Annotated in this window: 42 protein-coding genes, 4 tRNA genes, 2 rRNA genes and 3 pseudogenes (1 of these 51 running past the window's edge); 20 read left to right on the top strand and 31 right to left on the bottom strand. The window is 33.8% G+C overall.

The window, feature by feature from the left end; translation table 11 throughout:
• The 8 genes from secDF to R2808_RS07615 all read right to left on the bottom strand — a co-directional run.
• Positions 1-1,485: the 5' portion of a protein translocase subunit SecDF gene (gene secDF / locus R2808_RS07650; RefSeq protein WP_371270370.1), read on the bottom strand. Its footprint begins 1,452 nt before the window's first position; 1,485 of the gene's 2,937 nt are visible here — the first part of the coding sequence; it begins with the start codon at positions 1,483-1,485; the stop codon falls past the left edge of the window.
• 171 nt (positions 1,486-1,656) lie between these two features.
• Complete coding sequence (mdh, locus tag R2808_RS07645; protein WP_371270369.1) at positions 1,657-2,589, bottom strand: malate dehydrogenase; 933 nt, start codon at positions 2,587-2,589, stop codon at positions 1,657-1,659.
• The gene (locus R2808_RS07640; RefSeq protein WP_371270368.1) at positions 2,589-3,620 is read right to left on the bottom strand and encodes a DUF6588 family protein; all 1,032 of its coding nucleotides are present in this window, start codon (positions 3,618-3,620) and stop codon (positions 2,589-2,591) included. Before R2808_RS07640 ends, mdh begins: the two co-directional genes overlap by 1 nt.
• Positions 3,592-5,532: a DNA topoisomerase (ATP-hydrolyzing) subunit B gene (gene gyrB / locus R2808_RS07635; protein WP_371270367.1), complete on the bottom strand. Its 1,941-nt coding sequence runs from the start codon at positions 5,530-5,532 to the stop codon at positions 3,592-3,594. Before gyrB ends, R2808_RS07640 begins: the two co-directional genes overlap by 29 nt.
• A 272-nt stretch (positions 5,533-5,804) precedes the next feature.
• A complete protein-coding gene (gene asnB / locus R2808_RS07630; RefSeq protein ID WP_371270366.1) occupies positions 5,805-7,469 on the bottom strand; it encodes an asparagine synthase B in 1,665 nt (554 codons plus the stop codon).
• Positions 7,470-8,201: 732 nt separating this feature from the next.
• Positions 8,202-11,093, bottom strand: a 23S ribosomal RNA gene (locus R2808_RS07625).
• Between the two features lie 365 nt (positions 11,094-11,458).
• A tRNA-Ile gene (locus R2808_RS07620) sits at positions 11,459-11,536 on the bottom strand.
• Between the two features lie 74 nt (positions 11,537-11,610).
• Positions 11,611-13,116: ribosomal RNA gene (locus tag R2808_RS07615) — 16S ribosomal RNA — on the bottom strand.
• Together the 16S and 23S rRNA genes with 1 tRNA gene alongside form the textbook arrangement of a ribosomal RNA operon.
• Positions 13,117-13,844: 728 nt before the next feature.
• On the opposite strand from R2808_RS07615, the gene thrS reads away from it, so the two are divergent.
• The 4 genes from thrS to rplT all read left to right on the top strand — a co-directional run bounded on the left by thrS (position 13,845) and on the right by rplT (position 17,135).
• Entirely contained in the window at positions 13,845-15,785 is a 1,941-nt protein-coding gene (gene thrS, locus R2808_RS07610; RefSeq protein ID WP_371270365.1) for a threonine--tRNA ligase, read from the top strand.
• 29 nt (positions 15,786-15,814) lie between these two features.
• On the top strand, positions 15,815-16,366 hold the full coding sequence (infC, locus tag R2808_RS07605; RefSeq protein WP_371270375.1) for a translation initiation factor IF-3: 552 nt from the start codon (positions 15,815-15,817) through the stop codon (positions 16,364-16,366).
• Between the two features lie 102 nt (positions 16,367-16,468).
• On the top strand, positions 16,469-16,666 hold the full coding sequence (rpmI, locus tag R2808_RS07600; RefSeq protein WP_371270364.1) for a 50S ribosomal protein L35: 198 nt from the start codon (positions 16,469-16,471) through the stop codon (positions 16,664-16,666).
• Between the two features lie 124 nt (positions 16,667-16,790).
• On the top strand, positions 16,791-17,135 hold the full coding sequence (gene rplT, locus R2808_RS07595) for a 50S ribosomal protein L20 (protein ID WP_371270363.1): 345 nt from the start codon (positions 16,791-16,793) through the stop codon (positions 17,133-17,135).
• A 389-nt stretch (positions 17,136-17,524) separates the two neighbouring features.
• Here rplT and R2808_RS07590 read toward each other — a convergent pair whose 3' ends face one another.
• The 16 genes and pseudogenes from R2808_RS07590 to tgt all read right to left on the bottom strand — a co-directional run bounded on the left by R2808_RS07590 (position 17,525) and on the right by tgt (position 38,449).
• Positions 17,525-23,257 carry a T9SS type A sorting domain-containing protein gene (locus R2808_RS07590; RefSeq protein ID WP_371270362.1) on the bottom strand — a complete coding sequence of 1,911 codons (5,733 nt, stop codon included), beginning with the start codon at positions 23,255-23,257 and terminating at the stop codon, positions 17,525-17,527.
• Positions 23,258-23,527: 270 nt separating this feature from the next.
• Complete coding sequence (locus R2808_RS07585; protein ID WP_371270374.1) at positions 23,528-25,423, bottom strand: T9SS type A sorting domain-containing protein; 1,896 nt, start codon at positions 25,421-25,423, stop codon at positions 23,528-23,530.
• Positions 25,424-25,441: 18 nt separating this feature from the next.
• A pseudogene (locus tag R2808_RS07580) lies at positions 25,442-25,741 on the bottom strand (LamG domain-containing protein); the annotation flags it as partial.
• A gap of 125 nt (positions 25,742-25,866) precedes the next feature.
• A pseudogene (locus R2808_RS07575) lies at positions 25,867-26,520 on the bottom strand (LamG domain-containing protein); the annotation flags it as partial.
• An 18-nt stretch (positions 26,521-26,538) separates the two neighbouring features.
• Entirely contained in the window at positions 26,539-27,117 is a 579-nt protein-coding gene (locus tag R2808_RS07570) for a hypothetical protein (protein WP_371270361.1), read from the bottom strand.
• Between the two features lie 21 nt (positions 27,118-27,138).
• A pseudogene (locus R2808_RS07565) lies at positions 27,139-27,477 on the bottom strand (LamG domain-containing protein).
• A 96-nt stretch (positions 27,478-27,573) separates the two neighbouring features.
• Entirely contained in the window at positions 27,574-28,185 is a 612-nt protein-coding gene (locus R2808_RS07560; protein WP_371270360.1) for a hypothetical protein, read from the bottom strand.
• A 179-nt stretch (positions 28,186-28,364) separates the two neighbouring features.
• Positions 28,365-29,024 (bottom strand): LytR/AlgR family response regulator transcription factor, encoded by a 660-nt coding sequence (locus R2808_RS07555; protein WP_371270359.1) that lies wholly within the window; start codon positions 29,022-29,024, stop codon positions 28,365-28,367.
• The gene (locus R2808_RS07550) at positions 29,014-30,615 is read right to left on the bottom strand and encodes a histidine kinase dimerization/phosphoacceptor domain -containing protein (protein ID WP_371270357.1); all 1,602 of its coding nucleotides are present in this window, start codon (positions 30,613-30,615) and stop codon (positions 29,014-29,016) included. Before R2808_RS07550 ends, R2808_RS07555 begins: the two co-directional genes overlap by 11 nt.
• 48 nt (positions 30,616-30,663) lie before the next feature.
• Entirely contained in the window at positions 30,664-31,305 is a 642-nt protein-coding gene (locus R2808_RS07545; protein ID WP_371270356.1) for a hypothetical protein, read from the bottom strand.
• A gap of 4 nt (positions 31,306-31,309) precedes the next feature.
• Positions 31,310-32,578 carry an asparagine synthetase B gene (locus tag R2808_RS07540; RefSeq protein WP_371270373.1) on the bottom strand — a complete coding sequence of 423 codons (1,269 nt, stop codon included), beginning with the start codon at positions 32,576-32,578 and terminating at the stop codon, positions 31,310-31,312.
• A gap of 79 nt (positions 32,579-32,657) precedes the next feature.
• Positions 32,658-34,190: a replicative DNA helicase gene (gene dnaB / locus R2808_RS07535; protein ID WP_371270354.1), complete on the bottom strand. Its 1,533-nt coding sequence runs from the start codon at positions 34,188-34,190 to the stop codon at positions 32,658-32,660.
• Positions 34,191-34,342: 152 nt separating this feature from the next.
• Positions 34,343-35,296 (bottom strand): acetyl-CoA carboxylase carboxyltransferase subunit alpha, encoded by a 954-nt coding sequence (locus R2808_RS07530; protein ID WP_371270353.1) that lies wholly within the window; start codon positions 35,294-35,296, stop codon positions 34,343-34,345.
• Positions 35,297-35,348: 52 nt separating this feature from the next.
• Positions 35,349-36,245: a DMT family transporter gene (locus tag R2808_RS07525; protein ID WP_371270352.1), complete on the bottom strand. Its 897-nt coding sequence runs from the start codon at positions 36,243-36,245 to the stop codon at positions 35,349-35,351.
• Positions 36,232-37,311 (bottom strand): LptF/LptG family permease, encoded by a 1,080-nt coding sequence (locus R2808_RS07520; protein ID WP_371270351.1) that lies wholly within the window; start codon positions 37,309-37,311, stop codon positions 36,232-36,234. Before R2808_RS07520 ends, R2808_RS07525 begins: the two co-directional genes overlap by 14 nt.
• Positions 37,312-37,318: 7 nt before the next feature.
• Positions 37,319-38,449: a tRNA guanosine(34) transglycosylase Tgt gene (tgt, locus tag R2808_RS07515; RefSeq protein WP_371270350.1), complete on the bottom strand. Its 1,131-nt coding sequence runs from the start codon at positions 38,447-38,449 to the stop codon at positions 37,319-37,321.
• Between the two features lie 170 nt (positions 38,450-38,619).
• Here tgt and R2808_RS07510 point away from each other — a divergent pair, with 170 nt between their 5' ends.
• On the top strand, positions 38,620-39,468 hold the full coding sequence (locus tag R2808_RS07510) for a transketolase (RefSeq protein ID WP_371270349.1): 849 nt from the start codon (positions 38,620-38,622) through the stop codon (positions 39,466-39,468).
• A gap of 70 nt (positions 39,469-39,538) precedes the next feature.
• Complete coding sequence (locus R2808_RS07505) at positions 39,539-40,492, top strand: transketolase family protein (RefSeq protein WP_371270348.1); 954 nt, start codon at positions 39,539-39,541, stop codon at positions 40,490-40,492.
• Positions 40,493-40,616: 124 nt separating this feature from the next.
• Here the strand turns inward: R2808_RS07505 and R2808_RS07500 are convergent, their stop codons facing one another.
• The gene (locus tag R2808_RS07500) at positions 40,617-41,513 is read right to left on the bottom strand and encodes an FKBP-type peptidyl-prolyl cis-trans isomerase (RefSeq protein WP_371270347.1); all 897 of its coding nucleotides are present in this window, start codon (positions 41,511-41,513) and stop codon (positions 40,617-40,619) included.
• 72 nt (positions 41,514-41,585) lie between these two features.
• Between R2808_RS07500 and R2808_RS07495 the strand changes: the two genes are divergently transcribed.
• From R2808_RS07495 to R2808_RS07485, 3 genes are read left to right on the top strand one after another with little or no spacing between them, the layout of a single operon-like run.
• Positions 41,586-41,972: an RNA-binding S4 domain-containing protein gene (locus R2808_RS07495; RefSeq protein WP_371270346.1), complete on the top strand. Its 387-nt coding sequence runs from the start codon at positions 41,586-41,588 to the stop codon at positions 41,970-41,972.
• Entirely contained in the window at positions 41,956-42,537 is a 582-nt protein-coding gene (locus tag R2808_RS07490) for a methyltransferase domain-containing protein (protein ID WP_371270345.1), read from the top strand. The genes R2808_RS07495 and R2808_RS07490 overlap by 17 nt, the downstream gene beginning before the upstream one ends.
• Positions 42,538-42,545: 8 nt before the next feature.
• Positions 42,546-43,040, top strand: a complete 495-nt coding sequence (locus tag R2808_RS07485) for a phosphoribosyltransferase domain-containing protein (RefSeq protein ID WP_371270344.1) — start codon at positions 42,546-42,548, stop codon at positions 43,038-43,040.
• Here R2808_RS07485 and R2808_RS07480 read toward each other — a convergent pair.
• Positions 43,032-43,547, bottom strand: coding sequence for a shikimate kinase (locus R2808_RS07480; RefSeq protein ID WP_371270342.1), 516 nt, complete (start codon positions 43,545-43,547; stop codon positions 43,032-43,034). The genes R2808_RS07485 and R2808_RS07480 overlap by 9 nt on opposite strands.
• Positions 43,548-43,673: 126 nt before the next feature.
• Between R2808_RS07480 and R2808_RS07475 the strand changes: the two genes are divergently transcribed.
• The 3 genes from R2808_RS07475 (at position 43,674) to R2808_RS07465 (ending at position 43,972) form a co-directional block, all read left to right on the top strand.
• A tRNA-Lys gene (locus R2808_RS07475) sits at positions 43,674-43,746 on the top strand.
• 23 nt (positions 43,747-43,769) lie between these two features.
• Positions 43,770-43,842, top strand: a tRNA-Lys gene (locus R2808_RS07470).
• Positions 43,843-43,890: 48 nt separating this feature from the next.
• Positions 43,891-43,972: transfer RNA gene (locus R2808_RS07465), tRNA-Leu, on the top strand.
• 333 nt (positions 43,973-44,305) lie between these two features.
• On the opposite strand, the gene R2808_RS07460 is transcribed toward R2808_RS07465, so the two are convergent.
• From R2808_RS07460 to R2808_RS07440, 5 genes are read right to left on the bottom strand one after another with little or no spacing between them, the layout of a single operon-like run.
• Positions 44,306-44,842, bottom strand: coding sequence for a DUF4252 domain-containing protein (locus R2808_RS07460; RefSeq protein WP_371270341.1), 537 nt, complete (start codon positions 44,840-44,842; stop codon positions 44,306-44,308).
• Complete coding sequence (locus R2808_RS07455) at positions 44,835-46,034, bottom strand: carboxypeptidase-like regulatory domain-containing protein (RefSeq protein WP_371270340.1); 1,200 nt, start codon at positions 46,032-46,034, stop codon at positions 44,835-44,837. Before R2808_RS07455 ends, R2808_RS07460 begins: the two co-directional genes overlap by 8 nt.
• A gap of 6 nt (positions 46,035-46,040) precedes the next feature.
• Positions 46,041-46,571, bottom strand: coding sequence for a DUF4252 domain-containing protein (locus R2808_RS07450; protein ID WP_371270339.1), 531 nt, complete (start codon positions 46,569-46,571; stop codon positions 46,041-46,043).
• Between the two features lie 7 nt (positions 46,572-46,578).
• Positions 46,579-47,016 (bottom strand): hypothetical protein, encoded by a 438-nt coding sequence (locus R2808_RS07445; protein ID WP_371270338.1) that lies wholly within the window; start codon positions 47,014-47,016, stop codon positions 46,579-46,581.
• Positions 46,997-47,512 carry an RNA polymerase sigma factor gene (locus R2808_RS07440; RefSeq protein ID WP_371270337.1) on the bottom strand — a complete coding sequence of 172 codons (516 nt, stop codon included), beginning with the start codon at positions 47,510-47,512 and terminating at the stop codon, positions 46,997-46,999. The genes R2808_RS07445 and R2808_RS07440 overlap by 20 nt, the downstream gene beginning before the upstream one ends.
• 84 nt (positions 47,513-47,596) lie before the next feature.
• Between R2808_RS07440 and R2808_RS07435 the strand changes: the two genes are divergently transcribed.
• The 8 genes from R2808_RS07435 to R2808_RS07400 all read left to right on the top strand — a co-directional run bounded on the left by R2808_RS07435 (position 47,597) and on the right by R2808_RS07400 (position 57,524).
• Positions 47,597-49,003 (top strand): S41 family peptidase, encoded by a 1,407-nt coding sequence (locus tag R2808_RS07435; RefSeq protein ID WP_371270336.1) that lies wholly within the window; start codon positions 47,597-47,599, stop codon positions 49,001-49,003.
• Positions 49,004-49,097: 94 nt separating this feature from the next.
• Positions 49,098-50,219, top strand: coding sequence for a tyrosine-type recombinase/integrase (locus R2808_RS07430; RefSeq protein ID WP_371270335.1), 1,122 nt, complete (start codon positions 49,098-49,100; stop codon positions 50,217-50,219).
• A 182-nt stretch (positions 50,220-50,401) separates the two neighbouring features.
• Positions 50,402-51,199: a hypothetical protein gene (locus R2808_RS07425; protein ID WP_371270334.1), complete on the top strand. Its 798-nt coding sequence runs from the start codon at positions 50,402-50,404 to the stop codon at positions 51,197-51,199.
• A gap of 413 nt (positions 51,200-51,612) precedes the next feature.
• Positions 51,613-53,067: a tetratricopeptide repeat protein gene (locus R2808_RS07420; RefSeq protein ID WP_371270333.1), complete on the top strand. Its 1,455-nt coding sequence runs from the start codon at positions 51,613-51,615 to the stop codon at positions 53,065-53,067.
• 93 nt (positions 53,068-53,160) lie between these two features.
• Positions 53,161-55,728, top strand: coding sequence for a T9SS type A sorting domain-containing protein (locus R2808_RS07415; RefSeq protein WP_371270332.1), 2,568 nt, complete (start codon positions 53,161-53,163; stop codon positions 55,726-55,728).
• Between the two features lie 15 nt (positions 55,729-55,743).
• The gene (locus tag R2808_RS07410) at positions 55,744-56,184 is read left to right on the top strand and encodes a hypothetical protein (protein ID WP_371270331.1); all 441 of its coding nucleotides are present in this window, start codon (positions 55,744-55,746) and stop codon (positions 56,182-56,184) included.
• 346 nt (positions 56,185-56,530) lie between these two features.
• Positions 56,531-57,133 (top strand): hypothetical protein, encoded by a 603-nt coding sequence (locus tag R2808_RS07405; RefSeq protein ID WP_072783471.1) that lies wholly within the window; start codon positions 56,531-56,533, stop codon positions 57,131-57,133.
• On the top strand, positions 57,120-57,524 hold the full coding sequence (locus R2808_RS07400; RefSeq protein WP_143146199.1) for a hypothetical protein: 405 nt from the start codon (positions 57,120-57,122) through the stop codon (positions 57,522-57,524). Before R2808_RS07405 ends, R2808_RS07400 begins: the two co-directional genes overlap by 14 nt.
• Positions 57,525-57,671 lie beyond the last annotated feature (147 nt).

The following is a 57,671-nucleotide window of genomic DNA, read 5'->3' as shown; positions in this document are numbered from 1 at the left end:
GAAAATCATCCATAATAATACTAAAGAGAAACCTATTATAAATGACAACATACCATTATCAATAGCTTCTTGTCCTAATGATGGACCAACAACATCTGACTGAACAATTTCGGCAGCTGCTGGTAATTTTCCTGCTCTTAAAATATTAGCTAAGTCTTTTGTTTCGTTTACAGTAAAACTTCCCGAAATTTCAGAACGTCCACCTGTAATAGCGCCACGGCTTACACCTGGTGCCGAATAAACGATATTATCTAAAACAATAGCGATTGCGTTTCCTTGTTGCGAAACTTTACCCGTTAATTTTTCCCATTCTTTTGCTCCTTTTCCGTTCATTTGCATAGAAACGGCTGGTTTACTCATTTGGTCAAACGTATCGGTTGCATCTGTAATAACACCACCACTAATTGGCGCTTTGTTTTCTCTATTTCCTTTTAAGGCATATAACTCTACAGCATCTGGTGCTTTTTCATCAATTTTACCCCAAGCAAATTTAACATCAGCTAATTCTGATGGCAATAATGAACGAATGTATGGTCGTTTTAAATAGCCGTTTATTTTTGCTGTATCTTTTGCTACAAAAATACCAATATAAGGTGTGCCTTGTTGCCCTGGAGCAACCATACTATCAAATAATGGGTTTATTTCTACTTTAGTAGAATCGGCTTTATCGGTAAGTAAAGAATCGATACCTGTAGCTACTTTTTCTTCAATTTTATCTTCTTTAACTTCTGTTTTCTTTAATTCGTTGTTTGCTGCAACTAAGAAATTCCCTATTTCGTCTACTTTATAAGTTTCCCAAAATTCTAATTGTGCTGTAGATTGTAATAATTTTTTAATACGATCTACATCTTTTGCTCCTGGTAATTCTACTAAAATTCTACCAGAATTTCCTAATAATTGAATATTAGGTTGTGTTACCCCAAATTTATCAATACGTTCGCGTAGTACTTTAAACGCAGATTCTACCGATTCTTGCACTTTTTGTTTAATAATAGGCTCTACTTGAGCATTGGTCATATTAAACTTAATAACATCGTCTAAATTTCTGTTTCCAAAGATTTCGGCGTCTGCTAGTTTTAAATTGGCTTTATCGGCTTCTGCAAAGAAAGCATCAATATAATCTTGATTTCCTTGTTGGTTTGTTTTAGCGTCTGCTAAAGCTTTATTGAAAGCTGCATTTTTTGATCCGTTTGCCAATCCTTTCAAAATGTCTTTTACCGAAATTTGAAGGATAACATTGATACCACCTTCAAGGTCTAGACCTTTATTAATTTGATTGTTCTTTACGGTTTCATAGGTTTGTCCTAAAAACACCTTTTCTTTTGAAATGGAATCTAAATACGTTACTTCCTTTTTAAAATCGCCGTTTGCAAACTTTTTTGCATCTTTCTCAATTTTATTTGCAACAAATGTAAATGACAATTGGTAAATACATACCAAAGCAAATATAACTGCGAAAAATTTTACTAGTCCTCTATTCTGCATTACTACAAAAATTAATTAATTATCTTATTATAAAAAACGGACAAATATATAATTTACAATAGGATTAAGCAATTTTATTTTATAATAAAATTGGTTTTTTTTTACTTATTGCTCAATACATAAAAAAACTGTCAAATAAATTTGACAGTTTCCGTTATTTGTGGGTTAAAATTATAAAACAGCTTTTAACGCTTCGTTCATATTACGAACAGCCATTGCTGATTTTTCGAATAATTCTTTTTCGGCATCGTTTAATTGTACATCTACAATTTGTTCTACTCCATTTTTGCCTATAATACAAGGAACGCCAATACAAATATCGTCTTCACCATATTCGCCATTAAGCATTACCGAACAAGGAATCATACGTTTTTGATCGTTTAAAATTGAATCTACTAAATAGGCAACAGAAGCACCTGGTGCATACCAAGCCGATGTGCCTAATAATTTAGTTAAAGTTGCACCACCTACCATAGTATCTGCAGCAACTTTCTCTAATTCTTCTTTAGATAAGAAATTAGCAACTGGCGAACCATTATAAGAAGCTAAACGTGTTAATGGAATCATTGTCGTATCGCCGTGGCCACCTATTACCATTCCTTGTACATCGTTTGATGGTTTATCTAAAGCTTGTGATAAAAAGTATTTAAAACGTGAACTATCTAAAGCACCACCCATACCAATTACACGATTTTTAGGTAATCCTGTAGCTTTTAACGTTAAGTAAGCCATAGTATCCATAGGGTTCGACACTACTACAATAATAGCATTTGGCGAATGCGCTAAAATATTTTCGGCAACCGATTTTACAATTCCAGCATTAATACCAATTAACTCTTCACGTGTCATGCCTGGTTTTCTAGGAATACCCGATGTAATTACTACAACACTACTTCCTGCTGTTTTTGAGTAATCGTTTGTACTACCAACTACTTTTGTATTAAATCCTGTAGTTGTAGCACATTGCATAATATCCATAGCTTTACCTTCGGCAAAGCCTTCTTTAATGTCTAACAATACTACTTCGCTTGCAATTCCTCTATACGCAATAACATCGGCACATGTTGCGCCTACATTACCCGCACCTACAATAGTTACTTTCATTATTCTATTTTTTTAGTATTAAAATTAAATGTATAGTTAAGTCCTAAATTAACATTTGCAAATTTACCAAATGAAAATGAGCTTTTTAAAAAAAAGTCGTTAAAATAATAATTTGCCGAAATTTCGCCCATAAAGTTCCATTTATCTTTTTCGAGCTGGGGCAATTTATTATTAATAGTAGTTGCCAAATTAATAGGGCTTTCTGTTTTGCTCGAAACTTTGTAATTAAATGTACTATAATTGGTTAAAGCTGATGCTATAATTTCAAATTGATTAATTTCTTTTGATACTGCAATTTGAAAATGATAGGTGTTAATTTTTGCGGTAAACTGATTTAAGCCTAAATCGCCATAATTTGTTGGAACGTCTAAAAAATCGAAAGAAATATCTTCATTAGAATACATCATTATTGCTGCTAAATTGATTTTCTTTTCTTCTAATTTTTTAAAATATTGACTAAAATTATGTTGCAAACCAAAACCATATACTTGGTAATCGCCTTTTTTTAGTTTAGTTCGTGTAGAATAGCGTCCTACTACTTCAAAACCATAAGGTAAACTTAATCGGGCTTGTAAATACGGATAAACTATAGTTTCTTGATTAATACCTTCGGGCGTTTTAAAGCGTATTTGTTGATTATCTAAATTACCATATAAATATACTTGCTCATCATTTCCAAAAGCAGTGGGCACAATTGCCGAATTGGTATTTTCGATTTGCAAAAACTGAAAATCATTATTTGAAATGGTAAATTGTCTATCGCGATTAGGGACAAAAAATAAATTGGCATGAATACCTAAATCGAACTGCCATTTTTCTCTTTTTTTAGCCGAATTTATCCAAGAAGACGAAGCTTGATAAACAGCGCCGTCTGTAGCGGGAACTATATATTTTTCGGAATAAAATAGGGCATCTGATAACAGATACCCTATTTGTTCGTCTAATGTTTGTGCAGTACTATTTACACTGCACATTACAACTACTATTATTGCTAAAAATAAATTACGCATCGATATTAGCATAAACGGCATTTTTTTCAATGAACTCACGTCTTGGTGGTACTTCATCGCCCATTAGCATAGAAAAAACTCTATCGGCTTCCGAAAGACTTTCAATAGTTACCTGGCGTAGTGTTCTAAATTCAGGATTCATAGTGGTATCCCATAATTGTTCTGCGTTCATTTCTCCAAGACCTTTGTATCGTTGAATATTTGTGCTTCCGCCCATTTCTAGCGAAATTCTATCGCGCTGATCATCGTTCCAAGCGTATTGTTTTTTGTTTCCTTTTTTAACTAAGTAAAGTGGTGGTTGTGCTATATAAACGTGTCCGCCTTCTATTAACTCTTTCATATAACGGAAGAAAAACGTTAAAATTAAAGTTGAAATGTGAGAACCATCGACATCGGCATCACACATAATAACTACTTTATGATAACGTAATTTTGATAAATTTAATGCTTTACTATCTTCTTCTGTTCCTACAGTTACGCCTAGTGCAGTAAAAATGTTTCGAATTTCTTCGTTTTCAAATACTTTGTGCTGCATGGCTTTTTCTACATTTAATATTTTACCTCGTAATGGTAAAATAGCTTGAAAAAAGCGATCGCGACCTTGTTTTGCTGTTCCACCTGCCGAGTCTCCCTCTACAAGGAAAATTTCGCATTTTGCAGGATCTTGCTCAGAACAATCGGAAAGTTTTCCTGGTAATCCGCCACCGCCCATTACGGTTTTACGTTGCACCATTTCGCGAGCTTTTTTAGCAGCATGACGTGCTTGCGCGGCTAAAATTACTTTTTGCACGATTATTTTAGCATCGTTTGGATTTTCTTCCAAATAATTTTCTAACATTTCGGCTACTGCTTGCGAAACTGGCGAAACCACTTCACGGTTTCCTAATTTTGTTTTGGTTTGACCTTCAAATTGAGGTTCGGCGACTTTTACTGAAATAATTGCAGTTAAACCTTCACGGAAATCGTCTCCAGAAATTTCAAATTTTAACTTATCTAATAATCCTGAAGCGTCTGCATATTTTTTCAATGTACGTGTTAATCCCATACGGAAACCTTGTAAATGTGTTCCGCCTTCGTGAGTATTAATATTATTTACATACGAAAAAATATTTTCAGAATAACTGTCGTTATAAATTAAAGCAACTTCTACAGGAATTTCACCTTTTTCGTTTTCCATAGAAATAACATGACCAATAATTGGCACACGATTTCCATCTAAAAATTTAACAAATTCTTTTAAACCTTCTTGCGAATAGAATGTTTCTTTTACATCGTTACCCTCTTTATCTTTTTCACGTTTATCGGTAAGTGTAATGGTTATTCCTTTATTTAAAAAGGATAATTCTCGCAAGCGAGCTGCTAAAGTATCGTATGAATAAACCAGTGTTTGTGTAAAAATAGTAGCATCGGGTTTAAAGGTAACTACTGTTCCTCGTCTATCGGTTGTACCTACTTGTTTAACTGGGTAAAGTGTTTTTCCTCTTTCATATTCTTGCTCCCAAATTTTACCATCGCGATAAACAGTTGCTTTTAAATGATCGGAAAGTGCATTAACACAAGATACACCTACTCCGTGTAAACCACCCGAAACTTTATATGAATCTTTATCAAATTTACCTCCAGCTCCAATTTTTGTCATTACAACTTCTAAAGCTGAAACGCCTTCTTTCTTATGAATATCTACTGGAATACCACGACCGTTATCTTCAACAGTTATAGAATTATCTTCATTTATAGCAACGTGAATAGTATCGCAATGTCCTGCTAATGCTTCGTCTATTGAGTTATCTACAACTTCATATACTAAATGATGTAACCCCCTAACGCCTGTATCACCAATATACATAGAAGGACGCATACGTACGTGCTCCATTCCTTCTAATGCCTGAATACTATCTGCTGAATAATCTTTTTTCTTTATTTCTTCACTCATGGTTTAATAGCTTATACTTTCAATTTTGATTAACAAACAAATATAAACATTTTAGAGGTAATTTTTACAAAAATAAGCATCAAAACATTCAAAGTTATTAACATTTGTTAATTATACAAAAGTGTCTTAAATCGAATAAAAATGAGGTTAAAATTGATTTGGTTTGTTTTTTAAGCCTTTAAAAAAATGAAAAAACAGAAAATGGTTTATTTGCAAAATATAAAAGCCTTTTTTGGGCTAAAAAGGCTTTTACTAAAAAAAATGTAGGTTAGTTAATAGGATTTAATGTGTACTTTTGATACTGCTCTACCCGATGGATCATTTAGATTTTTAAAAGCTTCATCCCATTCTAATGCTACTTTTGTGCTACAAGCTACACTTGCTTCTTGCGGTACTGTTAAAGCTGCAGCATCGCTTGGAAAATGTTCAGAATATATAGAACGGTAATAATATTCTTCTTTTGATGTTGGTGTTTGTATAGGAAATTTATATTGGGCATTTTTTAATTGTTCGTCGGTTATTTCTTTTTCTACTATTTCTTTTAATGTATCTATCCAACTGTAGCCAACACCATCGCTAAATTGTTCTTTTTGTCGCCACGCTACACTTTCGGGCAACATATCTTCAAATGCTCTACGCAATACCCATTTTTCCATTCTTTCGCCATTAATCATTTTATCTTGCGGATTAATTTGCATAGCAACATCTATAAATTCTTTATCTAAAAACGGTACACGACCTTCAATTCCCCAAGCGGCCAAACTTTTATTGGCACGCAAACAATCGTACATATGTAATTTACTTAATTTGCGAACTGTTTCTTCGTGAAATTCTTTCGCATTTGGTGCTTTGTGAAAATACAAATATCCGCCAAATAACTCATCGGAACCTTCGCCTGAAAGCACCATTTTTATACCCATTGATTTAATAACTCGTGCCATTAAATACATTGGCGTAGAAGCACGAATAGTAGTTACGTCATAAGTTTCTATATTGTAAATTACATCACGAATAGCATCTAATCCTTCTTGAATAGTAAATTTAACCTCATGATGTACTGTTCCAATATGATTAGCCACTTTTTTTGCAGCAGCTAAATCTGGCGAACCTTCTAAACCAACAGCAAACGAATGCAATTGAGGATACCATGCTTCTTGTACATCTTCAGATTCGATACGCTTACTGGCAAACTTTTTAGCTATTGCCGAAACAATTGAAGAATCTAATCCACCAGAAAGCAAAACGCCATACGGCACATCACTCATTAACTGACGCTTTACAGCCGCTTCCAAAGCTTCTTTTACAGCTTTAATACTTGTTTCGTTTTCTTTAACAGCATCATATTCTGTCCATTCTCTAGTATACCATTTTACAAACTTCCCATCTTTACTTGATAGATAATGTCCTGGTGGAAACAATTCTATTTTTGTGCAAAATCCTTCTAACGCTTTTAATTCTGATGCTACATAAAAAGTTCCAAACTCATCCCAACCAATATAAAGTGGAATAATGCCCATATGGTCGCGAGCAATTACATATTCGTCTTTTTCAACATTGTAAACCGCAAAACCAAATATTCCATTTAATTCATCTAAAAATTGTGTTCCTTTTTCTTTATATAAAGCTAAAATAACTTCACAATCACTTTCCGTTAAAAATTCATATTTTCCATCAAATTGCTTACGCAACTCTCTATGATTATAAATTTCGCCATTTGCGGCTAAAACCAAATTTTTATCTTTTGTAAATAACGGCTGTTTTCCAGAAGCTGGATCTACAATAGCTAATCGTTCGTGAGCCATTATAGCTCGTTCATTACTAAATATGCCACTCCAATCTGGACCTCGATGACGAATTTTTTTAGCCATTTCTAAAACTTGAGGTCGTAATACTTCTGCTCTTTGCTTTATATCAAAAGCGCATACAATTCCACACATACTAAATTATTAAATTATTAGTAAGCAAATATCAAACATAAAAACAATATTGAAAACAAATAACGAATAAATAGTTTATTTTTTAAACTAAAAAACATAAATATAAACAAATGTGTAATTAATTCATTAAATTAGAGCACTTTTTTTCATTTTTCAAAACACGTACTCTTCCCGCTATCGCCTGCACGGGGTGCTTGGCTCTATCGGGGCTAATAAACACCTAAGTCTTTGTAATTAGCGATTTAGCAAATGTGACAATGAAGCAATTAGAAAATTAGCGAATTTGAAAATACTAGTGATTTTACCTTTTTATCATTTCCCTTTTACCTAAAACATTTCACTCAACTTTCGACTTTTTACTTTTCACTAATTTTCAACATCCGACATTCAACATTCGACATTGGACTTTTGACATTCGACATATATTAAACAAAAAAGCCTGTCTAAATAATAGACAGGCTTTTCAAAAGAAAGGCAGCGACCTACTCTCCCACATTACTGCAGTACCATCGGCGCTATCGGGCTTAACTTCTCTGTTCGGAATGGAAAGGCTGACAATAACCACCTTAAGTTTTAGTTTTCAGTTCACAGTTTTTAGTTTACAGTTTTACAACTCTTAACTTATAACTCAAAACTCATAACTGCAACCTTAGTTGCAAATATTTTAACATATTGAGAAAAAAAGAATTTAAATAAGAAAGAAAGTTTCCCCCGCAATTAAGCGGGGGGCGTGTACATAAGCTTACGGGTTATTAGTACTACTCGACTATGACATTACTGCCTTTACATCTATAGCCTATCAACCTAGTCATCTTCTAGGACCCTTTAAAGAAATCTCATCTTGTGGTGGTTCGCTTATATGCTTTCAGCGCTTATACGCTTCGAACGTAGCTACTCTGCAATGCCCCTGGCGAGACAACAGATACACCAGCGGTTCGTCCAATTCGGTCCTCTCATTACTAGAATCAGATCCCTCAAATTTCTAGCACTTCGCAGTAGATAGAGACCGAACTGTCTCACGACGTTCCTGAACCCAGCTCGCGTGCCACTTTAATGGGCGAACAGCCCAACCCGCGGGACCTTCTCAGCAGGATGCTTGAACGAGCCGACATCGAGGTGCCAAACCCCCGTCGATGTGAGCTCACCAGGGGGAGATCAGCCTGTTATCCCGGCACCTTTTATCCTTTGAGCGATGGCCCTTCCATGCGGAACACACGGATCACTATGCTCTACTTTCGTACCTGATCGACCTGTATGTCTCTCAGTCAAGCTCCCTTATGCCATTACCTCTACGCACGGTTACCAAGCGTGCTGGGGAGTGCCCCAAAGCCTCCGTTACTCTTTTGGAGGCGACCACCCCAGTCAAGCTACCCACCAAGCAATGTCCCCCCGCAATCGCGGGGTTAGGCCTCAGACAAGCAAAGGGTGGTATTTCAACAATGACTCCACAACGCCCTAGCGACGCCACTTCATAGTCTCCCACCTATCCTACACATCACGTGTCCAAGGTCAATACTAAGCTATAGTAAAGGTGCACAGGGTCTTTTCGTCCCACTATTGCGGGTAATCGGCATCTTCACCGATACTACAATTTCACACCGAGCTCATGGCTGAGACAGTGTCCAGATCGTTACACCATTCGTGCAGGTCGAACTTACCCGACAAGAATTTCGCTACCTTAGGACCGTTATAGTTACGGCCGCCGTTTACTGAGGCTTCAATTCAATGCTTCTCCGAAGATAACATCCTCTCTTAACCTTCCAGCACCGGGCAGGTGTATCCAGGCCCTATACGTCATCTTACGATTTTGCAGAGCCTATTGTTTTTGATAAACAGTCGCCTGGACCTCTTCACTGCGGCCCCGATTATTGCATCGGGGCGACCTTTCTCCCGAAGTTACAGGTCTATTTTGCCTAATTCCTTAGCCATAGATCCTCTCGAGCACCTTAGGATTCTCTACTCAACTACCTGTGTCGGTTTACGGTACAGGTACTTATCATCTAAGTTTAGAAACTTTCTTGGAAGCCCTTGACACACTATCTCTTTGTCGAAGACGCTGAGTACTATCAGTCTTTGCCATTCTCTACGGATTTGCCTATAAAGAATATAGCTACAACCTTCAACGAACAATTCCGTCTGTTCGCGGTGCTTTCATCACTCCGTCATTCCATCACAATGATAAGTAGTACGGGAGCTATTAACCCGTTGGCCATCGACTTCCCCTTCGGGTACGCCTTAGGACCCGACTAACCCTCAGCTGATTAGCATAGCTGAGGAAACCTTAGTTTTTCGGTGTGCGGGTTTCTCGCCCGCACATTATCGTTACTTATCTGCCTGCAGAGGCGCTTTTCTAAACAGTCCAGCAAACCTCGCAGTTTTTACCTTCAACCCAGTTTAGAATGCTCCCCTACCACTGTATTTACATACAATCCTTAGCTTCGGTAGTATACTTATGCCCGATTATTATCCATGCTCGCCCGCTCGACTAGTGAGCTGTTACGCACTCTTTAAATGAATGGCTGCTTCCAAGCCAACATCCTAGCTGTCTAAGCAGGCAAACCGCGTTTTTCAACTTAGCATACATTTGAGGACCTTAGCTGATGGTCTGGGTTCTTTCCCTCTCGGACATGGACCTTAGCACCCATGCCCTCACTGATTATTATCATTTACTAGCATTCGGAGTTTGTCAGGAATTGGTAGGCGGTGAAACCCCGCATCCAATCAGTAGCTCTACCTCTAGTAAACTATTATAAGCGTACCCCTAAAGGCATTTCGGGAGTACGAGCTATTTCCGAGTTTGATTGGCCTTTCACCCCTACCCACAAGTCATCCGAGAGCTTTTCAACGTCAACCGGTTCGGTCCTCCACTGTGTGTTACCACAGCTTCAACCTGCCCATGGGTAGATCACACGGTTTCGCGTCTACCATTTTGACTATAGCGCCCTATTCAGGCTCGACTTTCGCTACGGATCAGTACTTAATACCTTATCCTTGCCAGCAACGGTAACTCGTAGGCTCATTATGCAAAGGCTGCGCCGTCCTCGATAAATTGGCTCCGACCAACTTGTAAGCGTATGGTTTCAGGATCTATTTCACTCCGTTATTCACGGTTCTTTTCACCTTTCCCTCACGGTACTGGTTCACTATCGGTCTCTCAGGAGTATTTAGCCTTAGCGGATGGTCCCGCTAGATTCATACAAGGGTTTCACGTGCCCCGCACTACTCAGGACCTACTACTATCTTACTACACTTTACTTATACAGGACTATCTCCCTCTGTGGTTAACCTTTCAGGTTATTCTAATTCATTATAGCTCGAATATCGCGGTCCTTTCGACACACACGTTATTGCCGTAACAACAACGGTTTGGGCTAGTCCGCGTTCGCTCGCCACTACTTACGGAATCACTTTTGTTTTCTTCTCCTCCGCCTACTTAGATGTTTCAGTTCAGCGGGTTCACTCACCTATCGGTGTACTATGTCTTCAACATAGTGGGTTGCCCCAGTCGGATATCTGCGGATCAACTCGTATGTGCCAATCCCCGCAGCTTTTCGCAACTTATCACGTCCTTCATCGCCTCTGAGAGCCTAGGCATCCCCCCATACGCCCTTATTTTGCTTATTGTACTTTTAGATTAAACTTATAGCTTATAGCTATCAGCTTAAAACTGTGCTTTCTATTCTACTTATTATATTTTTTTCTCAATATGTCAATGAACTTTTCTCTTAGTGATTAGTACCTAGTAATTAGTGATTAGTTACAATTGCATTTCACTCTTTACTATTCACTTGAATAGTGGAGAATATCGAGTCGAACCGATGACCTCCTGCGTGCGAGCAGGCGCTCTAGCCAGCTGAGCTAATCCCCCATTCTTAAATTCAGAATTATGAATTCGGAATTACGAATTTTGAATTCTCAACTTCCAGAATTTCCTTTTTTATTTAAAATACAGATTTTTTAATTCGTAATTTATAATTCGTAATTAAAAAAAGTAGTCAGGCAGACTCGAACTGCCGACCCCTACATTATCAGTGTAGTACTCCTAACCAGCTGAGCTACGAGACTCTGTATTTAATAGTTTCAGACAAACAGCTAGAAAGTAAAACAATACCTAAAATAACTTAATTTTATCGTTTCTCTAGAAAGGAGTGTTCCAGCCGCACCTTCGGGGTACGGCTACCTTGTTGACTTAGCCCAGTTACCAGTTTTACCTAGGCAGCTCCTTGCGGCGACCGACTTCAGGTACCCCCAGACTTCCATGGCTTGACGGGCGGTGTGTACAAGGCCGGGAACGTATTCACGGTCATGGCTGATATCCGATTACTAGCGATTCCAGCTTCATAGAGTCAGGTTGCAGACTCCAATCCGAACTGAGACGGTTTATAGATTCGCATCATCCTATCGCTAGGTAGCTGCTCTCTGTACCCGGCCATTGTAGCACGTGTGGCCCAGGACGTAAGGAGCCGTGATGATTTGACGTCATCCCCACCTTCCTCACGGTTTACCGGCAGTCTTGTTAGAGTTCCCACCATTACGTGCTGGCAACTAACAACAGGGGTTGCGCTCGTTATAGGACTTAACCTGTTTCTCCTGGCACGAGCTGACGACAACCATGCAGCACCTTGAAAGACGTCCGAAGAAATTACTGTTCCAAATAACGTGTCTCCCATTTAAGCCCTGGTAAGGTTCCTCGCGTATCATCGAATTAAACCACATGCTCCACCGCTTGTGCGAGCCCCCGTCAATTCCTTTGAGTTTCACACTTGCGTGCGTACTCCCCAGGTGAAGTACTTATCACTTTCGCTTAACCACTCAACATAAATGCCGAACAGCTAGTATCCATCGTTTACGGCGTGGACTACCAGGGTATCTAATCCTGTTCAGCTACCCACACTTTCGTCCATCAGCGTCAATCGTCTGTTAGTAACCTGCCTTCGCAATTGGTATTCCATGTAATATCTAAGCATTTCACCGCTACACTACATATTCTAGTTACTTCACAAAAATTCAGTCCTACAGTATCAATGGCGGTTTCCAGTTGAGCTGGGAGATTTCACCACTGACTTATAAGACCGCCTACGGACCCTTTAAACCCAATAATTCCAGGATAACGCTCGAATCCTCCGTATTACCGCGGCTGCTGGCACGGAGTTGGCCGATCCTTATTCTTACAGTACCGTCAAACTAGTTCACGAACTAGCGTTTCTTCTCTTACAAAAACGTTTACAGCCCATAGGGCCGTCTTCCTGCACGCGGCATGGCTGGGTCAGAGTTGCCTCCATTGCCCAATATTCCTCACTGCTGCCTCCCGTAGGAGTCTGGTCCGTGTCTCAGTACCAGTGTGGGATCTCCCTCTCAGGACCCCTACCCATCATCATTGGTAAGCCGTTACGCCTTACCAACTAACTAATGGGACGCATGCTCATCTACGTACCGTTGGAACTTTAATCATCAAATGATGCCATTCGATAATACTATGGGGTATTAATCCAAATTTCTCTGGGCTATCCCCCTGTACAAGGTAGATTACGCCGCGTTACGCACCCGTGCGCGGTCTCATAAGTGCAAGCACTTACTACCCCTCGACTTGCATGTGTTAGGCCTGCCGCTAGCGTTCATCCTGAGCCAGGATCAAACTCTTCATCGTATATTATAATATTATTCGATAAATTGCTAGGTTATTCTTAATATCGCCTTACTTTCTTATTTTTTTGTATGCTGTTAATCCAATATGTCTATGAACGTATTCTTTCCTTTTTATTTCGCTAAATTTTTAACTTAGCGGAATTCCATCGACGCTTTTTTATCTGGCAAATGTTTTTGAAACTTTTTTGAAAAAAATTGAAAACACTTACAAAACACAAAAAAAATTAAGAACCTCTACTGCTTTTCCGTTCTAAACGGACGGCAAAGATACTAGCTTTATTCCTTATTATCCAAATAAATTTTTAAGTTTTTTAAAACTTTTATTTATATAAACAAAACACCCTAAATCCAATGAAAATGCCTTATCTAAGCGGGTGCAAAACTAATACTCTTTTTCTTTTTTGCAAACTTTTTCCAACCTTTTTTATAAAGTTTTTTACTATAACCTTACTAACAGAGTGTTAGCTATTTCAATTATGAATTATGAATTATGAGTTATAAATGTAAGTGATAACAACAAAATACGTTTTTTCTCCCCGATGGTAAAAGTATCCTTTTTCTTTATTAACAACACCATTTTATAGTTAATGTAAACAAAAAGGATATAGTGAACAGCGAGACAAAACTACTATTGGAAACAAATTTATATACTATATAAAATACTATAATATCTATAGTATTGTTTGAGTAATGCTAATGTTGTATATTTGCACCTTTAAAATTTAGTAGATGATTAAAATTACTTTACCAGATGGTTCGGTTAAAGAGTTTGCACAAGGTGCAACACCAATGGATGTGGCTTTGAGTATAAGCGAAGGTTTAGCAAGAAATGTAATTTCGGCTTCTTTTAATGGTACAACTATTGAAACCTCTACTCCACTAACCACCGATGGCTCTTTAATGTTATATACGTGGAATGATGATGAGGGCAAAAAAGCTTTTTGGCATTCAACTTCGCACGTAATGGCACAGGCTATTGAAGAAAAGTATCCTAATGCAAAGCTAACGCTAGGACCAGCTATTGAAAATGGTTTTTACTATGACGTTGACTTTGGCGATGAAAAATTTACAGACGCTAATTTTAAGAATATTGAAGATAGAGTTTTAGAAATTTCGAGAGAAAAACACGATTTTAAAATGCGTTCGGTTTCTAAAGCAGAAGCATTAGATATATACAAGGATAATGAATATAAAACTGAATTAATTTCGAACTTAGAAGACGGAACCATTACGTTTTGTGATCATTCTAATTTCTTTGATTTATGTCGTGGTGGCCATATTCCAAATACTGGAATTATAAAAGCAATGAAAATTCTTTCTGTTGCTGGTGCTTACTGGAGAGGCGATGAAAAAAACAAACAATTAACTCGTGTTTATGGAATTTCGTTTCCTAAACAAAAAGATTTAACAGAATATCTTCAATTATTAGAAGAAGCAAAAAAACGCGACCATAGAAAATTAGGTAAAGAATTAGAATTATTCCATTTTTCACAAAAAGTAGGTCAAGGTTTACCATTATGGTTACCAAAAGGAGCTGCTTTGCGCGATAGATTAGAGCAATTTTTGAAAAAAGCACAGAAAAAAGCAGGATACGAACAAGTAGTAACGCCACATATTGGTCAAAAAGAATTATATGTAACTTCTGGACACTATGCGAAATATGGTGCTGATAGTTTCCAACCGATACATACTCCTGCGGAAGGTGAAGAGTTTTTATTAAAACCAATGAATTGCCCACACCACTGTGAGATATATAATGCAAAACCTTGGTCGTATAAAGATTTACCAAAACGTTATGCCGAATTTGGCACAGTATATCGATATGAACAATCTGGCGAATTACATGGTTTAACTCGCGTTCGTGGATTTACACAAGATGATGCGCACATTTTCTGCACACCCGATCAATTAGATGCCGAATTTAAAAATGTAATTGATTTAGTACTATATGTATTTGGTTCATTAGGATTCGAAAACTTCACTGCCCAAGTTTCGGTTCGTGATTTAGAAAATCCAGATAAATATATAGGTAGTGTTGAAAACTGGGAAAAAGCAGAAAATGCTATTATAAGCGCAGCAAAAGACAAAGGATTAAACTATGTGGTTGAAGCCGGAGAAGCTGCTTTCTACGGACCTAAATTAGACTTTATGGTTAAAGATGCTTTAGGAAGAAGTTGGCAATTAGGTACAATTCAAGTAGATTATAATTTACCAGAACGTTTTGATTTAACTTATAAAGGAAGTGATAATGAATTACACCGTCCTGTAATGATTCACAGAGCACCATTTGGAAGCATGGAACGATTTGTGGCAATTTTACTAGAACATACTGCAGGAAATTTCCCTATTTGGTTAATGCCCGAGCAAGCTATAATACTGTCTTTGAGTGAGAAATATGAAAAATATGCTCAAAAAGTTTTAAATTTGCTAGAAAATTACGAAATTCGCGCCCAAATTGACAATAGAAACGAAACTATTGGTAAGAAAATTCGTGAAGCAGAAGTGCAAAAGTTCCCTTTTATGCTAATTGTTGGCGAAGAAGAAGAGAAAAATGGCACAATTTCTGTTAGACGACATGGTGACGATGGAAAATCGAACCAAAGCATGACTGTTGCGGCTTTTGCGGCATTAGTTCAAGAAGAAATAGATAAAACATTAAAACAATTTTAAGTTTAATTTAAAAATTTTAAGTCATAGCAATAAGAAGAAAAAGAGGAGGCTACACTCCTAGAGAGGAAAAAAAAGATGCACACCGAATAAATGAAAAAATTCGTGTGCCAGAAGTTCGCCTAGTAGGCGACAATGTAGAAGTTGGTGTCTACAAAACATCTGAAGCTCGTAGATTAGCAGAAGAACAAGAATTAGATTTGGTTGAAATTTCGCCAAATGCAGAACCACCCGTTTGTAAAATAATGGATTATGGAAAATTCTTGTACCAGCAGAAAAAACGAGAAAAAGAATTAAAAGCAAAATCTTCGCAAATTGTAGTAAAAGAAATTCGTTTTGGTCCTAATACAGACGAACACGACTATGAATTTAAAAAGAAAAACGCTATTAAATTTTTAAAAGACGGCGCAAAATTAAAAGCTTTTGTGTTTTTTAAAGGGCGTTCTATTATTTATAAAGAGCAAGGTCAAATTTTATTATTGCGCTTAGCACAAGATTTAGAAGAATACGGAAAAGTAGAAAACATGCCCGTTTTAGAAGGAAAACGTATGATTATTTACATTGCTCCTAAAAAGAAAAAGTAAACAGTTAGTAGTCGTGTAGTGTTCAGTAGTTTATTTGTAAACTGAAAACCGAGACTGAAAACTAAAAAATAATAAGTAAGATAGATTAAATACAGGAAGAAAATGCCTAAAATGAAAACGAAATCTGGAGCTAAAAAACGCTTTGTCGTTACTGGTTCTGGAAAAATTAAAAGAAAGCACGCTTACAAAAGTCATATTTTGACTAAGAAATCAAAAAAGCGTAAATTAGCTTTAACTCACGCTACTTTAGTTCACAAAGCGGACGAAAAAAGCGTGAAAGAACAATTACGATTAGTTTAATAATTAATCGCGGTTAAAAACAAAAATTAGTAACCCTGGAGTGGGCAACTTTTGAAGTTATAAATTAGAATTCAGAAGTTAGAAGTGTTGAAAAAACCGCCTTACTACAAAAAATTAAAAGATTATGCCTAGATCAGTAAATCATGTTGCTTCAAGAGCACGTAGAAAAAAAGTTTTAAAACAAGCCAAAGGATACTTTGGAAGACGTAAAAACGTTTGGACAGTAGCTAAAAATGCGGTAGAAAAAGCTATGACTTATGCTTACCGCGATAGAAAGCAAAAAAAGAGAAATTTCCGTTCGTTATGGATTATGCGTATTAACGCTGGTGCACGTTTACACGGAATGAGTTATTCGCAATTTATGGGAAAAGTAAAAGCTAACAATATCGAATTAAACCGTAAGGTTTTAGCCGATTTAGCTATGAACCACCCAGAAGCTTTTGAAGCTATTGTAAATAAAGTTAAATAAAACGTCTAACCTCTATCTTACTTATAAAAAAGTCTCGCTTTTAGCGAGACTTTTTATTTAGGGTTTAATAGTCAAAAATAGTTAGTATTTGTTTCATTATTTTTACTACTCAAATATTTGTAGTAGATGGTGCTCTTAAATTATTTGTGTTTAATGTAACTGAATGTTGTGTCTTTAAAATTTTCTGAAAACAATGATATCGGTAGAAGAAAGTATTAACGATAAACACGTTTAATGCACACTATTTTTAAAGAAATGTAATAAAAATACTCCGTGTTAAAAAAACACGGAGTAAAGTTAAGACATTGCATATATTGCAATTGCAAATAATACAATATATAAAATTGTTAATAATACTTCTAATCTATTTCTTTTAAAAAAGTTCAAAATTATTGTTTTATTATTTTGTAAGTAGCTCCATTACCCGAAGTATTAGTTGCTTTTACTACATACACACCACGTGCATAGTTTGAAATATCAAGAGTACTTGTACCCGAAGAAATTTCTTGTCTTTTTATTATTTTGCCCACAATGTCATATACTTCAATAGTAAGATTTTCTTGTGTAACTACATTAAATATTCCGGTAGTTGGATTAGGGTATATAACAAATGTACTTTTAATAAAGTTTTCATTATCTAATACCGTAACTGTTTCACAACTAGATGTAACTGTACAACCTCCAAATGTTATGATCACTTTATAATCACCTGCAACTGTTGGAGTATAAGTTTGCGAAGTAGCACCTGGTATTATAGTATTTGGACAAGTATACCATTGGTATGTAACCCCATGTAAAACAGCTCCTAAAACACCATTTGATTGTATAACAGTATTGTTTAAAGTTGTTGGTTGGGCAATAATAACCGTTTGTGTTTTTATACAACCGCTAGCATCAGTAATTGTACAAGTATAATCTCCTGCGGTACGACCAGTTATAGTAGCAGATGTACCACCACTTGGAGCCCAAGAATAAGTATATCCTGGTGCTCCGCCCACTACACTAATTGTAGCACTACCATCAGAACCACCATTACAACTAACATCGGTTTGCGATGTAATACTTGAAGACATAGCGTTTGGCTGGGTAATAGTAACCAATTGTGTTGTTGTACAACCGTTAGCATCAGTAATTGTACAAGTATAATCTCCTGCGGCTCGATCTACTATAGTAGCAGATGTTCCACCATTTGGAGCCCAAGAATAAGTATATCCAGATGTTCCGCCAACTGCACTTACAGTAGCGCTTCCGTTAAAACCTCCATAACAAGTAACATTGGTTTGTGATGTAATACTTGAGGTTAAAACATTTGGTTGACTAATTGTAATCGATTCACTATCGGTAATTCCATTTGCGTCTGTAACTGTAACTGAATATGTTCCTGCTGTTAAGTTTGTTCTATCTTCTGTTGTGATTCCATCACCCCAATTGTATGTATATGGAGGAGTACCACCTGTAGTAGAAATATTAATTGCTCCTGTTGCGCTTCCGTTACATAAAACATTGGTTTGCGTACTTGTTATAGCTGGAGTATCTAACTGAACTGTAACCAAAACACGGTTACTAGTTGTAGCGGGAGAAATACGCTTTATAAGTGCATTAACATAATCTGCAAATACTATTTTTCCATCAGTTTGTATAGCAACATCAGTTGGCTCATTTAGTCCTGAAACCAAAGTTACAATGTTTGAGCCGTCGGCATCCATTCTTTTTATGGCATTATTAATGCCATCTGCAATTACAATTTTTCCATCAGCTTGTATAGCAGCTTTATTTGGGTAACCTAATCCTGTAGCTAGTGTCACAATATTAGAGCCATCAGGATCTATTCTCTTGATGGTAGTACTACTTGGTACTACAATTTTTCCATCGGTTTGTATTGCAATTCCCATTGGAGAATTAATACCTGAAACAAGTGTTACAATACTCGTGCCATCTGGATTCATTCTTTTTACTTCGTTATTAAAAGTATCCGCCACTAAAATTTTTCCATCAGCTTGTATAGCAACTCCACGTGGTTTATTAAATCCTGACCCTAGTGTTACAATACCACTGCCATCTGCATTCATCCTTTTTATTGCATTATTGTTAAAATCCGCCACTACAATTTTTCCATCGGTTTGTATTGCAATTCCCATTGGACGATTAAATCCCGTAGCTAATGTTACAATACCCGTACCATCTGCATTCATCCTTTTTATTGCATTATTCGCAGTTTCAGAAAATACAATTTTCCCATCAGCTTGTACCGCTACTCCCCAAGAGTATCCATATCCTGAACCCAAAGTAGATACTGTAATTGGAGCTGTTTGTTCTACATAATAATTACCATTTGTTAATGTAGTTGTTCCAGCCAAAGCAGTACCACCAGAAGCAACTGTAAACCATTGTGAGTTGCTGCCTACACTTGGTGTAGCTACTAAATCGGCTATGGTTTTATTACCTAATAAGGTTTGTGAGTTTTCTGAAATTTTATTTACGGTTATAGCCAATCGGGTGGTAGATTCTACACCTTCAACAGTTTGCGAAGCATAATAAGTAGTTTCATCTACTAACAAGGTGGTGCTAGGTAGTAAAGTACCGCCCGTTGCAGCATTGTACCATTTAAGGTTAATACCTGATACTAGTAAAGTACTTAAATCTTTATCATTGCCTGTATAAACTTGTGTTGCGAAATTTGTTGTAGGTGCATTTGTTATTCTATCATTTATATTAACTACTATTTCTACTCTTGCACTTTCGCATCCAGTTGTAGTATCGATAGAAGAAACCCAATAAGATGTTGAACCTACTGTAGTTGTTGATGGTGTTGGTGCCGTTGTAGTAAAACTACCTCCAACAGCAGTGGTATACCACAATAATCCGTTTCCTCCTGTAGTTGCTGTTAAAGCTGTTGCAGTATCACCTACCGTGTAGTTTATAGTTGAGGCTGCAGCTGGAAGAGACGGTGATTCATTTATTGTTACATTCACAGTTGTTCTAGAACTTTCGCAACCATTTATGGTTTGAGAAACATAATAAATTCCTGCGGTTATTGGTGTAGTTGAAGCCAAAGGTATTCCAGTTACTAAAGTAGCATCCGTGTTCCAGTTAATACCTGTTCCTGAAGGCATTAAATTTGCTACTGTTGGGTTTGATGCCGAACAAAATGATTGAGTTGAAGCCGTTGGAGCTGCTGGGGTTGCAGTTACTGTAATACTCACCGGTATTCTGGCACTTTCACAACCATTCGCATATTTAGAAACATAATAGGTTCCTGTGCTAATTGGTGCCATTGTTGACAACGGCGTTCCACCTGTAGTTGACAAATAGCATGTAGTGGTTCCAGTTCCCGTAGCTGCTATATTTACTACTTTAGGGTTGTTTACTGAGCAAAATGATTGAGCAGATACTGTTGGAGTTGCTGGTGATGTATCAACTGTAACACTCACAGCTGTTCTTGTACTTTCGCAACCACTTGAAGATTGAGAAACATAATAGGTTCCTGTGCTAATTGGTGTACTTGCAGGCAAGGCAGTTCCGCCAGTAGCCACTGAATACCATTTAATACCAGATCCTGTAACTGTTACTAAACTTGCTACTGTTGGGTTGGTTCCTGTGCAATATGATTGAGTATATGCAGTTGGAGCTGGAAGTGTTGTATTCACCGTTACATTCACAGGTGTTCTGGTACTCTCACAACCATTTGCAGATTGAGAAACATAATAGATACCTGTACTAATTGCTGTTGTTGAAGCTAGTACTGTTCCGCCTGTAGCAGCCGAATACCATTTAATGTCTTCTCCTGTAGCTACTAAATTTGCAACTATTGGGTTTGATGCCGAGCAAAATGATTGATCAGATGCAGTTGGTGCAGAAATTGTCGAGCCCACGGTTACATTCACAAGGGTTCTGGTACTTTCGCAACCATTTGTAGTTTGAGAAACATAATAGGCGCCTGTGCTAATTGCTTCTGTTGTAGATAATGCTGTTCCGCCTGTAGCAACCGAGTACCATTTAATGTCTTCTCCTGCAGCTACTAAATTCGCAACTATTGGGTTTGATGCCGAGCAAAATAATTGATCAGATGCAGTTGGTGCAGAAGGCGTTGTACTCACTGTTACATTAACAAGGGTTCTGGTACTTTCACAGCCATTTTCGGTTTGAGAAACATAATATAACCCTGAGCTGATAGGTGTTGTTGTGGGCAAAGCTGACCCTCCAATATCATAATAATACCATTTGTTATCTGTTCCAGTAGCTGTTAAATTTGCTATTGTTGGGTTTGCAATAGAGCATACCGATTGATTAGAAGGTGCTGTGGGAGCTGAAGGTGTTGTACTCACCGTTACACTCACAGGTGTTCTGGTACTTTCGCAACCATTATCGTATTGAGAGACATAATAGGTTCCTGTGCTAATTGCAGTTGTTGCTGCTAAAGCTGTTCCTCCAGTTGCCGCTGAATACCATTTAATATCAATTCCATAAGCTATTAAACTTGATATTTTTGGGTTAGATTCCGAACAAAATGATTGTGCATTAACGATTGGCGCTTCATTAGTTCTTACTGTAATATCAACAAGTGTCCTGGCACTTTCGCAACCATTTGTAGTTTGAGAAACATAATACGTTCCTGTGCTAATTGCAGTCGTTGTTGCTAACGCTGTTCCACCTGTAGCAGCTGAATACCATTTAATGTTCTCTCCTGTAACAGTTAAATCTGCTATTGTTGGGTTTGACGACGCACAAAATGATTGAGTAAAAGCGGTTGGTGCAGTAGTAGTACTTACTGTCACATTAACAGGTGTTCTAGCACTTTCGCAACCATCTACAGTTTGTGAAACATAATACGTTCCTGTGCTAATAAATGCAAAATTACCCAACTCTGATCCTCCAGTTTCGACTGAATACCATTTTTTATTAGTTCCAGTAGCTACTATATCTGAAGTTGTTGGTAATGATAATGAGCAGAATGATTGAGCAGTAGCAGTTGGCGGAGGAGTTGCTGGATTCACAATTATATTCACAGGTTCTCTTTCAGATTCACAATTAAGACCACCAACCGCTACTACATAATAAGTAGCTGTTGTTAAGGCACTTGTATTTGTAAGGGGAGTTGTAGAGGTTGCAGAAGCATACCATTTTATATTGTTACTTATTGCAGGTACTAAACTATTTGCTGTGGTTGCACCACAAAATGTTTGAGCTAAAGCGTAAGGAGCAAATGGAATATCTGAGCTATAGGTTAGTACACCAGATTGAGTTAATTCTGACCTTATATTGTTAATAACTTGAAAAATTTCTAAATAATAGGTGCCACTTGTTGTAGGTGTAAAAACTAGTTCAGAACAAGCAGATGTGTTAGCCTCCAAAACGGTATAACCATCAGATGCATATAAATATAAGCGGGTACCATTGTCACCAGAAGTACAGTTGCTAAACGAGTAGGTTACCCCGGCGGTTAAAGCTAAAGACCAAGACTTAATTCCACCTTGTGCATAATTAGCAGTTTGACTAGTACAGCTTGGTGTTATTAAATTATCTGTTCCAGAATATCTCCATGAACAAGAAAGTGTGAAGCTATGTAAATTTGAAAAACCCCATTCTGGTCCTTGTCTAAATACTGCACTACTAGTAGGAAAATCCCATTGCCTATAATTATAAGAATATTCTTCAAACATATGACCCTCATCATAATTATAATTTAAATAATCTAATGGACCAAGTGGAAAATATTCAGTATATTCACATCTTTCACCCACATCATCTTCCCATGCTTCTATATCTCCATATAAAATATCTGATGTATTTTCTCTATTTTGTAACGCTACATTTTGTGCATAAGTACATGAATCACCTGACGCATCACATTGAAGACAATTTGACCCAACCCAAGTATCATCTATGTTATCTTTAGAATTTATGAAAGCAGTAAATTCTGGATCACCAAGCAACAATGTTTCAGTACAGCCACCAGATGCTTGACAAGTACTTTTTACGAAACCAATTTTAGCACTGTAAGTTACTTTTGCTAATTGTGCTAAAACAGTGTTGCCTATTAAACTAAAAATAATTAATAAAAACAGTTTGAGTAAATTATTTTTTATAAAAAAATTGGGGATTAATATTATTTTCTGTTTCATAATAGCTAGATTTATTGATTGTGAAGTAAATGTAACGTAGAATTTATTCTACATAAAAAAAATGGTGTGAATTGCAGAAGTTTGTATGCGTTTGACATTTATTTAAACATTTTATAAGAAATATACTACACGTGCAAATTGTATAGTTATTTAAAATAAGAAAGTCCCTTTTTCAAAGGGACTTTACTTTTGAGTTTAAATTAAAAAGATTTGTGTAAAATGATAACTAAAAAATACCTACTAAAATCTAAACTCTTGAAAAAAACCTAATTATTGTTTTACTATTTTATATGTAGCTTCATTACCCGAAGTATTAGTTGCTTTTACTACATACACACCACGTGCATAGTTTGAAATATCAAGAGTGCTTGTACCCGAAGAAATTTCTTGTCGAATAATGATTTTACCCACCAAATCATACACTGCTACAGATAAATTTTCTTGTGTAGCAATATTAATTATTCCAGTAGTTGGATTTGGATAAAGTAAAAATACATTTTTAATAAAATTTTCATTATCCAAAACTTCTGTACAATCCGATTCATCTGAACAACTTCCTATTGTAAGCACTACTTTATAATTTCCACTAACTGCTGGTGTAAAACTCTGGTTGGTTTCCCCAGTAAGTAATGTATCCGGACACTCGTACCATTGATAAGATGCTCCGTTTTGGTTAGCAGTTAATGTACCCATATTTTCTGTAACTGTGTTATCTATTGTAGCTGGTTCTGTAATTGTTACTGTAGCGGTTTGTGTACTCATGTTTGCATCAGTTACCGTTACCGTGTAAGTACCTGCTGAAAGCCCAGTAGCCGTAGCCGCTGTTCCACCCGATGGCGACCAGCTATAATTATAAGGTATTATACCGCCTGATGCTGTTACTGTAGCACTACCGTTACTGCCACCATTACACGATACATTTGTTTGAGAGGAAATACTGGCCTCTAGAGATGAAGGGCAAGTTACCTCTTCTGGACTATTTCTTTGATTGTTATCGCCTAAGCCTAATTGACCAAAACCATTATTCCCCGAAGACCATAAGGTACCGTCAGTTTTTATGGATAAAGTATGAATATCACCTGCTTCAACCGATTGCCAGTTGGTAGCGGTACCCACTTGTACAGGACTAAATCTATTAGTAGTATCTCCTAAACCTAATTGACCATAACCATTATACCCCCAAGACCATAAAGTACCATTGGTTTTTAGTGCTAAAGAAAGAGAATATCCTCCTGTAACCGATTGCCAATTTGTATCTACACCTACTTGTGTAGGAATATTTCTTTGAGTAGTATCACCTAATCCTAATTCTCCATAAAAATTATTTCCCCATGACCATAAGGTACCATCGGTTTTTATAGCTAAAGAATTAGAAAGTCCTGCTATAACCGATTGCCAATTGGTAGCGATACCTACTTGTACTGGGCTATATTGATTAGCATTATTACCTAAGCCTAATTGACCATCATAACCACTGCCCCAAGACCATAAGGTTCCATTGGTTTTTAATCCTAAAGAATGATAAGTTCCCGCCGCTACCAATTGCCAATTAGTATCAGTTCCTACTTGAACAGGACTATTTCTATTTGTTGTATCCCCTAAACCTAATTGACCATAATCATTATACCCCCAAGACCATAAGGTACCGTTTTGGGCTATTGCCAAACTATGGCCTTGCCCTGCGCTTATTTGTGCCCAACAACCTGCTGTTGCCGAGGCGTTAACAGTAACCACAATTTCCAATCGTTCGCTTTCACAACCGTTTGAATTGGTTGAACTAACCCAATATGAAGTTGTTCCTGTAACAGAAGTATCTGGCGTTGGTGCTGTTGTACTTCCTGTGCCGCCTGTTGCGGTAGTGTACCACAATAAACCTGTTCCGCCAGAAGTGGCTGTTAATTCTGTAGCGGTATCGCCTTGGTTATAAACTACAGGTGTAGTTACCGTAGCATTACTTGGAATTGTACTTCCTGTTGTAATAGGCGAACCTGCTAACCAGTTAGATGTTGCACCATTTAAGGTGAAATTTGTTAACGTACCATTGTTTGCGTTAGCAGTAGCATCGGTTAACGTTGTTTCCGTTGCATTATTAGCTTGGTCAAACCCTTGATTAAATTTATAATACGCCACTAAACCAGATTCTGTACCTTGCAATTCACAGTTCATACTGCCTGCAATTTGTTCAGCTGTTCTAGCGACATTCCAAACACGGACTTCGTCTATATTTCCGTTAAACGAGGCCATTCCGTTCCATTTTCCAATTTTAAAAGTTGATGCTGAAGAATTGATTAAACCTGTTCTTGCAATCGAATTTAACAACACTCCATTAACATATAATTTCATAGTGTTTCCATCATAAACTCCTACAATATGATGCCAGTTATTCAAATTTAATACATTCGTATCAGATACCCCATACCAAGATGATCCTATTTTAATATTAAAGTGTGGCGTACCATTTTCTAATCTTAATGTATAAGAATCGTCATTATTGCCCCCAAGACCATAAGGTACCGTTTTTGGGCTATTGCCAAACTATGGCCTTGCCCTGCGCTTATTTGTGCCCAACAACCTGCTGTTGCCGAAGGCGTTAACAGTAACCACAATTTTCAATCGTTCCGCTGCAACCGTTTGAATTGGTTGAACCTAACCCAATATGAAGTTGTTCCTGTAACAGAAGTATCTGGCGTTGGTGCTGTTGTACTTCCTGTGCCACCTGTTGCGGTAGTATACCACAACAAACCTGTTCCGCCAGAAGTAGCAGCTAATTGTGATGCGGTATCGCCTACAGTATAAGTAACAGTGGTTGTAGCTGTAGGTGTTGTAGGTACTACAACTCCTGTGGTTACAGGCGAACCTGCCAACCAGTTTGAAGTTGCTCCGTTTAAAGCAAAATTTGTTAAAGTACCATCTGTACCAGTTGTAGCAGTTAAAGTTATTTCTGATGCATTATTAGATTGATCGAAGCCTTGATTGAATTGATAATACGCTACTAAACCCGTTTCTGTGCCTTGTAATTCACAGTTCATACTACCTGCAATTTGCTCAGCTGTTCTAGCGACATTCCAAACACGGACTTCGTCTATATTTCCGTTAAAAAATTCTCCTTGAACAGTCTGGTAACCGATACTAAAAGCTGATCCTATTGTATTGAATGTTTTCGCTTGTGTTGTTCCCACTTGTACACCATCGATATAAATCTTTAAATTGGTACCGTCGAAAGTGGCTGCCACATGGTGCCATACATTATCATTTATGGAAACATTGGTGTTGTAATCACGTTACGCTGAGCTACAAAGTTTGGTTTTTCCACCAGTTTGATACAACCCAAGTCTATTATTAGCTGGATTATCACCATAAAGATAGGGATACAACCACCAACTGTATTTTATTGCTGTTTTTATCCAAGCTTCAATGGTTTCGAGATTATTCCCTAATGGCAAACTTGAATTAGTTGCAATGGCAACTGCATCATTTACGCCATCAAAATTTAAGTAGGTGGCTGGTGCATTAACTTGTACTACAATTTCTATTCTTTCACTCTCGCAACCGTTTGCATTGGTTGAACTAACCCAATACGATGTTGTACCAGCTATTGAAGTATCTGGTGTTGGTACTGTTGTACTTCCTGTGCCGCCTGTTGCGGTAGTGTACCACAATAAACCTGTTCCGCCAGTGGCTGTTAATTCTGTAGCGTTATCGCCTTGGTTATAAACTGCAGGTGTAGTTACCGTAGCATTACTTGGAATTGTACTTCCTGTTGTAATAGGCGAACCTGCTAACCAGTTAGATGTTGCACCATTTAAGGTGAAATTTGTTAACGTACCATTGTTTGCGTTAGCAGTAGCATCAGTTAACATTGTTTCCGTTGCATTATTAGCTTAGTCAAACCCTTGATTAAATTTATAATACGCCACTAAACCAGATTCTGTACCTTGCAATTCACAGTTCATACTGCCTGCAATTTGTTCAGCTGTTCTAGCGACATTCCAAACACGGACTTCGTCTATATTTCCGTTAAACGAGGCCATTCCGTTCCATTTTCCAATTTCAAAAGTTGATGCTGAAGAATTGATTAAACCTGTTCATGCAATCCGAATTTAGCAACCTCCATTAACATATAATTTCATAGTGTTTCCATCATAAACTCCTACAATATGATGCCGGTTATTCAAATTTAATACATTCGTATCAGATACCCCATACCAAGATGATCCTATTTAATATTAAAGTGTGGCGTACCATTTTCTAATCTTAATGTATAGAAGTCGTCATTATTATTATCTCCAAACTTTGAAACTATTGTTGCTTCTGCACTAGGCAGTTGGATAAACCCAACCTTCAATTGTTAAATTTGTACTTATATTAAAAATTGAATTTGCTCCACAATCTACATAATCATCTACCCCATCAAAATTTAAATGAGTAGCAGAACTAGGAACTTGCACATAGGTTGCAAAAGACATATCATAATCACCATAAACATAACTTCCATTAGCTCCAAAATATATATCTCCATCAGTATAAGTACTTTGTTGTATATAAAGTTCCATTGAGGAACCTGTACCTGGAACTGATTCTATTTTAAAAGTATATTTATTACCTGCTTGAACTTGAGGTAAAGGATTCAAATTAATATTAAAATCTACATCTGAAACAGCATTAAACAATTGAGTTGCTATTATTGTACCTTGATATCCTTCACCTTGATATAAAGTAAGTTTAAAATTTCCTCCACCTAAAACTTGCCAAGCATATATCCCTCCTATTTGAGACAAATAACCTGTAGTACCTACCATAAAAGACTGACCAACAGGAGCATTATCCCAAACCCCTTGATTTAAAGCATCAGGAATTAAATATCCATAAAAATAATTATTAGTATTTACATCTTGTGAGAAAGCTGTATTATAAGTACTGAATAACATTATTAAAAAGTAAAGTACATTTTTTTTCATAATAATTAGGTTTAATGATTATGAAGTAAATGTAGTGTAGAATATATTCTACAAATAAAAAATGGTGTGAAATGCAGAAGTTTGTATGCGTTTGACGTTTTTAATTATTTTTTGAAAGAAAATTTTTACAAAAAATTAACTGTTTTGTTTTATAAGTTTATTTTGTAGCTTCTAGAAATAGGAATTTCAATGTCGTTTAAAAAAACAGTAAGTTTAGTTTTTTTAGTAATTTTAGTTTTATTAACAATAAATGAACGGTGCACTTTGCAAAAAATGTTGTTATTTAATTCCTCTAAAAAATGATCTAAACTACTGCGTAAAGTGTATTTTTTTAATTCGGTAATTATGTCTATATAGTTGTTCTCGCTTTTAATGTAAAGAATATCGTTGTGAAGTAGTTTTACTTCGGTATAACCATCTTTAATAATGCTATATTTTTTTTCCGTTTTATAACTTGCCAATTGTATTGCCGCAAGCAAATCGGGTTTTTTAATGGGTTTGGTTAAATACGTTTCGGGGTTTGTTGCAACGGCTTTTTGTATGGTTTCAATATCATTTTGTGCGGTAATGTAAATAATTTTAGCCTTTTCATTTTTTTGCACAGCTAAATTGATACCGCTATTTTGTCCGTCTAAATTAATATCGAGTAAAATAATATCTGGAACAAAAGTTTTAAAAAAATGCAATGCTTCTACTGAGTTGTGTGCAATTTCAATAGTTTTAAAACCTTCATTTTGTAGCATATCCATTAAATAGTCTGCAATAAGTACTTCGTCTTCAACAATAAGAATAGTTGCTTCAGTGTTCATTTTGTATCGCTATTTCTTTAATTATATTAATTTTAAAGCCTTTTTCGGTAGAAATGGTATAATTAGCTTTTAATTGGCGGCATAATTTTAGTATTAGTTTTGGTTTTACTTCTTGTCCTGTAATTTTTTTGCCATTGTCTGTATAGTCCAAATTTAGTTTATTTTCTTTTATAAAAATATTTACAGTAATTGTTTTATTTTCTTGGTTGTTAAATGCGTATTTTATAGAATTAATAAGCAACTCGGTAAGTAATAATCCTAAATACATAGCCACATCAATACGCATAATAATAGGTTCAATCTTAGAACGCACGTTAATATGATTTTCGGTTAAAATAGTATCGAAATTTTCAATAATAGCATTTAAATATGTTTCTAAATTAATATTTCGTTTATCTTTCGATTGGTATAAATGTCGGTGCAATGTAGAAATAGATTCTACTTTGGTTAAAATTTTAGTAATGGCTTCTTTTTCGTAATTTGAGTTTTCTTTTTTATTAATTTCTTCAGATAATAAGATAATTAAAAGTTGTAAGTTATTATTAATTCTATGGTTGGCTTCATTTAATAAGAAAGCATTTTCTTTCGCATAAACATTTAATTGCGCATTAATCATTTTTATTTTTTTACTATAATATACGAGTAATAAAAGTCCTAATACAAACAATGAAATAACTGCCATTAATAAGAGTTGACTTTTTTTTACGCTATTTATTTCTTCACTACGTTTTTGTAATAATTGCTTTTGTTCTTCAAGTTCAAATTGAGTTGTTTTGTCTATTAGTTTATCTTTAGTTTTTTGCTCATAATACAAATCGGTATATTTTAAGCGTTCTTTTAAATTATCAAACCCTGCTGATTTGTTGTTTAGTTTTTCATACACATTTTGCTTTATATCATAAAACAGTAGTTTTTGAAAATAATTTGAATTGTTTGCTAACAAAAGTAATCCTTCATCGCATATTTGTAGTGCAGCATCAAATTTTTTCATTTTTCTATTTACCCTTGCGCTATTAACTAAAGCGTCGCAACTTTGTGAAATATCAGCTTTTTTCTTAGCTAATGCAAATGCGTTTTGGTAATATTGTAACGCTGTTTCAAATTGATTTTTTTGTTCATACGAATACCCTATTTCCATTAACGATGTAAACTGAAAATTTTCGTTATTGCTTTTTTGTGCAATTTCTAAGGCTTTTTTAGAATACCACAAAGTAGAATCGGGTTGCTGGTAGTATTCAGAAAACAACGATGCTTTTCTATTATAAAAATACATTTTGTTATAATCTGAAACTATGTTGTTGTTCATTTTAATTAAAGAGTCAGATTTTATAAGGTAGCGTTCTGCTTTTTTAAAAAACTCGGCATGCCTATACAATTCTACTAATTTTATATAGCATAAAATTTCTGTATTTGTATCTTTTTTATGTTTAGCTTCAGTAAGTACAATGGAAATATATTCAAAAGATGTGGCATAATCGAAAGCAACTTTGCACGAATCTGATTTTTGTAAATAACTTATTATTTTTTTTTCGCGCTGTAAATTAATAGTTTCTTGACTGAAACTTAATAAAGAGAAAAAAATAAAAGCCAATAATAGCAGCTTTTTATTTGATATAAAATAGTTTAGATTTCTTGTCAATTATTTCACCTTTTTTACATAAACATATTCTCTATAAACAAAATATTGAAAAATAATATAAAATATCGAATTAAAAACCCAAATATCAATATACGGTTTTTCATATAAAACCAGTTCTAGCTTACCCGATGAGAAAATAGCTAAACTACAAGCAAGATATAATATTAATCCTATAGAAAAATTAAAATACTGGTGTTTTTTATCTAGATTTTCAAAAATAAAAAATAAGGCATATATAATTAACAACAAAGAAGACGACGTTATTTCATATAAATTAAAATCCCAAAACAATTCTGGTTCATTTATATAGGTATAACTAATAGCAATAGTTTGTAAAATAGCCGCTAAAACAATTATTTTTTTGAAAAATTTATTTGTAATAAGCGAATAGTATAATATACTTAGAAATGTAAATTGAAAACAAAAATAAAGATGCGATAAAAAAATATTAGCATTAGGTTTAGTAAAACCAATAATATGACAGAAAATTTCGATAACACTCAAAGCAATAAGGTAACCAATAAAAACTTTTGAAACATTGTTTTTTACTTTTCTATTAGTTGAAAATAAAACTGCATTTCTACAAAGTAAAAACAAACCAATTGCACTAATTAGCAATACTAACCATAAATGTGTTGCCATAAAATTACGTTTTTTGTTTCTTTTTTCGCGCAGCAGGAAATAATACATTATTCAATATTAACCGATAACCTGGCGAATTAGGGTGCAAATCTAAAACCGTAGGCGGATCGCCTACTTTATGTTGGTAGTCTTCTGGGTCGTGGCCACCATAATAAGTAAACATTCCTTTGCCAATAGTACCATGTATGTAACGAGCTTCGCCATTTATTTTACACTCGCCTAATCGTAGAATATTACTTTTTATTTTATCGCCTCTAAAAGCTGTGGTTTGCCCCATAAAACCTTTTACCAATTGGGTATGATTTTGACAAAGCATGGTAGGAATAGGATCCCATTTTGCAGAAAAATCGGCTAGTGTAAAATAATCTAATTCAAAAGGAACAAGTTTATTCTGGCGGTCTGTTGTAGTATCAATATCAGAAAATTCATAAACCGTAGGCGATTTTTCTAACGTATAATCTTTAAAGGCAAAAGCATTTCTATAATCTATTTTTGTTTGGTAATTAGCATCGCTTGCATCGCCATCAAACATAGGCTCACAAACATCAACTCCATCTGCAGATAATGCTATATCGAAACTATCGGTTGCCGAACACATGGCAAACATAAAACCGCCACCTATTACAAAATCTCTAATTTTTTGGGCTACTGCTAGTTTCTCATCCGAAACCTTTGCATACCCTAAACTATTAGCCAATTCTTCTGCTTCGCGTTTTTGCTCTATGTACCAAGGTGCATTTCTATAAGCACCAAAAAATTTACCATATTGACCCGTAAAATCTTCGTGGTGTAAATGTAACCAATCGTACAGTAAAAGTTTATCGTTTAACACTTCGGTATCGTAAACCTCATCATAAGGAATTTCGGCAAAAGTTAACACCATGGTAACCGCATCGTCCCAAGGTTGTTTACCTGTTGGTGTGTAAACAGCTATTTTAGGTGCTTTTTCTAGAACAACCGTTTCCATATTTTGCGACGGACTGCTAATTTCTTCTAATATAGTAGCTGTTGCGGCGTCTGAAATAATTTCAAATGATACACCTCTAATTTTACATTCTTTTCTAATTTCTTCAGTATCGGGCATTAAAAATGAGCCGCCTCTGTAATTTAATAACCAACTTACTTTATAATCTTTAGTTAACACCCAATAGGTTATTCCATACGCTTTTAAATGGTTTTGCTGGGTTTCAGCATCCATTGGCAACAAAATAGATGAAGCTTTACTAACGGTAAAAAATAGTAAAAACGATAATTTTATGATAGTTTTTAACATTGAATTCATAAAACCAAAGATAAAATATTTTTACTGATATTGAATAAAAAAAGAACGTTTTTGTCTAATCCTTAATCAATTAAAACGGAACGTCAGAATCGTCTTCGTCTATTATTTGATTTGTGTTATCGAAAGCATCGTTTGGAAAAGTTTTTGGCAAATCGTCAACATTCATTTTAGATGGCAATGCTTCAAATGGCGTACTAAAATCGTCGAGATTGTCGAATTTTCCTAAACTTCCAATAAATTTTAAACGAATATTTTCTAAACCACCGTTACGATGTTTTGCCACAATAAATTCGGCTTGTCCTTGTGTGGGCGTGCGTTCTTCATCGTCCCATTCGTCAATTTTATAATATTCTGGTCTATAAATAAATGAAACAATATCGGCATCTTGCTCAATGGCTCCCGATTCACGTAAATCAGATAATAATGGTCGCTTGCTAGAACCTCGTGTTTCTACCGCACGCGACAGCTGCGAAAGTGCAATAACTGGAATGTTTAGTTCTTTTGCTAATGCTTTTAAATTTCTAGAAATGGTTGAAATTTCTTGTTCGCGATTGCCGCCACCTTTAGAGTTTCCTCCTGCTGTCATTAACTGTAAATAATCGATAATGATAAGTTTAATGCCATATTGCGAAGCTAAACGGCGTGCTTTTGCTCGTAAATCGAAAATGGATAACGATGGTGTATCGTCAATAAAAAGCGGTGCTTTTTCTAAATCTTTTACTTTAATAGAAAGTTGTTCCCACTCGTGTTTTTCGAGTTTTCCTGTTCGTAATTTTTCAGATGAAAGTCCGGTTTCGGAAGAAATTAAACGTGTAATTAACTGAACCGACGACATTTCGAGTGAGAAAAAAGCTACAGGTTGCTGAAAATCGATAGCAATATTTCTAGCCATTGATAGTGTAAGTGCGGTTTTACCCATACCAGGACGAGCTGCTACAATAATTAAATCGGAAGGTTGCCAGCCCGAGGTTAGTTTATCTAGCTCATGAAAACCTGTAGGAATGCCACTTAAACCTTCTTTTTTAGCTATTTCTTCAATTCGTTTTTTAGCTTGAATTACTAAACTTTGCGCTGTTTCAGAGCTTCGTTTGATATTGCCTTGTGTTACTTCGTAAAGTTTTGATTCGGCTTTATCTAATAAATCGAAAACATCTGTTGTTTCATCAAAAGCATCGTCTATTATTTCGGTTGAAATTTTAATTAAACTTCGTTGAATGTATTTTTGAAGAATAATACGCGAGTGAAATTCGATATGTGCCGAAGACGATATTTTTTGGGTAAGTTGAATTAAATAAAAATCGCCGCCTGCTAAATCTAATTTAGCATTTTTTTTAAGCTGAGCCGAAACGGTTAATAAATCTATAGGTTGTGTATCGTTAAAGAGTTCAACTATAGCTTCGAAAATATATTTGTGTGCGTCTTTATAAAAAGCATCGGGTTGCAAAATATCGATAACTTCATCTACTCCTTTCTTGTCAATCATCATAGCGCCTAAAACCGCTTCTTCAAGGTCTATGGCTTGAGGTGGCAGTTTGCCTCTTTCTAGATTTATAACGCTAGATTTATCTACTTTTATAGGGTTAATTTTTTTGATATTCTCCATAGTGCGAATGTAACCAAACAATTTAATTTAGCGAATTCTTGTTATTAAAAATTAGCTGTTAATATACTGTTGAAAACTTATGATTTATTGTTTATATGCTAAAAAAAATCCGAAACTATAAGGTTTCGGACTGTATAGCTTTTAGTGTAAGATTATTCTTTAAATTCGCCCATATTGCTGTATTTATCCATTCTTTGAGCTACTAAATCTTTTGTTGATAAATCTTTTAATTGTGTGTAAGCTTTTGAAATATAATCGCTAACGGTTTTAAAAGTAGTTTCTCTATCGTAATGAGCTCCTCCTAATGGTTCTGGAATAATATCATCAATTAATTTTTGCTTTTTCATGTCAAATGAAGTCAACTTTAGTGCTTCGGCGGCTTGCTCTTTGTAATCCCAACTTCTCCATAGAATAGACGAACACGATTCTGGAGAAATAACCGAATACCAAGTGTTTTCGAGCATAAAAACGCGATCTCCTACGCCAATTCCTAAAGCACCACCCGATGCTCCTTCGCCTACTATAACACATATAATTGGCACTTGTAAACGACACATTTCAAAAATATTTCTTGCAATAGCTTCGCCTTGTCCTCTTTCTTCGGCTTCTAAACCTGGGTAAGCACCTGGTGTATCGATAAATGTAACAACTGGAATTCCAAATTTTTCGGCCATTTTCATTAAACGCAAAGCTTTACGATACCCTTCTGGGTTTGCCATACCAAAATTTCTATATTGGCGTGTTTTGGTATTGTAGCCTTTTTGTTGTCCAATAATCATGTACGATTGGCCATCAATTTTACCTAAACCACCAACCATGGCTTTATCATCTTTAACTCCTCTATCGCCAAAAAGCTCTAAGAAAGTATCGCCACACAATGCACGAATATAGTCCATTGTATAAGGACGATTAGGATGACGCGACAGTTGTACACGTTGCCAAGCTGTTAAATTTTTATATATACTTTTTTTCGTTTCTGCTAATTTTTTTTCAATTTGTTTACAGGTATTTGTAACATCTACATCTGATTCTTGCCCTATTACCATACACTTATCTAATTGATCTTCAAGTTCTTTAATAGGTAATTCAAAATCTAAATATTCCATAGGTTTTAATTTGGTTTGTGTTTGTTATTACAAATATAATGTTTTCTTTAATTTAATTTAATTTTACTTTTAACTTATTATAGTAATTTTTTAAAAAAACATTCGCTAGTATGGTAACTAAAATTATGATAGCGCCAACATAGAAATTAGTTCCCATTTGTTCTTTTTCTTTAAAAACTAATAACGCTAAAATAATACCATAAATGGGTTCTAAATTTATAGTTAGCATAACCGTATAAGGGCTTAAATGTTTCATAACAGCTACGGAAGCAATAAAAGCATAGGCTGTACAAATTGATGCTAAAATAAATAGCCAACCCATATCTGTTATAGAAATAGTAAAAAAGTTTTTTGTAAATCCGTTTGTTACTGCTAAGTAAAATGACAGGAATATAACACCGCCTAAAAGTTCGTAAAATGAAATAACGGAAGCATTATATTCTTTTGCTAATTTTCCGTTAATTACCGAAAACAATGCTGATAAAAACGCCGAAGTTAAAGCTAAAATAATGCCTAAGGTATAATCGCCATCAACCGTAAAAATAAGATATAGCCCAAATACTACAATAATTCCTAATACAACTTCGTACCAAATAATTTTTCTTTTGTACAAAATAGGTTCTAAAAAAGAAGTAAAAAAAGCACCTGTCGATAAACATGCTAACGTTACAGATACATTTGACACCTTAATGGCTTTAAAAAAAGTGAGCCAATGCAGCGCTATAATACTACCTGCAAAAAGTAAATAGCCTATTGTTTTAACCGATAATTTTAAATTTATTTTTTTGTAATATAGATAAATTAATACAAAAAGTACGGCTAAACTCATTCGCCACCAAACTAATGGCAAAGCATTAAGTGATATTAATGCTCCTAAAACAGCAGTAAACCCCCAAATAAATACAATAAAATGAAGTTGTAAATAACTTTTAGTATTATCGTTTGGCATTGCGAAGTAAATAAAAAGCTAAAATACCGAAAACTATATTAGGAAACCATACTGCAAAAATGGGCGAAATACTAGATTTTTCTGCCATAGTTCCAAAAACTTTATCAAAGAAAATGAACGTAAAAGCAATAACAATTCCTATGGCTAAGTTAACCCCCATTCCTCCTCTTCTTTTCATTGATGAAACAGCTACAGCTATAATGGTTAAAATAAATGCAGAAACGGGTAAACTAAATTTTTTGTACAATACCACTAAATAAGTGTTTACATTTGCATTTCCTTTTTTTTCTTCTTTGGCTATAAAACTTCTAAGCTCGCCTATTGTCATGGTTTCGGCTACATAAATAACTGGCGTTAAATCGTCGGGTTCAAAATTGTATTTGTTATTTTTTTTATCTTCTGCCTCTAATTCATCGTTTTTTGCTCCTATACTTCTCTTTTTATAATTGTATAACGTATAATCTTTAGTTTCTTCGTTATACTTTATTCGAGATGCGGTAACTCTTTCTTTTAAAATATTATCTTTAAACGTTTCTTGAACAAAATTAAATCCTGTTTTAGATACAGGGTTAAAATTGCTTACATAAATTACTTCATTTGCATTTATTTGTCTAAATATATCGGTTGTTTCACGCGTTTGGCTATTTCCTTTTAAATTGGTATATCTAAAATCGTTAAATCCTTTACTAGCACTTGGCACTAAGTAAAAACCCATTAATAAAGCAAAAATAGACACAATAGCCGCGCCAATAAAATAGGGTTTTAAAAATCGTTGAAACGAAACGCCAGAACTTAAAATAGCAATAATTTCGGTATTATTTGCCAATTTTGAGGTAAACCAAATAACCGATAAAAACAAAAATATTGGAAAAAGTAAATTCGCAAAATAAATGGTAAAGTCAATATAGTAAACCATGATATCTGAAAGAGGCACTTTCTTTTCAATCATTTTGTTTACTTTTTCAGAAACGTCGATAACAATTCCAATAGGAATAAACATGAGCAACATGACTGAAAAAGTTGCCAAATAGCGTTTTAATATATACTTATCTATTATTTTTAGCATACTCTTATTATAATCGTTGCGCTAATTGAACCACCATTTTATCTTTCCATTCACGAAATGTTCCCGCCAAAATTTGACGACGCGCTTCGCGAACCAACCATAAATAAAATCCTAAATTATGAATAGTTGCAATTTGCTTTCCTAAATATTCATTAGCTGCAAACAAATGACGAAGATAGGCTTTTGAATATTCTAAATCGACAAAAGTATGCCCCATTTCATCTATCGGACTAAAATCGGCTTCCCATTTTTTATTTTTAATATTGATAATTCCTTGAGAAGTAAACAACATTCCGTTTCTTGCATTGCGTGTAGGCATAACACAATCAAACATATCGATACCTAATGCAATATTCTCTAAAATATTAACTGGAGTACCTACACCCATTAAATAACGAGGTTTATCTTCAGGTAAAATTGCCGTAACTACTTCGGTCATTGCATACATTTCTTCGGCTGGTTCACCTACCGAAAGTCCGCCTATAGCATTTCCTTGAGCCCCAACACTAGCAATATATTCGGCAGATTGCATACGTAAATCTTTGTAGGTACTACCTTGAACAATTGGAAAAAAAGTTTGTTCGTAACCATATTTATAAGGCAATTTTTCTAAATGAGCAATACATCTATCTAACCAACGGTGCGTCATGTGCATCGATCGTCGCGCATAATGAAAATCACACGGATACGGTGTACACTCGTCAAATGCCATAATAATATCGGCACCTATTGTTCGTTGAATTTCCATTACATTTTCGGGCGAAAAAAAATGATAAGAACCATCGATATGCGATTTAAATTTTACGCCTTCTTCTTTAATTTTTCTATTTGATGAAAGTGAATAAACTTGATAGCCTCCAGAATCGGTAAGTATGTTTCTATCCCAATTCATAAATTTATGTAATCCACCCGCTTTTTCTAAAATGTCTGTCTGTGGACGCAAATATAAATGATAGGTGTTACCTAATATAATATCAGGATTAATATCGTTTTTCAGTTCCCGCTGATGTACCCCTTTTACAGACGCAACTGTTCCAACAGGCATAAAAATAGGTGTTTCAATTATACCATGATCTGTGGTTATTACCCCTGCTCTTGCTTTACTCTTCGGGTCTTTTTTTAATAAATCAAATTTCATAAATCAAAATTACGGGGCAAATATAAAGTAATTCGAGCATTTGATTATAATTCCATATAAATTTTAAAATAGAATTAGCATAATTTACAAAAACAAAGTCGTTACAAGAAATTCATTCGTGTAATATCAAATAAAAAAGTATTTTTGCTAAAAATTATTAAACTGTTTAAATGAAACCAAACACACAACAATTACAAGATTTTACTACACAAGTTCGACGCGACATAGTACGCATGGTACATGCTGTAAATTCAGGTCACCCAGGAGGTTCTTTGGGTTGTGCCGAATTTTTAGTTACATTGTATCAAAATTTAATGGACAGAAAAGAAGGCTTTGACATGAATGGCTACAATGAAGATTTATTTTTTCTATCCAACGGTCATATTTCGCCTGTTTTTTACAGTGTTTTAGCAAGAAGTGGTTATTTTCCAATTGCTGAATTGGCTACTTTTAGAAAATTAAATTCTCGATTACAAGGTCACCCAACTACACACGAAGGATTACCTGGTATTCGTATGGCTTCGGGATCTTTAGGTCAAGGAATGAGTGTGGCTATTGGTGCTGCCATTGCTAAAAAAATGAATAACGATTCGCATTTAGTGTATAGTTTGCATGGCGATGGCGAATTACAAGAAGGTCAAATTTGGGAAGCTGCAATGTTTGCCTCAGCTAAAAAAATTGATAACTACATTGCTACCGTTGATTATAACGGGCAACAAATTGATGGTTCTACCGAACAAGTATTATCGTTAGGAAATTTAAAAGCTAAATTTGAAGCTTTTGGTTGGGATGTTCTAGAAATAAAAGAAGGAAACGCTATTGATGCTATTTTAACAGGTATGACCGAAGCTAAAGCAAGAACAGGAAAAGGAAAACCAGTTTGTGTTTTATTGCATACGGTTATGGGTAATGGTGTCGATTTTATGATGCACACGCATGCTTGGCACGGTAAAGCTCCAAATGACGAGCAATTGGCTTCAGCATTGGCTCAAAACCCAGAAACATTAGGAGATTATTAATTAGTAATTAGTGATAAGTAAATAGTCATTAGCTTAACATTACTAAATTTAAAACTCAAAGAAAAATTAAATGAAAAAATATACAAACACAGGAAATAAAGATACCCGTTCAGGTTTTGGCGCTGGCTTAGCCGAATTGGGTAAAAAAAATGAAAACGTAGTGGCGCTTTGTGCCGATTTAATTGGCTCATTAAAAATGGATGAGTTCATTAAAAATAATCCCGAACGTTTTATTCAAGTAGGAATTGCAGAAGCCAATATGATGGGAATTGCAGCTGGATTAACTATTGGCGGTAAAATTCCTTTTACAGGTACATTTGCCAATTTTTCTACAGGTCGTGTGTACGATCAAATTCGTCAATCGATTGCTTATTCTGATAAAAATGTAAAAATTTGTGCTTCACACGCTGGACTTACTTTAGGCGAAGATGGTGCTACTCATCAAATTTTAGAAGACATCGGATTAATGAAAATGTTACCTGGTATGGTAGTTATCAATCCATGTGATTATAACCAAACAAAAGCAGCTACTATGGCAATTGCCGATTATCATGGTCCAGTATATTTGCGTTTTGGTCGTCCAACAGTGGCGAATTTTACGCCAGAAAATGGCGAATTTGTTATTGGTAAAGCGGTTATGCTAAATGAGGGTACTGATGTTACCATTGTTGCAACAGGTCATTTGGTTTGGGAAGCGCTTCAAGCTGCCGAAAAATTAGAAGAAAAAGGAATTTCTGCTGAAGTAATTAATATTCATACCATTAAACCATTAGATGAAGAAGCTATTTTACAATCGGTTGGTAAAACAGGTTGTGTAGTTACTGCTGAAGAGCATAATATTTTAGGTGGTTTGGGCGAAAGTGTTTCGCGAACATTAATTCAAAATAATCCTGTTCCGCAAGAATTTGTTGCCGTAAACGATAGTTTTGGCGAAAGCGGAACACCTGCACAATTAATGGAAAAATACGGGTTAAATGCTAATGCCATTATAAAAGCTGTTGAAAAAGTTATTTCGAGAAAATAAAAAACATACCAACAAACAAAAACCCGATTTTTAGTAAAATCGGGTTTTTTATTGTGGTTAACCTGTAATTCTAATTATAAAAAAGATTGTCTTGAGTCTTTATAATACGAAGAGGATAGTGTTGCTAACAACCATCAGAAGTATCTAAATAATTTGGAATTCCATCACCGTCGCAATCATCAAAAGGAATAATTACATTATTATCTACATCATAAGTAACTTCATTTTTGGTAAGTTTTCCATCGCCATCGTCGTCTGGATCGCCATAATCGTAATAACCATCGCCATCAGTATCTAACGGGTTGTTATAGGGGTCGTTACTAATTTCATACTTCGACAAAACATTATCTAAATCGTGATCTCTGTAAAACTGCTCGTACATTTTAAAACTGAAAATAAGCGGTGTATAAGCTGGTGCTGCAGAAGTAGAAGCACTAAAATAAGCTAAACCAGATGGTATAAACATTACACCTGCACCAAAATTTGAAAAGTTAACTACACCGTCTGAATCTATAGTAAAACCATCTGACGATTTAAAATTTTGAAGCGTAGCACCCCAACCTGTAATCGTTTCGTCTAGCCTAAACCAATTGGGCGTAGGTCGGTTCTCAAAAACAGTTTCGGTATAAACCTCATCGGCTAAAGTAAAGTACGAACCTTTGTAAGCAATGTAAACCGAATCTACAATAGACGGGCTCTCTCCCATTCCTTCATTTAGTTGTAAATAATATAATTTATAGGTAAAATCGCCATGAGAAGCAATGTTAATATCCATCGATTTTAACTGACTACCCATATCCCAAATAGCCGTTTCGCCATTGGTTACTTGATGAAATTCTACATTATAATCGGCATCATACGTTACATAATTCGATTTTAAAAAAGCTTCAATTTCGGCAATGTCTTCGTAATATACCTCATCGTAAGGTCTTGGTGGATCATAATTTTCATCGTCGCTATTACAGCTAACCCAAATTACAATGCCTAGTACTACTACTAAATATTTTATTACGTTTTTCATACTTATTTTTTGCTCGCAAGATACAATTTTCCTGTATTTTTGTACTTATATTAACACTATTTTTTGATTTTTATGAGAATAGATAAGTATTTATGGTGTATTCGCCTCTATAAAACACGTAGTATTGCTACAGAAGCGGTTAAAAAAGGGCATATTACTGTAAATAACCAACAAGCTAAACCATCGCGCGAAGTGTATGCTATGGATAAAATTACCGTACGAAAAGACCAAATTAATTACCAATTAACCGTTTTAGATATTCCACAAAATCGTGTAGGCGCTAAATTAGTCGATATTTACAGAAAAGATGAAACACCACCCGAAGCATTTGAACACCTAGAACTTTTAAAATTAAGCAAAGAACACTACCGAGCAAAAGGAACAGGACGACCAACAAAAAAAGACAGACGCGATATAGAAGACTATACAGAAGATTTAGATTATGACGACTTTGAATAAAAAATTTTGGGAAAACCGCTATTTAAATAACGAAACAGGTTGGGATGTGGGAACAATTACTACTCCTCTAAAAGAATATATTGACCAAATTGAAAATAAAAATTTAAAAATTTTAATTCCTGGCGCAGGAAACGGTTATGAATTTGATTATTTAAAACAAAAAGGATTTTTAAACGTAACCGTAATTGACATAGCCAAACATCCGTTAGAAACGCTTACCAAAAGAAATCCTGAAAATGGAAACCAATTTATACAAACCGATTTTTTTGATTTTGAAGAACATTTCGATTTAATTTTAGAACAAACCTTTTTTTGCGCACTTGCACCAAATTTACGTACTAATTATGTAGAAAAAATGTACCAATTACTTACTAATAATGGCAAAATAGCGGGTTTATTATTTAATTTTCCACTTACCGAAGTTGGCCCACCTTTTGGTGGTTCTAAACAAGAATACGAAATGCTTTTTAAAAATAAATTTAGCATTAAAATTTTAGAAAAATGCTATAATTCTATAAAACCGAGACAAGGAAAAGAACTCTTTTTTATCTTTGAAAAAAAATAACACACACTATGCCTAATATTATTCTAAACCAATCGGAAATTAATCATAAAATAAAACGCATTAGCTATCAAATTTACGAAACATTTGTTAATGAAAAAGAAATTGTTATTGCCGGAATTGCTTCAAACGGTTCTATTTTAGCACAAAAAATAGTAGCCGAATTGCAACAAATTTCCGATTTAAATGTTTCGCTTTGCGAAGTTGTTGTTGATAAAAAAAATCCACAAAATGAAATCACAACTTCGTTAAACGAAAACGACTATAGAAATAAAGGTTTGGTTTTAGTTGACGATGTATTAAACTCTGGCACTACATTAATATATGCGGTAAAGCATTTTTTAAACGTTCCGCTAACAAAATTTAAAACAGTGGTGTTAGTAGATAGAAATCATAAAAAATACCCTGTAAAGGCCGATTTTAAAGGTATATCACTTTCTACTTCGTTGCACAACCACATTCAGGTAGTTTTTAACGAAAATGATTCGTATGCTTACTTAGAATAAAAGTTGTTGTATTTCGGCAACTATTTCGCTTACTGGTTTTTCATCGGTTTTTATTTTTATTTTACTTTGATTGTAAAAATAACTTCTATCGAATAAATGCTTTCTAACATAGTCGTTCAGTTCGTTATTTGACAAATTTGCAAGTAATGGCCGATTTGCCTTTGCCTTTTCGAGTCGGGTGGTTAACGTGTTAACGGTTGCATTTAAATATATAGATACTACATCTTCTTCTTGAAGCAATAGATAGTTATTAGCATAGCACGGTGTACCGCCACCAAAAGCTAAAATAAAATTAGTAGTATTTTTCACAAAACTATTGGCAATTTCACTTTCAATTTTTCTAAAGTAAATTTCGCCCTTTTCTTTAAATATAGTGGCAATACTTTTTTGTTCTTGCGCTTCAATTATAGCGTCTAAATCGTAAAAAGGAATACTTACAATTTTAGATAATTGTTTACCAATTGTAGTTTTTCCGCTTGCCATATACCCAACTAAAATAATTTTCATTTTAATAAATAGCTAAAAATAAATAAGTTATAAATTTATAACATAAAAAAGGCAAATTTATAAGAAAAAACTATTGCATTCTAAATTTAAGGTCTTATATTTGCACCCGCATTAAGGAAATTATTTGACTCCGTAGCTCAGCTGGTAGAGCACATCACTTTTAATGATGGGGTCCTGGGTTCGAGCCCCAGCGGGGTCACAAATTTTTTCACTTAAGGGTTAGACTCCGTAGCTCAGCTGGTAGAGCACATCACTTTTAATGATGGGGTCCTGGGTTCGAGCCCCAGCGGGGTCACTAAAAGTTATCTGTTTTTCGGGTAACTTTTTTTGTTTATAGCTATTAGGCCACGTGGAGAAATTGGTAGACTCGCCATCTTGAGGGGGTGGTGTCGCAAGACGTGTCAGTTCGAATCTGATCGTGGTCACAAAAAAGGTTGTTTTCAATTTTTGAAAACAACCTTTTTTAATTATTGGTTTTTCTTATTATTTAAAGTGAGTTCGGTATAATTTTTATAAAAAAGGGCATATATAATATTGATTTTTAGTTATTTGATTTTCATATTCATTTTCTTTGCTTGTCCAAAGAAAACGAATTAAAAGAAAGGACACTTTTACAAGGAATTTTTAAACGTTGTTTAAAACCGTCTGAAAAACTCTGCGGGGCAAAAGCCCCTGAATTTCAGAGCTTTTTCAGACTATTCTGCGTAAAAGAAAACTGCAAAACTTCGTTTTGCTTGATTTCTTATATCAAACTCACGTTATTTACTTTTTAAAGCATCGGTTAATGGCTTTAATTGCTCTAAATCTACATTAGCTTTTTGAAATACGTTTACTAATGTTAAAATAGAATTAGGATTCATTTTATTGCCTAAAAAACGAGCAACTGTAAAACCCTTTTCATCGCTAGCGGCATACACTACAATTTCTTTTATATTGTCTTCGTTTCCTACTAAATACAACGCAACGTTTCCTTTGCTGCCGCCAAATTGCATTAGCGGTTGGTATTGTTCTTCTTTTAGTATTTGGGTAAGTTTTTCTTTTTCAATTGTATAGTCTGCCGTGTTTAACGAATCTTTTTGAAAGGCTAAAATATTAAGTTTTTCAAACGAATCTAAAGCTTCTTTTTCGGTATCGGTTAAAGTTAACTTTTCGGTATTAAGTATGCTTGAACCCAAATCTATGGCAATAAATGCTGGCGATTCTGAATTTTCTACAAAGTATTTTTGTAAACTTGGTTTATTAGAACAGCTTAAAATACTTATAGCTACTACTAAAATTATAATTTTTTTAATCATTTTGTATCTGTTTTAAAATTGATTCTTCTTTTGCTGATAATTGCATTGCTTTATTCGTTTTCCAAAATTCAGTTGTATAATTCATACCGTTTTCATATAAAGAATGTGCTGTGTAAAATTGTTCTTTTTGCGGTAAAACTACATTTTCATCTTGATAATGGTTAATTAAAACATCAGCTGTTCCACTTAAATTATCGTTAACCATTTTTCCAAATTTTAAATACACATCAAAACTGAATTTTTTATAATTTGGCACATATTTTTCATCTAAATATTTAAACGAAGTTTTTAAATCGAAATCATTAATTTTTGCTTTAAAAAGTATCATGTTTTTTAACTTCGAGTATTTTTTATGTGTTTCTGAAAGTTTTAAATGATATTCTAAAATTAAATTTCGTTTTGCATCGTAAGTAATATAACCTTCAACTAATACTTTTTCTACTTCGGGTAAGGCTTTTATTTGTATAGTTTCAATTTCTTTTCCATCTTCGGTAATTTTACGAGTAATTTCAAAATCGTAATCGTTTGAAGATTTTGCATCTGATAAATAGTTTTCAATGGCATCGAAAGAGAAAAAACTATTTGCGGCATCTTTAAAATTATATAAAGAGTTTAAACTAGATGAAGCACTACCTTTAGCTTCAACTTCATGTTCTTTTATTAATTCAAATGCTCTGCTCTGATTTACAACAACTTTCGCTTTTACCTTGTCTTTTCGCTTTGGTTTTAAATAGTAATCAACTAAGCCATCGGCAAATTTAGAATACTGATTGTTTATTTTTACAAATTCGCGATAATATGTTTCTAATTTTATACTTCGTTCTAATTGTTGTTGAGAATTTTGTACTAATTTTTCGACTATTTCATTTAATGGCTTGTTTACAATAATTAATTCGTCTAATAAGTAATTTTCGGTTTCTAACTCAAATTTCATATTTTGAGTTACTTGGCTAACATTTAAAATTATTGACTTATAACCCAAACAACTTATTACAATAGTTTTAGATGATTGCGGAATTTGAAATTCAAAATACCCATCATTATTAGTGTAAACTCCTTGATTTGTTTCGGGTGAAAAAACATTAATAAAAGGCAATCGTTCTTGTGTTTGCTTGTCAATTATATGTCCCGAAAACGATGTTTGTGCCTGTATTGTTAGAACACTTAAAAAAAGTATTATAAACTGCTTCATTTATTGCTATTTCTTTTTTGATGCTTTTTTAAGTTCTTCGCCACCTGGAATCGATAATTTTTCGGTTAACATTGAAATGTCGTCTAAATTAAAATTACCTGTTAACGATAGTATAACCGATTTGTTTTCTTTTTCGTTTGGCGCATCAATTAACATTAAAAGCTCTTTTACAATGTTTTCTGAACTGCCCGATTTTACATAGATGTTTACTTTTCTTCCTTCGTTTGAAGCGCGCATTAACTCTTCTAACGGATTGGTTTTTAAATACGATGCAAAACTGTTTTTCATTTCGGTTGCAATTGCAGTATTATCGGTTGCAAATACTTTTAAATTGTCTAAATTTTTAAGTAAATTCATATAGGTTTGCGTTTCTTTATCTTTAGAATCGACCTTTATTTTACTCATCATTTCAAACATTTTTTTGCTTACTACTACTGTAGAAACACCTTCTTTCGATTCGAATTTATCGAATACACTTTGTGCGTTAGCAAATAAAATGCTACACATCATTACTACTATTAAAGCTACTTTTTTCATATTTGTTTTATTTAAAAATTGTTTGTTTTGTTTGTTCATATTCGTGTAAATAAGCTACGCTTTCTTTTCCTTTATTTACTTCTACAGCTATCATTTGTAATGCTTGTTGTGTGGCTAAAAAAGCTTCTTCTGGCGAAGAAAACGTTCCTAAATTTTCGGTTTGGTGGTTTGTGTTAAAAAATAAAAATGCGCTAACCGCTAGCAGAATACTTGCTGCAATGGCTAATTCTTTTTTTCTTGTGCTTTTTGTTATAGGCAAACGTATTGGCTTGTTAAATTTTTCTTCTTTTTGTAAATTAAAATTAATAAATAGTGGCTTATATTTTTCTAAACTTGTTGCTACTTTTTCCGAACTAAAATAGTTGCGTAAAAATGTTTCTTCGGCAAGCGATGTTTGTCCTTCAAAATACTTTTCTAATAATATTTTAACTTTTTCCAGTTCCATAATTGTGTATTGCTGTTATTTTATCTCGTATTATTTTTCTAGCGCGACTTAGTGCTACTCGAATTGCTGTTTCGTTCATATTTAAAATAGTCGCTATTTCATTAAATTCCATTTGTTCAATATCGCGCATTTGAATTATTAAACGTTGCTGTTCGGGCAATTCGTTAATTATTTTTTCTACCCAATGCCAGTTTTCTTTTCCTTCTATTTCGCGATCAATAGTAGCGCTACTTTCTTTATAATTACTATGAACTAACTGCAAATTTGATGCCCTTTTCGATTTTAACTGATCCAAACAATAATTTTTTGTAATGGTTACCGATAGCGCTTCTACATTATTATAATGGGTTAAACTTTCTCTTTTTTTCCACAAACGCATTAAAACCTCTTGAATGGCATCTTCTGCTTCTTCTTTGCTTATCAACATTCTTTTTGCTATGCGAAAAAGTTTGTCTTTAAACGGATTTACGAGTTTTATAAACTCTTGCTGCTTCATTTTTTAGGCTTTATAATAAACAGACGAATGTAATTTGTTTTTGTTACAATAAAAAACAATAGCTTTGTAATAAACCTTTTTGTTATGCGAACTACTTTTTTAAAATTGCTGCTTACAATTGTTGTATTTATATCGATTACAGGCTGTGCCGATGATTATGATGATAACCCTAATTACCAATCGGTAAATAATTTTATTTGGCGTGGCTTAAACCAATATTATTTTTGGTTAGCCGAAACTCCCGATTTAGCCGATAATCGATTTAGTACTGAAACAGAATTTACTAATTTTAGCAACGCTTTTGGTTCGCCCGATGATTTTTTTTATTATCTAACATCGCATCCTGATGATAATTTTAGTTTTATACTAGCCGATTATACCGTTTTAGAGCAAGCTTTAACTGGAAATTTAGAAACTACAGGTATGGAATTTAAACTATATCAATACAATACTACAAATGTTTTTGGTGTAGTTACCTATGTGTTACCAAACTCTGATGCCGCCGCACAAAATATTAAACGAGGCGATGTTTTTATTGCTATTAATGGTACTCCTTTAACTACTAGTAATTATATCTCGTTATTACAAAATAATTCGTATGCTTTAGATTTTGCTTATTTTGATGGTAACAACCAATTAATTGCTTCTGGTATTTCGAAAACAGTTGTCAAAATGCCGCATTCTGAAAATCCGGTTTATTTAACTAAAACCATTACAATTGGCAACAAAAAAATTGGTTATTTACTCTATAATGGTTTTTATACAGCCTACGAAAACGAGCTAAACCAAGCATTTGCTTATTTTCAATCGGAAAATATTACCCATTTTATTTTAGATTTACGGTACAATAGCGGCGGTTCTGTAGCTACTGCTACCCGACTAGCTTCGATGCTTACAGGCCAATTTAACAATATGATTTTTGCTAAACAACAATGGAATTATAAAATGGAAAATTACTTTTCTAACAATCCCGAATCGTTAATTAATAGGTTTACCACCACCATTGCAAATGGAACTACAATAAATAGTTTGCAATTACATACTGTTTATGTACTTACATCGCAAAATACGGCTTCGGCAAGCGAACTTGTTATTAATGGACTAAAACCGTACATAAATGTAGTGCAACTAGGCGATGTAACCCGAGGCAAAAACGTGGGCTCTATTACCTTGTATGACTCCCCTACTTATAGAAAAGAAAATGTAAACCCTGCTCATTTTTACGCCATGCAACCTATTGTACTAAAAATTGCCAATGCTGCTAATTTTTCGGACTATGCCAATGGTATAAACCCCGATGTTTCGTTTATCGAAAATCCTACACAATTGGGCATTTTAGGCGAAACTTCAGATCCGTTTTTAGCAACAGCTCTAAATTATATCGATACCAATGGAAGATTTAGCAACCTTACCAAAAAAACATTTTTTAACACACTACAAAAACCAAAAACAGTAGAAGAACAACTTAAAAACCAAATGTATGTAAACTAAATTATTCCTAATAGCGAAAATTTTTAGCGTATAAAATTATTTTAGTGTAATTATTTTAAATATTTTGTAATTTAACACCTTTAAATTATACGCCATGCAAAAAATTAGTTTATTCTTGTTTCAACACAAAAACAGCACACAAATTGGTATTCAGTTCAAATACAATACTGATATTTTAGACCATCTAAAAAAACTCGAAACCGTAAAATGGAGTCGCACGTACAAAGCATTTTATCTTCAGCAATCTAAAGAAAATCAGCAACTTATTTTCAATCATTTTAGAAAAATAAATTGCTTTATCGATTATGAAAAGTTAAAAGAAAATAAGCCGCTAAAAACGAAAACTATTGCGCATAATGTATTAAAACTTCCATCGTTAACCGAATCGTATCAAGAAGAAATTAATCGGTTTAAAAAATGGTTAACACAAAACCGCTATAGTCCAAATACAATAGACACGTATGTAGAAGTTACCGTATTTTTTTTGCGTTATGCTATTTTAAAAAACGTTACCGAGTTTAGTAAACGCTTTATTGAAGCTTTTAATTACGATTTTGTAGTGGTTCCAAACAAATCGATTTCATATCAAAACCAATGTATTAATGGAATAAAGAAATTCTTACAATTTAAACACATAAAAGTAGAAGAATTAGCCATAAAACGACCACAGCGCGAAAAAAAATTGCCTACCGTTTTAAGCAAAGCCGAAATAAAACAACTCTTAAATGCTACTACAAACTTAAAACACAAAACCTTATTAAGCTTAATTTATTCGGCAGGATTGCGAATAGGCGAAGCAATTAATTTACAAACAAAACATATAGACAGCAAACGAATGCTTATTTTAGTGCAAAACGCTAAAGGAAAAAAAGACCGCTACACCTTGCTTTCGGAAACCTTATTAGTATTGCTTCGCGAATATTACAAACAATACAAGCCAAAAGAATACTTATTTGAAGGGCAAAATGCCGAACAATACACCAGTGCTAGTGCACAAAAAGTACTGCAACATTTAGCCAAAAAAGTAGGCATTAAAAAGCGAGTAACACTGCATACTTTACGCCATAGTTTTGCAACACATTTACTAGAAAACGGAACCGATTTGCGTTATATTCAAGAGCTTTTAGGCCATAGTAGCCCTAAAACCACCATGATTTACACGCACGTAAGTAGCACTAGTATTCAAAAAATTAAAAATCCTTTTGATAGTTTATAATTTTTAATTAATTTGGCATTATGAAAGGTGGAAATTTACAAATAGTAGGTAATTTTATAGGAATACGTTTAGTGGCAAAACCTCTGCATATTCTACCAATTTTTCCTGCTATAATGAAATAACCTCTGCATATAAACAAGTTGTATGTAATTATAAAAAAAATCTAAATAAATTATCTCTTTATGAAAGCAAAGTTATTTTCACTATTAGCAATTACATTTTTATTTATCTGTTGTAATAATCAACCAGACTGCAATGATTCTGACTCAATAGATTTGGCTAAAGAATTAATCATTCAAGAAATGAATGAGAACATAGGGAAATCAATGACTTTATTTGGTGTTAATATTGAATCAAACATTGCTGAATTTGTTAATAATTATATTGAAATTAAAAGCATTAGAGTTACAGGCAAAGAAAAAGAATTAAAAAAATGTGACTGTGCTACACAAATTGAATTTAATCTTCCTGAAGATTTTTTAGAACAAATCGATAAGCAATCTGAAAAATTAGACAATTTTGCAGCAAATTCTGTTAAAAATTTATTTTCAAGTAAATTAGACTATGAATATTCACTTCAATTAAGCGAAGGCGAAGAAAAAGAACTTTTTGTTGAAGGCTTTGTTCCTACAGAAGAAATTCAAGAAGTTTTTATGGCATTTACAATGTTGAATAAAAGATTTTCAGAAATGAATAAAGATAACTCTGAAAAAACAGTTAAAAATGATAATTCTTCAATTGTCCAAAAAAAATTAACTGATGTAAAACTTTTAGAATTTGATTGGTACGAGGGTTATCATCTTACTTTTGTAACTAAAGAAGGACAAGAAATAAAAATTTACACTGGTGATGAATATGACTTTCAAAAAGAAGCAATTTATGATGTGGAATATAAAATAGAAATAATGAATACTGATTTAGAAGGAAACAATACTGAATCACACGAATTATTAACCTTAATAAATTTATCAAAAAAATAACTACATACAACAGCGGTTAAAAAAAATGGCTAGGTCAAGAATTTCCCGAAAATTCTCCGAATTTTCTAAATTTTGTCTATTTTTGGTTTGGCTTGGTTTTGGCTCACGCCACTTTCTTTAGCCGCGGACCGTTGTAGAGCATACGAAAACAAACGTTCTAAATTCAATAACTTAACGCAACAAACGTTGCAAATCATTAATAGTTCAATTTAATTTTATTAATGCTAGATTGTTGCTATGCAGGAGGAATTAAAAAAGATTTGAAAATTAAGGAAAAAGAAGATGTTGTCTATTGAAATCGAGCCTAATAGATAAATTAAAATCAGATAAAGAACGTATATTTGTTTAATTTTGTAATAATAATGATACATCAAAATCAATTAAACTACCTCACTCTAAAAACAGTCTATAAAATGAAAACCACACTTTCAGTTTTAATGCTCTTTATGTTTTGTGTAACATTTTCACAAAATTATGATGACGCTGTAAAGAAAATTGAAAACAAGTTCTATGATTATAGTTTAAATGCAAAAGAACTGGATAGTATGATTTCCGTATGTCCAGATATTTCTCAATATCCAAAGTTACATTACTACAAAGCAATGCTTTATTTTGATAAGGATAATTATTCCTTAGCCATAAAATCCTTATTGGATAGTAAGAAGTATGCCAAAAGTTATGATCTGCGTTATAATATATATACCAACTTGGGAACTTCGTACAGTATAACCAAGCAAGATAACTTAGCAATTGCTGCTTTTAGTGACGCATTAAAATTATCTAAAACCAACAACGATAAAGAAAAAATTGACCAAGCTTACGAAAACCTATTAATAGCTAAAATAGAGCAAGGTGATTTGCAATCTTTAAAGGAATTTGAAAACCATTTTTTTGAAAAAGATTATGATTATAATTTATGTCTGAAATTAGAAAATATTGGTCTAATTTCTGGATACTACATAGACAATAATCTGTATAATGATAGTCAAAAATTCCTAAGAAATGTAGATATTAATGCCAACGCTATTGATAGCTGTTATATTCAAAAACAAATGTATTATGGAAACTTGGCTGACATTTCAATTTATAACAAAAAGTATAATAAAGCTTTGGTGTATTTAGATTCTATTCCCTTAAAACTTGTAAAGCTAAAAACCGACAAACTTGAAACTTATAAATATTACAAAAAGGCATACCAATTATTAGGGAATAGTGACATAGCCACAGCATACAATGATAGTATTGTTAGTATTTTAGAAAAGAATTTAGAAGATTTTAATACAGCAAATACTCTTGAAACTATTGAAGTTGTCAATAATCAAGAATTAACAAATGAAAAAATAAGTACGCTAAAAATTATCCTATATATAATTTTATCCATTGTAATAGGTTTAATTATTTGGCTCTTCTATTTGAGAAAAAACAGGAATAAATTAAAACAAAAACTCTTTTTCTACAGAGAAAATTATAATAGCCTATGGACAAGTTATAAATTATCTAACAAGCAATTGGAAAATCTGAAGGCTGAATTAAGTAATCAGGATAACTCTAACAATACAAAGATTAGCGCTGTTTTAAAAGATTTATCGCTTTACTTAAATACCAATTCAGACAATGAGCATAAATACATAAATTCCGTAAAAAACGATTTTATAAATAAACTTTCAGAAAACGCGCCTTTTCTAAGTGAAAAAGAAAAATTGATGTGTTTCTTTTTTAGTCTAAATATTCCGCATAAAAAAATAGCAGAAATGGTAAATAGAACAGAAAAAAGTATCGATTCTTACAAATATCGTATCAATTCCAAGATAAAAAGTAAACTGAAAATTGATTTCGATACCTTTACTAAGTCTTTTAAAATCAATTAGTTATGTTTTTGAGTAGTAGTTGAGTAGTTGATTTTTTTTACAGTTTTGGTTTACGTTGTATATTTACATAATCGTAATTAAAATTCAATTAAAATGAAAAACAAACTATTATTACTTACCTTAATCTTATCTGTTTTTTTCAGTAATGCACAAATTACCGAAAACTACAAGCAGTTATCAAAAGAAGATAATGCTAACTACTACACTATTGTTGCAAGTGCTAGAGCTGAATTTGCATCAAAAGATCTAAACGTCCTAGAAAACAAAAAAGCAAAAAAACAATTTGAGCGTTGGGCTTTGTATTGGAAAGACAGAGTTAACCAAGATGGCACATTTCCAAGTGAGTTACAAGGTTATTTTAATGCAGGAATATTAAATGCTGACGGTAAAATTGCGAAACGTCAACAAAATCTATCTGCAAGAAGCAGTACACAAACTTGGACCAACATTGGGCCAGAACAATCTGAGCTTAACAATAATGGCTATCCAAATTACCCACAAATGGGACGCTTAAATGCCTTTTTAAGAATTAAGCATCCAACAGATGTTAACCAAGATGTATTATTTGTTGGTGCACCCAATGGTGGTATATGGAAATCTACAGATGGTGGTGCTAACTGGACACCAAAATTAGATATGGTAGCTGGTATTGGAGTAACTGATATAGAAACCACGCCAGATGCAACTTTTGCAAACTATACTACAAAACCTATTTATGTATCTACAGGAGATTATGATGGTACTCACGTAAGATCCATCGGTGTTTTAAAATCTACAGATGGTGGAGAAACATATAACTCTACAGGTTTATCATACAGTTTACCCCAACAAAAAACATTGGGAGATTTAATTGTTATTGATGATAATACGGTTTTTGTAGGTGGTAGTGATAATATTTTAAAGACAATAGATGGTGGCACAAACTGGACTACAGCTCACGCTTCTGGTTTTAGCAATGTTTTTATGGGAAGAGCTGCTAGAAACGGTAACGAAATTATGTTTACTGGTGCATTTGGAGATGTTTATTATACATCAGATTACACAAATGATGCTAACTGGAACACAGTTGTTTCCGCCTCTTCATACAATAAAGCAGCAGTAACTGTGGATGATAATGGTGATTTTTACATTCAAGATGCAGCAGGACAAGTAAAAAAATACGATAAAACTGGAGGAACATTTTCTGATATTGGTAATGTACCTAGTGGCTATAATTCTCAACAAGGTTATAACCAAGCGCTTATTGTTACCAATGATATAATGATTACTGGTGAATTTAATGGTCAGTCTTCTACAGATAATGGCAGTAACTGGACAAGATCATTAAATGGTTATTGGAATAATTCATCAAGTCCTGGAACATATATTCACTCTGACCATCATAGAATGGGAAGACGAGATGGTGCATTAGAGTTTTGGAGTGTAAATGATGGTGGTTTGGACTACATCACTTATTCTTCCGCATCAAGCACCACACCAACTATAGATTATAAATCCAGTAAAGTAAAAGTATTGCAATCATACTCTATTGCAATTAATCCTTCTGCAAATGATGGTGCTGTTATTACTGCAAATCAAGATAACGATGCAATGAGTAAGCATAATGGTACGTGGTACGCTGTTGCTATGGGAGATGGTATTCAATCTGCCATTAACTATAACAATCCTGCAATAAGGTATGCTAGCCAACAAAGTGGCTTCGTTTCTCAAACTAATACTGGTTTTCAAGGACAGCTTCAAGGTAATGGTAATACAGTACAAATACCAGGAGCAAGTTTTTATCATCCTTTAGAAATGCATAAAACCAATCCAGATATTTTATATGGTGGCGGAAATGAAGTTTACAAATTAGATGCAAGCTCTGGACTTACCATTACTAATGCAAACTCAGGAATTGGATCATCGTCTGATAAAATAATCACTATTGCTACACACGGAAATTCGGTAATTGCTGCTACAAATACTGCTATTCGTTTTTCTTCAGATCAAGGTGGTTCTTGGTCAACAATTTCTACAACTGGCATTTCAGGTGGAAACATTACATCTTTAGATTATGATGCAACCAACAATAGCATTATTTACGCAACTGTAAGTGGTTACACATCAGGAAGTAAAGTATTCAAAACAACTAATGGTGGTTCTAGCTGGTCTAACATTTCTGGTAATTTACCTAACATTGTAGTTAAAGAAGTAATGCTTAAGCAAGGGCAGACACAAGAATTTTTATTTGTGGCTACTGAACTTGGTGTTTATTATACAGCAGATGGAGGAACATCTTGGACAAGATTAGGCCAAGGTTTACCTAACGTAGATGTTAGAGATATTGAAATTCACTATACAGCAGATAAATTAGTCGCTGGTACATTTGGTAGAGGTTTATGGGAAATATCTATAATTAATTCTTCCTTAGGTATCAATGATGTTTCTAACACTAATGTATCCTTAAAAGTATTTCCAAATCCTACAACAGATTTATTCAACTTAAATGTAGATAAAGATTATGAATATATAATGTATAATGTTGTTGGTGGAGTAGTAAAGCGAGGTAAGCTATCATCAGATAAAAACACAATTGATGTTACCAATCTTGCCAATAACACTTATATTTTAAGGGTTTTTGATAATACTACAAATAAATCATTTAAAGTAATTGTTAAGTAAACTCGAGTGACTTATATGTTATCTTACAATATAAATAGATTTATTTTTATCTTATCTACAAGCCTATTTTTGGTGACTTGTAAAAATGCTCAAATTATTGATGCCTACAAGGTAAAGCACAATGCAAGCTTACCAAACTTAAGTAATTACATTGAGTATACTATAATTATTAAGGTTGATGTAGATTTTGAAATAAATTCAATAGAGTTGGATAACATTAAGTTTTCTGAGAAAATACGAGAATATTCCTTTGTGAACTTAAAAAATCACTCAGGTTATAAAGTAATAAAACATCCTAATGCATTTAAAAAAGGAACCTATAAGTTCAATTTTTCTATAGAAGAAAATGATTATTTTAATCTGGATGATATAGTAAACTTTAATTATTCCGTAAATAAGAAATCTGATAAACTTCAAATAAAAGTTAGTAAAACCAAGGTTTTTTCAGATAGATAAATTTAGTTAGTACTTATTCAAAAAGTAAAAGAATAATGAAAAATTTCTTTACTATGATAAAAATAGATTAAGTACGCTCTACAACACGGTGTATAAACAATAGCGGTTTGAGTTAAAACTCAAACCGTTTTTCATTTAATTAAAGTATCTTGCTTTATGAAAAGTAGTTACTTAAAATCCGCTACTGCTCATACACAAAACCGTTACAAGTAACCTTATGAAAATTGGAACGCAAAAAATAGTAGAAATTTTAACAAAATGTACAGAAAATCTGTAACCAAAATAAAATAAAAAATAATATTTTTGCGTTTTAACATTTGTAATATTTTTAATCGTGTTAATTTATATGATTAAACACTTTTCAATTAAGCAAGGAAGTATTTTAACTTCCTTGCTACTTTTCTCTTTCATATTATTAACTTCATGTGTTCAGGGTAGTTTCAAAGGGTTATATAGTTATTATGACAGGTCAATAAAAGAAAAACCAGAAATTTTTATTAATACTAAGAATTTAGACACAATCAATGGTAAATTTTCTAAATTAGAAAACTATGTTTTTATAATTAATGGTAACGATTTAAAAAAATGTTTAAAAGAAAACGACAAATCCTTCATATATATTTGGGGAGCAAAATGTAGTAGTAAAATCTGTTATCCTTTAGAATTAATAGACAATCATTGTAAAAAAAATAATGTTTCTCTTTTTATAGTTGCTGAATATTATGATTCAGAAAACATGTCATATGATTATGAACTAGACAAAAATATATTGGCTATAGATACTAAACATTACAATACAAATTTAACTTCTAAATACTTAAATTTATTTTTAAAGGACATTGATAATAATTTAAATTATGATAATATTCCTGAAAGATATTTATATTTTGAAAAAGATAAATATATTAAAAGTTATGAATCGATATATGATTATAATGATGAAAAATAAATTCTTATTTTTTCTTCTATTAATTCCTACAATTAATTACTCGCAATCCGATGTTGATAAAATCTTAAAAGGTGGAGAAATAATTATTAATGGGTTATCATTTCTTAAAAAAGATAAATCAGAAGTCAAAGAAAACAATTCTAAAATAATTGAAAGTATTTGTATAAAAAACAAACTTACAGACAAAATAACTTTTATCATTGTTGGAAAAGACGAGGAAGATAATACTATCAAAAAAGAAATGGTCATTCAAAAAGACGGAAAAGAATGCGTTTTTGACATTCCAAAAGGCATTTATACATATGAAATTGTTTTAGCCAACAAAGAAATTTATAAAAAAGGTGAATACAAATTCAATGACGAAATTACTATAACAGTGAAGCCCGAATAAAAGGCTACTTGTAACATTGCATATATTCAATAGCGGTTTTTGGGTAACACCAAAAGCCGTTTTTGCACTTGTAATGTAATGTAAAAAACAAATAATATAGTAAATTTGTCCGCTACTAGAGTATATGCGGAACCGTTGTAACTCATT

The sequence above is a fragment of the Flavobacterium sp. genome (genome assembly GCF_041392005.1).
Lineage (GTDB): Bacteria > Bacteroidota > Bacteroidia > Flavobacteriales > Flavobacteriaceae > Flavobacterium.
This window is presented reverse-complemented; position numbering and strand designations above follow the sequence as displayed.

Excerpts from the sequence above, each read along its gene's own strand:
- mdh (WP_371270369.1), bottom strand. The coding sequence starts at position 2,589 with ATGAAAGTAACTATTGTAGGTGCGGGTAATGTAGGCGCAACATGTGCC.
- R2808_RS07640 (WP_371270368.1), bottom strand. The coding sequence starts at position 3,620 with ATGCCGTTTATGCTAATATCGATGCGTAATTTATTTTTAGCAATAATA.
- gyrB (WP_371270367.1), bottom strand. The coding sequence starts at position 5,532 with ATGAGTGAAGAAATAAAGAAAAAAGATTATTCAGCAGATAGTATTCAG.
- asnB (WP_371270366.1), bottom strand. The coding sequence starts at position 7,469 with ATGTGTGGAATTGTATGCGCTTTTGATATAAAGCAAAGAGCAGAAGTA.
- thrS (WP_371270365.1), top strand. The coding sequence starts at position 13,845 with ATGATTAAAATTACTTTACCAGATGGTTCGGTTAAAGAGTTTGCACAA.
- rpmI (WP_371270364.1), top strand. The coding sequence starts at position 16,469 with ATGCCTAAAATGAAAACGAAATCTGGAGCTAAAAAACGCTTTGTCGTT.
- rplT (WP_371270363.1), top strand. The coding sequence starts at position 16,791 with ATGCCTAGATCAGTAAATCATGTTGCTTCAAGAGCACGTAGAAAAAAA.
- R2808_RS07590 (WP_371270362.1), bottom strand. The coding sequence starts at position 23,257 with ATGAAACAGAAAATAATATTAATCCCCAATTTTTTTATAAAAAATAAT.
- R2808_RS07585 (WP_371270374.1), bottom strand. The coding sequence starts at position 25,423 with ATGAACTGTGAATTGCAAGGTACAGAATCTGGTTTAGTGGCGTATTAT.
- R2808_RS07570 (WP_371270361.1), bottom strand. The coding sequence starts at position 27,117 with ATGTTAACTGATGCTACTGCTAACGCAAACAATGGTACGTTAACAAAT.
- R2808_RS07560 (WP_371270360.1), bottom strand. The coding sequence starts at position 28,185 with ATGTTATTCAGTACTTATAATACAGCTTTCTCACAAGATGTAAATACT.
- R2808_RS07555 (WP_371270359.1), bottom strand. The coding sequence starts at position 29,024 with ATGAACACTGAAGCAACTATTCTTATTGTTGAAGACGAAGTACTTATT.
- R2808_RS07545 (WP_371270356.1), bottom strand. The coding sequence starts at position 31,305 with ATGGCAACACATTTATGGTTAGTATTGCTAATTAGTGCAATTGGTTTG.
- R2808_RS07540 (WP_371270373.1), bottom strand. The coding sequence starts at position 32,578 with ATGTTAAAAACTATCATAAAATTATCGTTTTTACTATTTTTTACCGTT.
- dnaB (WP_371270354.1), bottom strand. The coding sequence starts at position 34,190 with ATGGAGAATATCAAAAAAATTAACCCTATAAAAGTAGATAAATCTAGC.
- R2808_RS07530 (WP_371270353.1), bottom strand. The coding sequence starts at position 35,296 with ATGGAATATTTAGATTTTGAATTACCTATTAAAGAACTTGAAGATCAA.
- R2808_RS07525 (WP_371270352.1), bottom strand. The coding sequence starts at position 36,245 with ATGCCAAACGATAATACTAAAAGTTATTTACAACTTCATTTTATTGTA.
- R2808_RS07520 (WP_371270351.1), bottom strand. The coding sequence starts at position 37,311 with ATGCTAAAAATAATAGATAAGTATATATTAAAACGCTATTTGGCAACT.
- tgt (WP_371270350.1), bottom strand. The coding sequence starts at position 38,449 with ATGAAATTTGATTTATTAAAAAAAGACCCGAAGAGTAAAGCAAGAGCA.
- R2808_RS07510 (WP_371270349.1), top strand. The coding sequence starts at position 38,620 with ATGAAACCAAACACACAACAATTACAAGATTTTACTACACAAGTTCGA.
- R2808_RS07505 (WP_371270348.1), top strand. The coding sequence starts at position 39,539 with ATGAAAAAATATACAAACACAGGAAATAAAGATACCCGTTCAGGTTTT.
- R2808_RS07500 (WP_371270347.1), bottom strand. The coding sequence starts at position 41,513 with ATGAAAAACGTAATAAAATATTTAGTAGTAGTACTAGGCATTGTAATT.
- R2808_RS07495 (WP_371270346.1), top strand. The coding sequence starts at position 41,586 with ATGAGAATAGATAAGTATTTATGGTGTATTCGCCTCTATAAAACACGT.
- R2808_RS07490 (WP_371270345.1), top strand. The coding sequence starts at position 41,956 with ATGACGACTTTGAATAAAAAATTTTGGGAAAACCGCTATTTAAATAAC.
- R2808_RS07485 (WP_371270344.1), top strand. The coding sequence starts at position 42,546 with ATGCCTAATATTATTCTAAACCAATCGGAAATTAATCATAAAATAAAA.
- R2808_RS07480 (WP_371270342.1), bottom strand. The coding sequence starts at position 43,547 with ATGAAAATTATTTTAGTTGGGTATATGGCAAGCGGAAAAACTACAATT.
- R2808_RS07460 (WP_371270341.1), bottom strand. The coding sequence starts at position 44,842 with ATGATTAAAAAAATTATAATTTTAGTAGTAGCTATAAGTATTTTAAGC.
- R2808_RS07455 (WP_371270340.1), bottom strand. The coding sequence starts at position 46,034 with ATGAAGCAGTTTATAATACTTTTTTTAAGTGTTCTAACAATACAGGCA.
- R2808_RS07450 (WP_371270339.1), bottom strand. The coding sequence starts at position 46,571 with ATGAAAAAAGTAGCTTTAATAGTAGTAATGATGTGTAGCATTTTATTT.
- R2808_RS07445 (WP_371270338.1), bottom strand. The coding sequence starts at position 47,016 with ATGGAACTGGAAAAAGTTAAAATATTATTAGAAAAGTATTTTGAAGGA.
- R2808_RS07440 (WP_371270337.1), bottom strand. The coding sequence starts at position 47,512 with ATGAAGCAGCAAGAGTTTATAAAACTCGTAAATCCGTTTAAAGACAAA.
- R2808_RS07435 (WP_371270336.1), top strand. The coding sequence starts at position 47,597 with ATGCGAACTACTTTTTTAAAATTGCTGCTTACAATTGTTGTATTTATA.
- R2808_RS07430 (WP_371270335.1), top strand. The coding sequence starts at position 49,098 with ATGCAAAAAATTAGTTTATTCTTGTTTCAACACAAAAACAGCACACAA.
- R2808_RS07425 (WP_371270334.1), top strand. The coding sequence starts at position 50,402 with ATGAAAGCAAAGTTATTTTCACTATTAGCAATTACATTTTTATTTATC.
- R2808_RS07420 (WP_371270333.1), top strand. The coding sequence starts at position 51,613 with ATGAAAACCACACTTTCAGTTTTAATGCTCTTTATGTTTTGTGTAACA.
- R2808_RS07415 (WP_371270332.1), top strand. The coding sequence starts at position 53,161 with ATGAAAAACAAACTATTATTACTTACCTTAATCTTATCTGTTTTTTTC.
- R2808_RS07410 (WP_371270331.1), top strand. The coding sequence starts at position 55,744 with ATGTTATCTTACAATATAAATAGATTTATTTTTATCTTATCTACAAGC.
- R2808_RS07405 (WP_072783471.1), top strand. The coding sequence starts at position 56,531 with ATGATTAAACACTTTTCAATTAAGCAAGGAAGTATTTTAACTTCCTTG.
- R2808_RS07400 (WP_143146199.1), top strand. The coding sequence starts at position 57,120 with ATGATGAAAAATAAATTCTTATTTTTTCTTCTATTAATTCCTACAATT.